Source organism: Qipengyuania sp. JC766, assembly GCF_040717445.1.
Classification (GTDB): Bacteria; Pseudomonadota; Alphaproteobacteria; order Sphingomonadales; family Sphingomonadaceae; genus JC766.
The window spans coordinates 2,068,475-2,126,145 of record NZ_JBFEFL010000001.1; the positions used below are offsets into that span (position 1 = coordinate 2,068,475).

Annotated in this window: 48 protein-coding genes (1 of these 48 cut by a window edge); 28 read left to right on the forward strand and 20 right to left on the reverse strand. The window is 66.4% G+C overall.

Translation table 11 applies throughout. The features are described 5' to 3' along the window. Window positions 1–39: the 5' portion of an endonuclease III gene (locus AB1K63_RS09995; RefSeq protein WP_366959970.1), read on the reverse strand. Its footprint begins 669 nt before the window's first position; the window shows 39 of its 708 coding nt (coding positions 1–39); the start codon lies at window positions 37–39; the stop codon falls past the left edge of the window. 24 nt (window positions 40–63) lie between these two features. Next, window positions 64–1,638 (reverse strand): glutamine-hydrolyzing GMP synthase, encoded by a 1,575-nt coding sequence (gene guaA / locus AB1K63_RS10000; protein WP_366959971.1) that lies wholly within the window; start codon window positions 1,636–1,638, stop codon window positions 64–66. A gap of 516 nt (window positions 1,639–2,154) precedes the next feature. Between guaA and gyrB the strand changes: the two genes are divergently transcribed. From gyrB to AB1K63_RS10015, 3 genes are read left to right on the forward strand one after another with little or no spacing between them, the layout of a single operon-like run. Next, on the forward strand, window positions 2,155–4,686 hold the full coding sequence (gyrB, locus tag AB1K63_RS10005) for a DNA topoisomerase (ATP-hydrolyzing) subunit B (protein WP_366959972.1): 2,532 nt from the start codon (window positions 2,155–2,157) through the stop codon (window positions 4,684–4,686). A 3-nt stretch (window positions 4,687–4,689) separates the two neighbouring features. After that, window positions 4,690–5,469 (forward strand): M50 family metallopeptidase, encoded by a 780-nt coding sequence (locus AB1K63_RS10010; protein ID WP_366959973.1) that lies wholly within the window; start codon window positions 4,690–4,692, stop codon window positions 5,467–5,469. After that, a complete protein-coding gene (locus AB1K63_RS10015) occupies window positions 5,447–6,628 on the forward strand; it encodes an NAD(P)/FAD-dependent oxidoreductase (protein ID WP_366959975.1) in 1,182 nt (393 codons plus the stop codon). The genes AB1K63_RS10010 and AB1K63_RS10015 overlap by 23 nt, the downstream gene beginning before the upstream one ends. Window positions 6,629–6,643: 15 nt before the next feature. Here AB1K63_RS10015 and AB1K63_RS10020 read toward each other — a convergent pair whose 3' ends face one another. Further along, window positions 6,644–7,102, reverse strand: a complete 459-nt coding sequence (locus AB1K63_RS10020) for a hypothetical protein (protein ID WP_366959976.1) — start codon at window positions 7,100–7,102, stop codon at window positions 6,644–6,646. A 123-nt stretch (window positions 7,103–7,225) separates the two neighbouring features. Here AB1K63_RS10020 and AB1K63_RS10025 point away from each other — a divergent pair, with 123 nt between their 5' ends. Then, complete coding sequence (locus tag AB1K63_RS10025) at window positions 7,226–8,944, forward strand: bifunctional metallophosphatase/5'-nucleotidase (RefSeq protein WP_366959977.1); 1,719 nt, start codon at window positions 7,226–7,228, stop codon at window positions 8,942–8,944. Window position 8,945: 1 nt separating this feature from the next. Here AB1K63_RS10025 and AB1K63_RS10030 read toward each other — a convergent pair whose 3' ends face one another. Then, window positions 8,946–10,553 (reverse strand): carboxyl transferase domain-containing protein, encoded by a 1,608-nt coding sequence (locus AB1K63_RS10030; RefSeq protein ID WP_366959978.1) that lies wholly within the window; start codon window positions 10,551–10,553, stop codon window positions 8,946–8,948. A gap of 64 nt (window positions 10,554–10,617) precedes the next feature. Between AB1K63_RS10030 and AB1K63_RS10035 the strand changes: the two genes are divergently transcribed. Further along, window positions 10,618–11,721, forward strand: a complete 1,104-nt coding sequence (locus AB1K63_RS10035; RefSeq protein ID WP_366959979.1) for a hypothetical protein — start codon at window positions 10,618–10,620, stop codon at window positions 11,719–11,721. On the opposite strand, the gene AB1K63_RS10040 is transcribed toward AB1K63_RS10035, so the two are convergent. Further along, the gene (locus tag AB1K63_RS10040; protein ID WP_366959980.1) at window positions 11,718–12,887 is read right to left on the reverse strand and encodes an isovaleryl-CoA dehydrogenase; all 1,170 of its coding nucleotides are present in this window, start codon (window positions 12,885–12,887) and stop codon (window positions 11,718–11,720) included. The genes AB1K63_RS10035 and AB1K63_RS10040 overlap by 4 nt on opposite strands. Window positions 12,888–13,055: 168 nt before the next feature. On the opposite strand from AB1K63_RS10040, the gene AB1K63_RS10045 reads away from it, so the two are divergent. The 3 genes from AB1K63_RS10045 to AB1K63_RS10055 all read left to right on the forward strand — a co-directional run bounded on the left by AB1K63_RS10045 (window position 13,056) and on the right by AB1K63_RS10055 (window position 16,896). Further along, window positions 13,056–14,567, forward strand: coding sequence for a PAS domain-containing protein (locus tag AB1K63_RS10045; protein ID WP_366959982.1), 1,512 nt, complete (start codon window positions 13,056–13,058; stop codon window positions 14,565–14,567). Between the two features lie 86 nt (window positions 14,568–14,653). Continuing rightward, a complete protein-coding gene (locus AB1K63_RS10050; RefSeq protein WP_366959984.1) occupies window positions 14,654–15,358 on the forward strand; it encodes an ATP-binding cassette domain-containing protein in 705 nt (234 codons plus the stop codon). Continuing rightward, window positions 15,355–16,896 (forward strand): ABC transporter permease/substrate-binding protein, encoded by a 1,542-nt coding sequence (locus AB1K63_RS10055; RefSeq protein WP_366959985.1) that lies wholly within the window; start codon window positions 15,355–15,357, stop codon window positions 16,894–16,896. The genes AB1K63_RS10050 and AB1K63_RS10055 overlap by 4 nt, the downstream gene beginning before the upstream one ends. 30 nt (window positions 16,897–16,926) lie before the next feature. Here the strand turns inward: AB1K63_RS10055 and AB1K63_RS10060 are convergent, their stop codons facing one another. Both AB1K63_RS10060 and lgt read right to left on the reverse strand, forming a co-directional pair. Beyond that, complete coding sequence (locus AB1K63_RS10060; RefSeq protein WP_366959986.1) at window positions 16,927–18,000, reverse strand: SAM-dependent methyltransferase; 1,074 nt, start codon at window positions 17,998–18,000, stop codon at window positions 16,927–16,929. 10 nt (window positions 18,001–18,010) lie between these two features. Further along, complete coding sequence (gene lgt / locus AB1K63_RS10065; RefSeq protein ID WP_366959987.1) at window positions 18,011–18,925, reverse strand: prolipoprotein diacylglyceryl transferase; 915 nt, start codon at window positions 18,923–18,925, stop codon at window positions 18,011–18,013. A gap of 171 nt (window positions 18,926–19,096) precedes the next feature. Here lgt and AB1K63_RS10070 point away from each other — a divergent pair, with 171 nt between their 5' ends. From AB1K63_RS10070 to AB1K63_RS10080, 3 genes are all read left to right on the forward strand, one after another. Further along, window positions 19,097–20,797, forward strand: coding sequence for a class I adenylate-forming enzyme family protein (locus tag AB1K63_RS10070; RefSeq protein ID WP_366959988.1), 1,701 nt, complete (start codon window positions 19,097–19,099; stop codon window positions 20,795–20,797). Beyond that, window positions 20,794–23,553, forward strand: coding sequence for a [protein-PII] uridylyltransferase (locus AB1K63_RS10075; protein ID WP_366959989.1), 2,760 nt, complete (start codon window positions 20,794–20,796; stop codon window positions 23,551–23,553). The genes AB1K63_RS10070 and AB1K63_RS10075 overlap by 4 nt, the downstream gene beginning before the upstream one ends. A gap of 108 nt (window positions 23,554–23,661) precedes the next feature. Continuing rightward, complete coding sequence (locus tag AB1K63_RS10080) at window positions 23,662–26,451, forward strand: TonB-dependent receptor (protein WP_366959990.1); 2,790 nt, start codon at window positions 23,662–23,664, stop codon at window positions 26,449–26,451. Between the two features lie 78 nt (window positions 26,452–26,529). On the opposite strand, the gene AB1K63_RS10085 is transcribed toward AB1K63_RS10080, so the two are convergent. After that, window positions 26,530–27,198, reverse strand: a complete 669-nt coding sequence (locus tag AB1K63_RS10085) for a YggS family pyridoxal phosphate-dependent enzyme (protein WP_366959991.1) — start codon at window positions 27,196–27,198, stop codon at window positions 26,530–26,532. Window positions 27,199–27,221: 23 nt separating this feature from the next. Between AB1K63_RS10085 and AB1K63_RS10090 the strand changes: the two genes are divergently transcribed. After that, window positions 27,222–27,803: a thiamine phosphate synthase gene (locus tag AB1K63_RS10090; protein WP_366959992.1), complete on the forward strand. Its 582-nt coding sequence runs from the start codon at window positions 27,222–27,224 to the stop codon at window positions 27,801–27,803. Between the two features lie 56 nt (window positions 27,804–27,859). Then, window positions 27,860–30,217, forward strand: a complete 2,358-nt coding sequence (locus AB1K63_RS10095; protein ID WP_366959993.1) for a DNA translocase FtsK 4TM domain-containing protein — start codon at window positions 27,860–27,862, stop codon at window positions 30,215–30,217. A 37-nt stretch (window positions 30,218–30,254) separates the two neighbouring features. Here the strand turns inward: AB1K63_RS10095 and AB1K63_RS10100 are convergent, their stop codons facing one another. Next, window positions 30,255–31,292: a substrate-binding domain-containing protein gene (locus AB1K63_RS10100; RefSeq protein WP_366959994.1), complete on the reverse strand. Its 1,038-nt coding sequence runs from the start codon at window positions 31,290–31,292 to the stop codon at window positions 30,255–30,257. Between the two features lie 133 nt (window positions 31,293–31,425). Here AB1K63_RS10100 and ald point away from each other — a divergent pair, with 133 nt between their 5' ends. Beyond that, complete coding sequence (gene ald / locus AB1K63_RS10105) at window positions 31,426–32,538, forward strand: alanine dehydrogenase (RefSeq protein WP_366959995.1); 1,113 nt, start codon at window positions 31,426–31,428, stop codon at window positions 32,536–32,538. 7 nt (window positions 32,539–32,545) lie between these two features. Here the strand turns inward: ald and AB1K63_RS10110 are convergent, their stop codons facing one another. From AB1K63_RS10110 to AB1K63_RS10120, 3 genes are read right to left on the reverse strand one after another with little or no spacing between them, the layout of a single operon-like run. Then, entirely contained in the window at window positions 32,546–32,941 is a 396-nt protein-coding gene (locus AB1K63_RS10110; protein WP_366959996.1) for an acyl-CoA thioesterase, read from the reverse strand. After that, window positions 32,938–33,405, reverse strand: coding sequence for a DUF2939 domain-containing protein (locus AB1K63_RS10115; protein WP_366959997.1), 468 nt, complete (start codon window positions 33,403–33,405; stop codon window positions 32,938–32,940). Before AB1K63_RS10115 ends, AB1K63_RS10110 begins: the two co-directional genes overlap by 4 nt. Window positions 33,406–33,423: 18 nt before the next feature. Then, a complete protein-coding gene (locus tag AB1K63_RS10120) occupies window positions 33,424–35,484 on the reverse strand; it encodes a S9 family peptidase (protein ID WP_366959998.1) in 2,061 nt (686 codons plus the stop codon). Window positions 35,485–35,657: 173 nt separating this feature from the next. On the opposite strand from AB1K63_RS10120, the gene AB1K63_RS10125 reads away from it, so the two are divergent. The 7 genes from AB1K63_RS10125 (at window position 35,658) to AB1K63_RS10155 (ending at window position 43,102) form a co-directional block, all read left to right on the forward strand. Further along, the gene (locus tag AB1K63_RS10125; protein WP_366959999.1) at window positions 35,658–37,463 is read left to right on the forward strand and encodes an aminopeptidase P family protein; all 1,806 of its coding nucleotides are present in this window, start codon (window positions 35,658–35,660) and stop codon (window positions 37,461–37,463) included. A gap of 59 nt (window positions 37,464–37,522) precedes the next feature. Then, on the forward strand, window positions 37,523–37,912 hold the full coding sequence (locus tag AB1K63_RS10130) for a VOC family protein (RefSeq protein WP_366960000.1): 390 nt from the start codon (window positions 37,523–37,525) through the stop codon (window positions 37,910–37,912). After that, window positions 37,912–38,310, forward strand: coding sequence for a cupin (locus tag AB1K63_RS10135; protein ID WP_366960001.1), 399 nt, complete (start codon window positions 37,912–37,914; stop codon window positions 38,308–38,310). The genes AB1K63_RS10130 and AB1K63_RS10135 overlap by 1 nt, the downstream gene beginning before the upstream one ends. A 204-nt stretch (window positions 38,311–38,514) precedes the next feature. Continuing rightward, complete coding sequence (locus AB1K63_RS10140; protein WP_366960002.1) at window positions 38,515–39,204, forward strand: hypothetical protein; 690 nt, start codon at window positions 38,515–38,517, stop codon at window positions 39,202–39,204. A gap of 51 nt (window positions 39,205–39,255) precedes the next feature. Beyond that, window positions 39,256–39,990, forward strand: coding sequence for a response regulator (locus AB1K63_RS10145; protein WP_366960003.1), 735 nt, complete (start codon window positions 39,256–39,258; stop codon window positions 39,988–39,990). Between the two features lie 3 nt (window positions 39,991–39,993). Beyond that, complete coding sequence (locus AB1K63_RS10150) at window positions 39,994–41,421, forward strand: ATP-binding protein (RefSeq protein WP_366960004.1); 1,428 nt, start codon at window positions 39,994–39,996, stop codon at window positions 41,419–41,421. A 61-nt stretch (window positions 41,422–41,482) separates the two neighbouring features. Further along, on the forward strand, window positions 41,483–43,102 hold the full coding sequence (locus AB1K63_RS10155) for a hypothetical protein (RefSeq protein WP_366960005.1): 1,620 nt from the start codon (window positions 41,483–41,485) through the stop codon (window positions 43,100–43,102). On the opposite strand, the gene AB1K63_RS10160 is transcribed toward AB1K63_RS10155, so the two are convergent. Beyond that, window positions 43,099–44,673 (reverse strand): helicase HerA-like domain-containing protein, encoded by a 1,575-nt coding sequence (locus tag AB1K63_RS10160; RefSeq protein WP_366960006.1) that lies wholly within the window; start codon window positions 44,671–44,673, stop codon window positions 43,099–43,101. The genes AB1K63_RS10155 and AB1K63_RS10160 overlap by 4 nt on opposite strands. Window positions 44,674–44,768: 95 nt before the next feature. Here AB1K63_RS10160 and pabB point away from each other — a divergent pair, with 95 nt between their 5' ends. From pabB to AB1K63_RS10185, 5 genes are all read left to right on the forward strand, one after another. Continuing rightward, window positions 44,769–46,580 (forward strand): aminodeoxychorismate synthase component I, encoded by a 1,812-nt coding sequence (gene pabB / locus AB1K63_RS10165; RefSeq protein ID WP_366960007.1) that lies wholly within the window; start codon window positions 44,769–44,771, stop codon window positions 46,578–46,580. After that, on the forward strand, window positions 46,577–47,233 hold the full coding sequence (locus tag AB1K63_RS10170; RefSeq protein WP_366960008.1) for an RNA pseudouridine synthase: 657 nt from the start codon (window positions 46,577–46,579) through the stop codon (window positions 47,231–47,233). Before pabB ends, AB1K63_RS10170 begins: the two co-directional genes overlap by 4 nt. Then, window positions 47,223–47,639, forward strand: a complete 417-nt coding sequence (gene arfB / locus AB1K63_RS10175) for an alternative ribosome rescue aminoacyl-tRNA hydrolase ArfB (RefSeq protein WP_366960009.1) — start codon at window positions 47,223–47,225, stop codon at window positions 47,637–47,639. The genes AB1K63_RS10170 and arfB overlap by 11 nt, the downstream gene beginning before the upstream one ends. Before the next feature lie 140 nt (window positions 47,640–47,779). Beyond that, the gene (gene rpmG, locus AB1K63_RS10180; protein ID WP_366960010.1) at window positions 47,780–47,947 is read left to right on the forward strand and encodes a 50S ribosomal protein L33; all 168 of its coding nucleotides are present in this window, start codon (window positions 47,780–47,782) and stop codon (window positions 47,945–47,947) included. Window positions 47,948–48,024: 77 nt separating this feature from the next. Then, window positions 48,025–48,681: an outer membrane lipoprotein carrier protein LolA gene (locus tag AB1K63_RS10185; RefSeq protein WP_366960011.1), complete on the forward strand. Its 657-nt coding sequence runs from the start codon at window positions 48,025–48,027 to the stop codon at window positions 48,679–48,681. Between the two features lie 243 nt (window positions 48,682–48,924). Here the strand turns inward: AB1K63_RS10185 and AB1K63_RS10190 are convergent, their stop codons facing one another. Beyond that, window positions 48,925–50,373, reverse strand: coding sequence for an alkaline phosphatase (locus AB1K63_RS10190; protein WP_366960012.1), 1,449 nt, complete (start codon window positions 50,371–50,373; stop codon window positions 48,925–48,927). 109 nt (window positions 50,374–50,482) lie between these two features. Between AB1K63_RS10190 and AB1K63_RS10195 the strand changes: the two genes are divergently transcribed. Both AB1K63_RS10195 and ribA read left to right on the forward strand, forming a co-directional pair. Continuing rightward, entirely contained in the window at window positions 50,483–51,277 is a 795-nt protein-coding gene (locus AB1K63_RS10195; protein ID WP_366960013.1) for an exodeoxyribonuclease III, read from the forward strand. A 23-nt stretch (window positions 51,278–51,300) separates the two neighbouring features. Then, the gene (ribA, locus tag AB1K63_RS10200) at window positions 51,301–52,338 is read left to right on the forward strand and encodes a GTP cyclohydrolase II (RefSeq protein WP_366960014.1); all 1,038 of its coding nucleotides are present in this window, start codon (window positions 51,301–51,303) and stop codon (window positions 52,336–52,338) included. Window positions 52,339–52,348: 10 nt separating this feature from the next. Here ribA and asd read toward each other — a convergent pair whose 3' ends face one another. The 6 genes from asd to recQ all read right to left on the reverse strand — a co-directional run bounded on the left by asd (window position 52,349) and on the right by recQ (window position 57,580). Beyond that, window positions 52,349–53,191: an archaetidylserine decarboxylase gene (gene asd, locus AB1K63_RS10205; protein WP_366960015.1), complete on the reverse strand. Its 843-nt coding sequence runs from the start codon at window positions 53,189–53,191 to the stop codon at window positions 52,349–52,351. Window positions 53,192–53,237: 46 nt separating this feature from the next. Continuing rightward, entirely contained in the window at window positions 53,238–54,221 is a 984-nt protein-coding gene (locus AB1K63_RS10210) for a right-handed parallel beta-helix repeat-containing protein (protein WP_366960016.1), read from the reverse strand. Between the two features lie 65 nt (window positions 54,222–54,286). Beyond that, window positions 54,287–54,556 (reverse strand): hypothetical protein, encoded by a 270-nt coding sequence (locus tag AB1K63_RS10215; RefSeq protein WP_366960017.1) that lies wholly within the window; start codon window positions 54,554–54,556, stop codon window positions 54,287–54,289. A gap of 1 nt (window position 54,557) precedes the next feature. Beyond that, a complete protein-coding gene (locus AB1K63_RS10220) occupies window positions 54,558–54,758 on the reverse strand; it encodes a toxin-antitoxin system HicB family antitoxin (RefSeq protein ID WP_366960018.1) in 201 nt (66 codons plus the stop codon). 21 nt (window positions 54,759–54,779) lie between these two features. Then, window positions 54,780–55,673, reverse strand: coding sequence for an SPFH domain-containing protein (locus tag AB1K63_RS10225; protein WP_366960698.1), 894 nt, complete (start codon window positions 55,671–55,673; stop codon window positions 54,780–54,782). Window positions 55,674–55,780: 107 nt separating this feature from the next. Then, window positions 55,781–57,580 (reverse strand): DNA helicase RecQ, encoded by a 1,800-nt coding sequence (gene recQ, locus AB1K63_RS10230; protein WP_366960019.1) that lies wholly within the window; start codon window positions 57,578–57,580, stop codon window positions 55,781–55,783. Window positions 57,581–57,671 lie beyond the last annotated feature (91 nt).

A 57,671-nucleotide genomic window follows, 5' to 3' on the forward strand; every position in this document is an offset into this window, starting at 1 on the left:
GCGCTCCGTTCGCGGGTCCGGACCGAGGGGTAGTTCCATCGTTCTAAAGAACGCTACCCTCGATCACTCCCATTCGATCGTGCCCGGCGGCTTCGATGTGTAGTCGTACACGACCCGGTTGATACCCTTGACCTCGTTGACGATGCGGGTGGCGCATTGTGTCAGGAATTCGGAGGGGAAGGGATAGACGTCTGCGGTCATGCCGTCGGTGCTGGTCACGGCGCGCAGTGCGCACACGCTGTCATAGGTGCGGCCATCGCCCATCACGCCCACGGTCTTGACCGGTAGCAGGACCGCGAAGGCCTGCCAGATCGCGTCGTAGAGGCCGGCCTTGCGGATTTCGTCGAGGTAGATCGCATCCGCCTTGCGCAGGATATCGCACCGCTCTTTCGTCACTTCGCCGGGAATACGGATCGCGAGGCCGGGGCCGGGGAACGGGTGGCGACCGACGAACATGTCGGGCAGGCCGAGTTCGCGGCCAAGGTCGCGCACCTCGTCCTTGAACAGTTCGCGCAAGGGCTCGACCAGCTTCATGTTCATCCGTTCCGGCAGCCCGCCCACATTGTGGTGGCTCTTGATCGTGACGCTCGGCCCGCCGGTGAAGGACACGCTTTCGATCACGTCGGGATAAAGCGTTCCCTGCGCGAGGAAGTCCGCCCCGCCGATCCTGTTCGCTTCTTCCTCGAACACGTCGATGAAGGTCTTGCCGATGAACTTGCGCTTCTTCTCCGGGTCGGTCTCGCCCGCGAGGCCGGCCATGAAGCGCTCCTCTGCGTCCACCACGACCAGCGGGATGTTGTAATGGTCGCGGAACGTCGTCTCGACCTGCTCCCGCTCGCCCAGCCGCAGAAGGCCGTGATCGACGAAAACGCAGGTCAACTGCTCGCCGATCGCCTCGTGGATCAGCACCGCGGCGACCGAGGAATCGACCCCGCCGCTAAGACCGCAGATGACCTTGGCATCACCCACCTGCTCGCGGATCTCGGCGATCTTCGTGGCGCGGTATTCCGCCATGGTCCAGTCGCCCGAAAGCCCGCAGACATGGCGCGCGAAGTTCGCCAGCAGCTTGGCGCCGTCCGGCGTGTGGAACACTTCCGGATGGAACTGCGTGCCGTAATAGCGACGCTCGTCATCGGCAATGAGAGCAAAGGGCGCGCCATCGCTGGTGGCGACGATCCGGAAACCTTCGGCGAACTGCGTCACCTTGTCGCCGTGGCTCATCCAGACTTGGTGCCGTTCGCCGACCTGCCACAGGCCTTCGAACAGGACGCAGGGCTCGGTCACGGTCAGGAAAGCGCGGCCGAATTCCCCGCCTTCCCCGGTTTCGTGCCCGGGTTTCACTTCCCCGCCCAGCTGCGCCGTCATCACCTGCTGGCCATAGCAGATGCCCAGGATCGGAAGCCCCGAATCGAACAGGATCTGCGGCGCCCGCGGGCTGCCCTCGTCCGGCACGCTGGCGGGAGAGCCCGACAGGATGATCCCCTTGGGCTGCATCCGCTCGAAAGCCTCTTCGACCGCACTGAACGGAGCAATTTCCGAATAGACGCCGGCCTCGCGAATGCGGCGGGCGATAAGCTGGGTAACCTGGCTGCCGAAGTCGACGATCAGGATGGAATCGGGGAGATGTTCGGACTGCATGGGGGAAGCGTGTGGCTTGCGTCGCGCCCCCTGTCCAGCATCGGGCCAGCATCGGGGGCGCCAGTCGCCAAGTCAGGCAGCCCATGTTGCATAATAATCATCAAAAATCGATGTTTTCGCATTTGTGTGCGATCCGACGCAAGACTAAATGGGGCTCAAGCCGGGCGGCGACCCTCTCTCCTCTCCCCGCCGCCCGGCATCAAGGCCCAGCGTGACCCCCAATGAGCGCGGCGCCTTTCCATCCCCGATCGGGCCCTTGCGAGTGGCCGCCGGGTCGACGGTAAATCGCGAGACGCGGCCGCCCTCTCCTCCCCCCTCCCCCCGAGTTGCCGGCTGCGTCTCGCACTTACCGCGCACTTCTCTCTCCCTTTGTTCGCCAGTTCACAGGTTGGCGAAACAGTGGCGATCCCTCGGCTTCCGCATCCTGGACGGCCCCGGCGCAGCCCCTCGGGGATAAGGCGCGCGGACCCCGTCCGCCGATTTGGGATTCTGCGCGCAAAACACTATATGATGGGCATGGACGAACTCACCCCGAACGACGGCGCAAAGCCGCGCAATACCAATGGTTACGGCGCAGACAGCATCAAGGTGCTCAAGGGCCTCGACGCGGTCCGCAAGCGGCCGGGCATGTATATCGGCGACACCGACGACGGATCGGGCCTGCACCACATGGTCTTCGAAGTGTCCGACAACGCCATCGACGAGGCGCTGGCCGGGCACTGCGACCTCGTCCTGATCGAGCTCAACCCCGACGGCAGCGTATCGGTCGAGGACAACGGCCGCGGCATCCCGGTGGACATGCACAAGGAAGAAGGCGTGTCCGCCGCCGAGGTCATCATGACCCAGCTTCACGCCGGCGGGAAGTTCGAGAATACCAGCGACGACAACGCCTACAAGGTGTCGGGCGGCCTTCACGGCGTGGGCGTTTCGGTCGTCAACGCGCTGTCCGAGTGGCTGGAACTGACCATCTGGCGCGACGGCAAGGAGCACTGGATGCGGTTCGAACACGGCGATGCCGTGGAGAGCCTGCGAGTGACCGGCGACGCCCCGCCCGTCGAAAGCAACGGGGACGAGAACGGCCTGAAGAAAGGCACGAGAGTCACCTTCAAGGCGAGCGAAGAGACCTTCAAGAACGTCATCGAGTTCGATTTCGACAAGCTCGAACATCGCTATCGCGAACTGGCCTTCCTCAATTCCGGCGTGCGGATCCTGCTGCGCGACAAGCGGCACGAGGAGGTGCGCCAGCACGACCTGTATTACGAAGGCGGCATCGCGGCCTTCGTCAAATGGCTGGACCGCAACAAGCAGGCGCTGGTCGCCGAACCGATTTCCGTGAATGCGGAAAAGGACGGCATCGGCATCGACGTGGCTCTTGAATGGAACGATTCCTACTACGAGAACGTGCTGTGCTTCACCAACAACATCCCGCAGCGCGACGGGGGCACGCACCTCGCGGCGTTCCGGTCGGCCCTGACTCGCACGCTGAACGGCTACGCCGACCGCGAAGGCCTTCTCAAGAAGGAAAAGGTCAGCCTGTCGGGCGAGGACATGCGCGAAGGACTGACCGCCATCGTCAGCGTCAAGCTGCCCGATCCCAAGTTCGGCAGCCAGACGAAGGACAAGTTGGTCAGTTCGGAAGTCCGTTCCCCGCTCGAAAGCCTGATGGGCGAGAAGATGACCGAGTGGCTGGAGGAAAACCCTGCTGACGCAAAGGCGATCATCCAGAAGGTGATCGATGCCGCCGCCGCGCGCGAGGCCGCGCGCAGGGCCCGCGAGATGAGCCGCAAGGGCGCGATGAGCGTCGCCAGCCTGCCGGGCAAGCTGCACGATTGCGCCGAGCGCGATCCGGCCAAGTCCGAACTGTTCCTGGTCGAGGGTGATTCCGCCGGCGGATCGGCGAAACAGGGGCGCGACAGCAAGTACCAGGCGATCCTGCCGCTGAAGGGCAAGATCCTGAACGTGGAGCGCGCGCGGTTCGACCGGATCATCAGTTCCAAGGAAGTCGGCACCCTCATCCAGGCGATCGGCGCCGGGCTGCGCGACGAATTCAACCTGGAAAAGCTGCGCTACCACAAGATTGTCATCATGACGGACGCCGACGTCGACGGTGCGCACATCCGTACGCTGCTGCTGACGTTCTTCCATCGCCAGATGCCGGAAATCATCCGCGCCGGGCACCTCTTCATCGCCCAGCCGCCGCTGTTCAAGGTGACGCGAGGGCGCAGCGAGGTCTATCTGAAGGACCAGGCGGCGTATGACCGTTACCTGATCGACCAGGGCCTGCAGGGCCATGTGCTCGAAACGCAGGGCGGCGCGCGCGGCGGCAACGAACTCGTCCAGCTCGTCGAACATGCCTTGCGGATCAGGAACCTTCTGGGCTTCGTGTCGCGCAAATACGTGACCGATCTGGTGGAAGCCATGGCGCTTTCCGGCGCGCTCGATCCCGAGCTTTTCGATCGCTCCGAAGCACTCGCCAGTGCCGCCGCCCATCTGCAGATGGGTGACATGGAAGCACAGTGGTCGGCCGAAACGGGTGCCGATGGCACGGTCCGCTTCCGTCGCCTGTGGCGCGGCGTCACGGACGTCCACGAGATCGATGCGGCCTTCCTCGACAGTGCGGAGGCACGCAAGCTGCACCGCATCGCCAGCGAGCATGCAGAAGTCTATTCCGGGCCTGTCCGCCTGGCCAAGACGGGCGATCTGGATGCCGGATCGTCGGAGGACGAGCCCGAGGGCGAGACGGATGCGGACGCGCCCGCCATTGCGGATGACGGCGCGCTCACCCTGCCTACCCAATTGCTCGACGCAGTCATGGCGGCCGGTCGCAAGGGCCAGAAGATGTCCCGCTACAAGGGGCTCGGCGAAATGAACGCCGAACAGCTCTGGGAAACCACGCTGGACCCGGAAAACCGCGACCTGCTGCAGGTGAAGGTCGAGGATGCCGACGTCACGGACGAGATTTTCACCCGGCTCATGGGCGATGTCGTCGAGCCGCGGCGCGAGTTCATCCAGGAAAACGCCCTGAACGTCGCCAATCTGGACGTCTAGGCCGTGAGCTGGGCCGCAACGCCTGGTTCGCAGGAGGAACAGGTCGGCCGGCTGATCCTGGCCGGGCTGATCTGCGTATTCCTGCCCCAGTTGCCGCTGCTCAACTACCTGTTCTACCCGTTCGTGATCCTGACCACGTGGTTCCATGAAATGGGCCACGGGGTCACGGCCATGGCCATCGGGTACAGCTTCGACCAGCTGGTTATCTTTCCCGACGGATCCGGGCTGGCGCAGTCGAGCGCGGAAGGGCGTCCGTCCGCGATCGGCCGCGCCCTCATCAGTGCAGGCGGGCCGCTGGGACCCGTCGCGATCGGTTCGGTCCTTATCCTCGCCAGCAGCCGGGAGAAATACTGGCGCCCGGCGTTGATGACCATTGCCGTCCTGATCGGCATTTCCGTGCTGATCTGGGTCCGCAGCCTGGTCGGTGTGATCGTGCTCCCCTTGGTGGGGGCGGGTCTCGTATGGCTGGCCCTGCGCGCAGACGATGGCTGGGTGCGCTTCAGCGTGCAGTTCCTGGGTGTGCTCGCCGCGCTCAGCATGTTCCGCGACTGGGACTACCTGTTCTCCGAAGGGGCCGTGATCGGCGGGGTCCCGCAGCTTTCCGATACCGGCAATATCGAGCAGGCCCTGTTCCTGCCCTACTGGGTCTGGGCCATCGTGATCACGGGCATTTCCGCAGTGATGGTCGGGGCCAGCTTGAAATATGCGCTCAACCCGAAGCGACCGGGTAGTCCGCCCCGGCCCCCGAAACGGCGCGACAATGTCATCCGTGGAGACTTTTGACGCGATCGTCCTGGGCGGCGGTGCGGCGGGGCTGTTCCATGCCGGCGTTGCCGGGCAGCGCGGCGCACGCGTGCTGGTGCTCGAAAAGGCCGACCGGGTCGGCAAGAAGATCCTGATTTCCGGCGGCGGTCGCTGCAACTTCACCAATCTGGGTGCCGGGCCGGCCAATTACCTTTCGGCCAATCCGCATTTCGCCAAGTCCGCGCTCGCCCGCTACAAGCCTCGCGATTTTCTGGATCTTGTCGAAAGGCACGGCATCGCCTGGCACGAAAAGACCCTCGGCCAGCTGTTCTGCGACGGATCCTCGCGCCAGATCGTGGACATGTTGCTCGCCGAATGTACGGGAGGCGACGTCAACATTCTCACCAGGCAGGACATCGCCTCGGTGGATCGGCAGGGCGATGGCTTCGAGGTGGTGGCGAACGGCACGACATTCGCGTCGCGGGCATTGGTCATCGCTAGCGGGGGGCCCTCCATCCCGAAGATGGGAGCGAGCGACTTCGCCTATCGCCTAGCGCGCCAGTTCGGCCTCAAGGTCGTCGAACCGCGCCCGGCCCTGGTGCCGCTGACGCTGGGCGGGGAAGACCTGCTGTTCCGGGACCTCTCGGGCGTATCGGCGCCGGTCGATGCCCGGGCGGGCAAGAGCTCGTTCCGCGAAGCGGCCCTGTTCACCCATCGCGGCCTGTCGGGTCCTGCGATCCTGCAGGCAAGTTCCTACTGGAAACACGGCGAGACGGTCGGGATCGACTTCGTGTCCGGGAAGAACGCAGACTGGCTGCTCGAGGCAAAGCGGGACCGACCCAAGGCGACGATGGTGTCGGTCCTTTCGGACATACTGCCGAACCGCCTGGCCGAAGCCCTGTGCGAAAAGCTCGGCCTATCCGGAGAACTGGGGCAACTGTCCGACAAGGCCCTGCGCGAGGCCGCGCAACGCCTTTCGAACTGGAGCTTCCGTCCGACAGGAACGGAAGGGTTCGCCAAGGCGGAAGTGACGGCAGGCGGCATCAGTACGGCGGAACTGTCCAGCCAGACCATGGAAGCCAGGAAAGTCCCCGGCCTCTACGTTATCGGCGAGGCAGTGGACGTTACCGGTTGGCTCGGCGGCTACAATTTCCAGTGGGCATGGGCAAGCGGGGACGCCGCGGCGCGGGCGCTCTAGGCGTCCCAGGCCCGATCACATCGCGGCGTCTTCCGATCTTTCGTAGGTCATGTCGGCGGAGCGTGGGCCGTTGGCCTCGGCTTCGGGGCCTTCAAGCTGGTAGAGATATCCGTCGGCAACGCCGAAGACCATGTTCTCCTCGCCGTCGCGGATCAGGATGCGGCTGTTGTCGCTGTACCAGCTGAATTCGCCGGTCTTCACGAGCCCGTCCTCGCCTTGCAGGCGGTAGGTATCGTCTTCGCCCAGTGCGATCGTGGTCGACGTGCCGTCCGCGCGGCGGAGCTGGTAAGTGCCTTGATAATCGACGGTATTTCGCGCATCCAGCGGCACTTCGGGATAGCTGACCTCGGTCTTCGGGACGGTCACGTCTACCGCTTCGCCTTCGACCGGATCGGCGGCATCCCCGCCTCCGCCGCATGCGGCGAGGGCCAGCGTGGCGGGCGCGATTGCGAGCGTTGTCAGAAACTTGCGCATCGGAAATTCCTCCTCTTTGTCTCTCGTTCAAGCAACACGGATGCGGGGCGATTGTTTCGCCGGGCCTGCGCCAGGAGTGCATTTGTCACGTCATTGAAGCGCTCGATGTGGTAGCGGCGAAGCATGATTCGATCCGTTTGCCGGGGCCTCGCCCTTCCGCTTTCCGTCCTCCTCCTTTCCGCCTGCGCCACGACCGCTCCCGAGAGCGTGTCCGGCAGCGCGGAGCCGGTGAAGGTCGGCATTATCGGCCTCAACGATTTCCACGGCAATCTCCAGCCGGTGTCGCGGCCGTTCGAGATCGACGACGCGACCGAAGTGCAGGCGGGCGGCGCGGCCTATCTTGCCAGCGCCATCGATGCGCTTCGCGCGCGGCAGGAAAACACGCTGGTCATTTCCGCAGGCGACCTCATCAGCGCGAGCCCGCTGGTGTCCTCCCTGTTCCTGGACGAGCCGACCGTCGGCGCCATGAACCGCATGGGGCTGGACTTCAACGCGGTCGGCAATCACGAATTCGACCGGGGCTGGCGCGAACTCAAGCGGCTGGCCGAAGGTGGCTGCGCAAAGCTGACCATGCGCGAACCTTGCGCGGTCGAGCCGGACTATGCCGGTGCGCAGTTCGGTTTCCTCGCCGCCAACGTGCTGGCCGCGCCGGAAGTCTCGCAGGACGGCACGCTGTTCCCGGGCACTGCGATTCGCCGCTTCGGCACCGGAAAGCGCGAAGTCGCGATCGGCATCATCGGGCTGACGCTGGAAGGCACGCCCGGCCTCGTCACCCCTCAGGGGATCGAGGGGCTGACCTTCGCCGACGAGGCGGAGACGATCAACGCCGCCGCCGCGGACCTCGACGCGAACGGAGTGGATGCCGTGGTGGTCGCGATCCACCAGGGCCTCGCCCCGGACGACCAGCCCGACGTGTTCGGCTGCGCCGCGATCTCGGGCCCCTTGCGCGAAATCCTCGACCGGCTGTCCCCCGGTATCGACGTGGTCATTTCCGGTCACACCCATCGCCCCTATGTCTGCGACTATGCCACGGTCGATCCCGCACGCCCCATGCTGGTGACGAGCGCGGCGTGGGGCGGGCAGATGCTGACCGACATCACGCTCACCATCGATCCGGTGGCGGGCCACGTGACCGGCCGGACCGCGCGCAATCTCGTGGTCGGGAACGATCGCGACCTGATGCGCGAAGGCGTGCTGGCACCCGAACCGCGCGCCGACATCGCCGCCTATGTCGCGCGCTATGCCGAAGCTGCCAGGGAATCGGAATCGCGGCCGGTCGGCACGCTGTCCGGCCCGGCGCGCAAGGACGGGCTGGAGAACCCGCTCGGCAACATCATCGCCGACGCGCAGCTGGAAGCGACGCGGCCGGCGGGAGCGCGCATCGCGCTGATGAACCCCGGCGGCATCCGCGGCGACCTGGTGCCCGATGCGAACGGCACGCTCACCTTCGGACAGATCTACACCGTCCAGCCCTTCGGCAACACGCTGGTCACCAAGACCTTCACCGGCACCCAGCTGCTGGCGCTGCTACGGACGCAGACCGAGGGGGACCGGCAGACGATCTTCGCCGGATCGCGCGGTTTCCGGCAGGTTTTCGAGCGCGACGGCGAGCAGCTGCGTTTCGTCTCGGCCTCGCTCAACGGCCGGCCGATCCGGGCCGGGGAAACCTACCGCGTCACCATGAACAGCTTCCTCTCGACCGGCGGCGACGGCTTCACCGTCTTCGCCGAAGGCACCGACGCGGTGACCGGTCCGGTCGATCTCGACGCGATGGAAGCCTATCTCGACGGCGAAGCGGTCCGCGAACTGCCCGTTTCGGACCGCATCACGATCCGGGACTGACCTACATCCGGAAGACGCCGAACTGCGGGCGGTCCGCGATCGGCGCTTCGAGGCAGGCGGAAAAGGCGAGGCCCAGCACGTCGCGCGTCTGCGCCGGGTCGATCACGCCGTCGTCCCACAGGCGCGCGGTGGCGTAATAGGGGTTGCCTTCGTCCTCGTATTTCTGGCGAATGGGCGCCTTGAATTCCTCGGCCTGTTCCTCGCTCCAGCTGTCGGCATCGCGGTGGACCGTGGCGAGCACGCTGGCCGCCTGTTCCCCGCCCATCACGGAAATGCGCGCATTGGGCCAGGTGAACAGGAAACGCGGGGAATAGGCGCGCCCGGCCATGCCGTAATTGCCCGCGCCGAAGCTGCCGCCGATGACAACGGTGATCTTCGGCACGCTGGCGGTGGCGACCGCCGTTACCAGCTTCGCGCCATGCTTGGCGATGCCTTCCGCCTCGTACTTCCCGCCGACCATGAAGCCGGAAATGTTCTGCAGGAACAGCAGCGGGATGCGCCGCTGGCAGGCGAGTTCGATGAAGTGCGCGCCTTTCTGCGCGCTTTCGGAAAACAGCACGCCGTTATTGGCGAGGATCGCCACCGGCATGCCCCAGATATGGGCGAAGCCGCAGACCAGCGTGCTGCCGTATTGCTGCTTGAATTCGTGGAATTCGCTGCCGTCCACCAGCCGGGCGATGACCTCGTGCACGTCGTAGGGCGCACGCACGTCGTCGGGGATCAGGGCGTAGAGATCGTCCGCGTCGAATTTCGGCGGACGCGGGTCCTTGAGGGCGATGTCGCGCGCCGCGCCGGTGTTGGCGCCCAGATGGCTGACGATGTCGCGCACGATGGTGAGCGCGTGCTCGTCGTTTTCCGCCAGGTGGTCGACCACGCCCGATTTCTTCGCGTGCAGGTCGCCGCCGCCCAGGTCCTCGGCGCTGATTTCCTCGCCGGTGGCCGCCTTCACCAGCGGCGGCCCGGCGAGGAAGATCGTGCCCTGTTCGCGCACGATCACCGTCTCGTCGCTCATCGCGGGCACATAGGCGCCGCCCGCGGTGCAGCTTCCCATGACGCACGCGATCTGCGGGATGCCGGCCGCGCTCATGTTCGCCTGGTTGAAGAAGATGCGCCCGAAATGGTCGCGGTCGGGGAAGACTTCCGCCTGGTAGGGCAGGTTCGCCCCGCCGCTGTCGACCAGGTAGATGCAGGGCAGGCGGTTCTCCGCCGCGATTTCCTGCGCCCGCAAGTGCTTCTTGACCGTCATCGGGTAATAGGAGCCGCCCTTCACCGTCGCATCGTTGGCGGCGATCATGACCTGCCGCCCGGACACGCGGCCGATACCGGCGATGATGGAAGCGCCGTTGACGTCCCCTTCATACATGCCGTTCGCGGCCAGCTGGCCGATCTCGAGGAACGGTGAGCCCGGATCGAGCAACCGCTCCACCCGCTCGCGCGGGAGCAGCTTGCCCCGGCTGACATGCTTTTCCCGGTGCCGCTCGGGCCCGCCCAGCGCGGCTTCGGCGACCTTCGCGCGCAATTCGTCGGCCAGCCCCTTGTTATGCGCAAAACGCGCCTTGGCATCCGGGCTTTCGCGGTCGAGCGTCGAAGTGAGTATCGGTGCGGTCATCGTCTCTCCTTGATCACGCCCTAACCGTCTTGCATGGCATCGCCAAGGCGGGAGGAGAACGGCGATGAAATCGGTATCGGAGGGCTTTGCGGCCATGCTCGCAGTGGTGCTCGCGGCGGGCTTCGCATTTGCGCATCCGGCCGATGCCCGGCCGCAGGTGGCGGCGCAGGCCCTCCCGCAGGTTCGGCCGGCGCCGGAGCAGGTTCCCTATTCCCCGCCGGTTGCGCCGCCCTGCCGCCGCGTGGGCGACGTGCCGTCGCTGACCATCGATCCCGCGATCGCGGCCGAGCTGGCCGGGATCGGGCTGGACCGCGAGGCGATCTTCGCGCGGATGCAGGAAACCTCGATCCCGGAGACGATGGGGTGCTGGGCCATGCCGGTCGGCAATTTCGACAGCCAGCTGGTCTCCGTCGGCATGGCGCAATGGAATTACGGCACCGGCAGCCTGCAACCGGTGCTGAAGGAATGGCGCGCCTCCTTCCGGTCGCGCCGCGCGGCTAAGCGCGAACTGGACCGGCTCGCCCCGGTCTACGGCACGCTGCTGTTTTCGAAATCCTGCCTCGCGGTGCCCGTGAAGGACGCCTGCCGCGAGGGCATCCTTGCGGCGCACGCTCCGGACGGCAAGCTCAACCCGGTGATCATGGCCGAGCTGACCGCCCTGTTCGAAAGCGACGCGATGCTGCAGGTGCAGCTCGATCATTACCTTGCCCTGCTGCAGGATGTCCGCGCGGAATTGCAGCGCGTCTTTCCCGATGGCCCGATCACGATGCGCAAGGTGCGCTGGGCGATCGACATGCGGGTCCAGCAGAAGGGGCTGCCGCCGAGCGAGGATATCGCCCGGCTGCGGGCGCGGATCGCCGCGATGCCGCCCGAACAGCGGGCACCGCGGCTGGAAGCGATCTTCGGCTGGTACGAGAACATTTCGCAGACCATCGACCAGGACGGGATCGGGCGGGACTACGCCTGGAACCTGATGCAATGGCGCTGCATGCTGGCGCGCGGCGAGGTGGACGACGAGCAGTACGAACTGCTCCATATCACTTTCCTGCGCAGCCGGTCCGCAACCGGCAATTCGGGCCGCTGGCAGGCGCTCACCTTCTCGCGCCGGGGCAAGATCGTGATGGGCGTGGGCAGCGTGAGCGGGGTGCGCGACGGCAGCTGCGGCTAGCCCGCCGCCCCGATCAGTTCGCGCCCGATGAGCATCCGGCGGATCTCGTTCGTGCCGGCCCCGATGTCGAGCAGCTTGGCGTCGCGCATGTAGCGTTCCACCGGCCAGTCCAGCGTGTAGCCCGCGCCGCCCAGCGCCTGGACGCTTTCGGCCGCGACCCGGAAGGCGTTTTCCGACGACAGCAGGATGACGCCCGCCGCATCGAAGCGCGTCGTCTGTCCCGCATCGCAGGCCTTGGCCACCGCATAGGTGTAGGCACGCGCCGATTGCAGCGCGACATACATGTCCGCGACCTTGGCCTGCATCAGCTGGAAACTGCCGATGGGCTTCCCGAACTGCGTCCGTTCGCGAAGGTAGGGGATGACCGTGTCGAGGCAGGCCTGCATGATGCCGAGCTGCAATCCGGCAAGCACCACGCGCTCGTAATCGAGCCCGCTCATCAGCACGCCGACGCCGCCGTTAACGGGGCCCATCACGCGGTCCTCCGGGATGCGGCAATCGTCGAACACGAGTTCCGCCGTGGGCGAACCCTTCATGCCGACCTTCTCGATCTTCTGGCCGATGGAGAAACCTGCGTCCCCCTTTTCGATCAGGAAAGCGGTGATGCCGCGCGATCCGGCCTCGCTGTCGGTCTTGGCGTAGACCACCAGCGTATCGGCATAGGGCGCGTTGGTGATCCAGAACTTGGTCCCGTTGAGGACGTAGCCGCCGTCCACCTTCTCCGCCTTCAGCTTCATGGAGACGACGTCCGATCCCGCGGCGGCCTCGCTCATCGCGAGCGAGCCGACCTGTTCGCCGCTGATGAGGCCGGGCAGGTACTTCGCCTTCTGCTCCGCATTGCCCCAGCGGCGGATCTGGTTGAGGCAGAGGTTGGAATGCGCACCGTAGGACAGGCCGATGCTGGCGCTCGCGCGGCTGACTTCTTCGACCGCGATGACGTGTTCGAGATAGCCCAGGCCGAGGCCGCCATCCGCTTCCTCGACCGTGATGCCGTGCAGGCCCAGTTCGCCCATCTGCTGCCAGAGCTCGTCGCGCGGGAACCAGTCCTCGCGATCGACCTTTTCCGCCAGCGGCGCGATCTGTTCGTCAGCGAAGCGGGCGGTGGTCTCGCGAATCATGTCGGCGGTCTCGCCGAGCTGGAAATCGAAGTCGGGGGTGGCGCGCATGGGAACTCCTGTGGTGCCCGGACCGCATAGCGAAGCCGCCCGGTCGCATCAAATCGAATGGGGGCGCGGCAAAATTCAATGGAATCAAGGGGCGAGCGAATATCAAGTTTCGCACCGGTTCATGTTGATTTCGCGCGGCTTTGGATTAAGATATGCGCTGGCCACACGATGACTGAAGACACTCTCACACCGTGGCCCCCTGGCCGTGCCCCAGCCGAGGATATGTGCGGGGAGGAGGATCGCCTCAGGATCCTGTCGACCTATGGTCTCGACACGCTCCAGGACGATCCCGAACTTACCGAGATAACCCGCTTCGCCGCGCGCCTGTGCGGTACGCCCATCTCCATGGTCACGCTGGTCGAGGAGGAGCGGCAGCGTTTCCTCGCCCGCAGCGGCACCGACGAGACCGAAACGCCGCGCCCGACCTCGTTCTGCGCCCACGCCATGCTGGGCGCACAGCCGCTGGTGGTGCCGGACACGCGCGAGGACCCGACCTTCCGCGACAACCCCCTCGTCACCGGCGATCCCCACATCCGGTTCTACGCCGGGGCGCCGCTGATCAGCCACGAGGGCGCGCCGCTCGGCTCGCTGTGCGTGGTCGATACCGAGCCGCATCCCGATGGCCTGACCGAAATGCAGCTGGACGGGCTGCAGGTTCTGGCCGCGTCCGTCATGCGCCGCCTCAGGACGCAGCGCGAATTCCGCCAGCGGCTGGAACATGCGGAACGCAGCCGCGGACAGCTGGAAGCGCTCGCCAACTCCATTCCCGACATTGCCTGGAGCACCGACAGCGAGGGCCGCGTCGAATATTTCAACGACCGCTGGTACGATTTCACCGGCGGCACGACCGAGATTCTGGATACGCAGGAATACGGCGAGTACTTCCACCCGGAGGACCGGTCTCAATGGGACCAGCTCTGGCAGGAGCATCTCAAGAGCGGCGATCCCTACGAGGCCGAGTTCCGCATCAAGCGCGCCGATGGCGAATATCGCTGGATGCTGGGTCGCGGGGTGCCCGTGAAGCGCGCCAATGGCCATGTGGAGAAATGGTTCGGCACCATCACGGATATCGACGACGCGCATCGCCGTCTGGACGCGCGCGAGATGGTCACGCGCGAACTGTCGCACCGGATCAAGAACATCTTCGCCGTCGTGTCCGGACTGATGGCGATCAAGGGCCGCGACTGGCCCGAATCGCGCCAGGCGTTCGACGACGTGTCGAAAACCCTGGACGCGCTGGGCCGGGCGCACGGCTACGTAACGCAGGACACCGCCCGCAAGGGCGAGACGCTGCACGGCATCCTGCGCGCGCTCCTCGCACCCTATGGCGACGTGTCTGGCCACCGGCTCAAGATTACCGGGCAGGACGTGCCGGTCGATGCGAAGTCGGCAACGCCGCTCGCGCTCGTCTATCACGAACTCGCCACCAATTCGGCCAAGTACGGCGCGTTCTCCGTCGCGGAAGGCCGGGTGACGATCGAGACCGGCCTCGACGAAGGCAAGCTGACCGTCGAATGGACCGAGAGCGGCGGCCCGCCGGTCAGCGCGCCCGAAGGCGTCGGCTTCGGATCGAGGCTCGTCGAAATGACCGTGCGTAACCAGCTACGCGGCAGCCTCGACCGCAGGTTCGAGGAAGAAGGCCTCGTCGCCCGTCTCGAACTGGAACGCGACCGGCTTTGACCCGCGCCCGGCGGGCGGATAGGGCAGGTCCCGTGGGCGGGGCGGCACTCTCTTTCCGGAATTGCACCAAGCGCTTCGGCGCAATCGTGGCCGTCGACGACATCTCGCTCGACATCGCCGACGGTGCCTTTGTCGCGCTGGTCGGCCAGTCCGGCTCCGGCAAGTCCACCCTGCTCAAGACCGTCAATCGCCTGATCGAACCCGATTCCGGCGAAGTGCTGCTCGAAGGCGAGGACGTGCGCAGCGGCCCCGCGCCGGCCGTGCGACGCCGCATCGGCTACGTTTTCCAGGGGATCGGGCTCTTCCCGCACATGACCGTCGGGCAGAACATCGCCATCGGACCGCGCCTGGCCGGTGCGCCCATCGGTCAGGACCGGCTGGCCGAGCTGCTCGAAATGGTCGAGCTCGACGCCAGCTTCGCCGCCCGTATGCCGGACGAGCTGTCCGGCGGGCAGCGCCAGCGCATCGGCGTCGCGCGCGCGCTCGCGGGCGACCCGCATCTGCTGCTGATGGACGAGCCGTTCGGCGCGCTCGATCCCGTGACGCGCGACGCGCTCGGCAAGAGAGTGCGCGACCTGCACCGCGAACTGGGCCTGACGACCGTCATGGTCACGCACGACATGGCCGAGGCGCTGTTGCTGGCCGATCGCGTGCTGGTGATGGAAGCGGGCCGGATCGTGGCGGACTGCACGCCCGCGCAACTGATGGCCGGCGAAGGCGGCGCGATCGCGCAGGGACTGGTGGACGTACCGCGCGAACAGGCGCGCATGATGGCCGGGCTCGCTTCGTGAACGGAGTCTGGACCGCCTTGCTCGGCCTCGGGGACAAACTCGCCGCCCATGTGATCCTAGCCGCGTCCGCGATAGCGCTCGGCATCGCCGTCACCCTGCCGCTGGCGGTCTGGGCCAGCCGCAACCGGCAGGTCGGGCGCGCGGTGCTGGGTTTCGCCAGCCTCGTCCAGACGATCCCGGCCCTGGCCCTCCTCGCCCTGTTCTTCCCGATCCTGCTGTCCCTGCGCGCCGTCTTCGGCGAAGGCCTGCCGACGCTGGGCTTCCTGCCCGCGCTGCTGGCCTTGGCGCTCTACGCCCTGCTCCCGATCCTGCGCAACGCGGTCACCGCGCGCGAACATATGGAGGCCGGCGTACTGGAAGCGGCAGACGGGGTCGGCATGACCGGCTGGCAGAAGCTGCGCCTGGTCGAGGCGCCACTCGCTGCGCCCTACATCATGGCGGGCATCCGCACGGCCAGCGTCTGGACCATCGGCGCGGCAACGCTTTCGACCACCATCGGCCAGCCGAGCCTGGGTGATCCGATTTTCGCCGGACTGCAGACCCAGAACTGGGCACTGGTCCTTGCCGGCTGCATCGGGTCCGCCGGTCTGGCCCTGATTGCGGACGGGCTCCTCGGCCTCGTCGAAAAGGGCTTCGCAACGCGGCGGAGCTGGATGGTCTGGACCGGCCTCGGCATCGCGCTGCTCGGCGTGGCCGCTGCCGGCTGGACCCTGCGCCCGGCGAGCGACGACCGGGAGACGATATCGATCGCCGCCAAGCAGTTCAGCGAGCAGTACATCCTGGCCCGGCTCATCGGGAACCGGCTGGAGGAGGCGGGATATCGCGTCGAATATCGCGACGGGCTGGGGTCCGCGGTCGTCCACCAGGCGCTGACCAGCGGCAATGTGGACATCGCGATTGACTACACCGGGACGCTGTGGACCAACCAGCTCGGCCGGCAGGACAATCCCGGGCGCGACGCGATGTACCGGCGGATTGCCGAGTGGGAGCGGGATACCACCGGTACGCTGGTGCTGGGCAAGCTCGGCTTCGAGAATGCCTACGGCTTCGCCATGCGGTCCGATCGCGCGCGCGACCTCGGCGTCACATCGCTCGCCGACCTGTCCCGCGTATCCCCCCGCCTGACCATGGGCGGGGACCCGGAATGGTTCGAGCGGCCCGAATGGGAAGCGGTGCGCGATGCCTACGGCCTGCGCTTCGCGGAGCAGCGAAACTTCTCGCCCACCTTCATGTATAACGCGCTCCAGTCGGGCGAGGCCGACGTCATCAGCGCCTATACCTCCGACGGACGCATCGCCGCCGACGGCCTCGTCATCCTCGACGATCCGCGCGAAGCGCTGCCGTCCTACGATGCGTTGCTGATGATCACGCCGTCGCGCGCGGACGACGAGCCTTTTCTGGAAGCGCTACGGCCGCTCATCGGATCGATCGATGTCGAGATGATGCGCGAGGCGAACCTGGCCGTCGATGGCGACGAGGGCCTGAGCCCGGCACAGGTGGCGCGGCAGTTGCAGCAGAGGATTACCGAAGGCTCCTGACAGGCTTCCTCCATGAAGGAAGCCCAATGGTCAGGACGGTTGCGCGAACCCGGCACCGCCTGGCCATGCGGCGTGCGCCACGCCCATCGCCTTGAACAACCTGCCCATCTGATCCGCGTCGATCAGGCGATGCATCGCCGCGTCGATATCTTCGGCGTAATGGGGGGCAGCCTTTGCCAGCGCCTGCGCCCGCGCCTCGACCCCCAGTGCGCGCAGCCAGTCCCCCTGGCCCACGGTCCCCAGATTTCTCAGGCCGCGCGATTCGGCGATATTGGCCAGCGTACCGAAATCGACATGGGCCGTAAGGTCGGCGCTCCCCGGCGTTTCGAACGGATCGACCTTGCGATGCGCCCTGACCGCCTGCAGCGTGGATCCCGCGTCCGGCCGCTGCGCGCCGTAATCGAAGACCAACGCGCAACCGCCCTGTTCGGCCAGCCGGTGGAACAGTTCGTAAGCGACCGCGGCGGCGGCCGGACATGTCTCGACAATGCTGCCGGGCGGCAAGTCGCCCGCACCGGCGGGCATGGCGGCATCCATCGGCTGTTTGCCCGCGACAAACACGAAATCGTCCCCGTCCAGCGCGATCATGCGTTCGCGCCATCCTTCCTCGGTCCGGACCAGCTGGCGCACCGGCAGCGCGTCGAAGAATTCGTTCGCCACGACCAGCAGCGGATCGTCCCACGGCAGGGTGGACACATCGTCGTGCCATTGCGCCTGAGGTACCGCGGCCAGCTGCACTTCGCGCAAGGTCCGCGACGTTTCGACGAAATGGACTGCCGGCTCCAGCCCGTACCGCTTCATGGCGCGCAGGGCGTCCTTCGCCAGCGTACCGCGACCCGGGCCCAATTCGACGTAGGAGACGGGCTCTTCCCGGCCCGAATTGATCCACATGTCGGCCAGCCACAGGCCGATCAGTTCGCCGAACATCTGGCTGATTTCGGGTGCGGTGACGAAGTCCCCTGCCCCGCCCAGCGGATCGCGCGTCGCGTAATAACGCGCGTTGCTTTCCCCCATGAACTGCACCAGCGAGATCGGACCGGTGTTCCGGATCAGCCGGCGGAAGATCTCCGCCAGCTCGCCGTCCGGTTCCGGTAGGGTCGTCACGCGCCGTGCGTCACGCGGTGGCGGAATCGAACCGCCCGGTCCCGCCGGCGAGCGGCTTGCGGCGCAGGGCCCAGACCATGACCGCGATGCCCAGAAGGATCAGCGGGATCGTGAGCCACTGGCCCATCGAAAGCCCGGTTTCCTCGGCGAACTGTCGCAGCTGCGCATCCGGTTCGCGGAAGAATTCGTTGGTGAAGCGGGCGATGCCCATGCCGAGCGTGAAGGTCCCGACCAGCAGTCCGGGCCGGTACCGCGCATTGGTCTTCCAGAACATCAGCAGCAGGATCACGATCAGTGCCAGCCCCTCCAGCCCGGCCTGGTAGAGCTGGCTGGGATGGCGCGGGATGCCTTCCGGATCGGTGGGGAAGATCATGGCCCAGGGCACGTCGGTCGGGCCGCGGCCGTACAACTCGCCGTTCACGAAGTTCGCGAGACGGCCGAACAGCATGCCGAAGGGCACGCAAACCGCGATGTAGTCGCACACCCGGATGAAGTTCAGCTTCCCGCGCCAGGTGACCCAGGTGATCGCCACCAGCACGCCGATCAGGCCGCCGTGGAAGGCCATGCCGCCATCCCACAACCGCAGCAGGTTCCAGCTGACGAAGCCTTCGCCGTTGAAGCTGGTGAAGAGCGAGGGATCGTAGAAGGTGGCATATCCCAGCCGTCCGCCCAGGATGATGCCCAGCGTGCAGTAGAAGAACAGGTCTTCGGCATGGCGCTGCGCCATCGGTGCGCCCGGCGCCCGGATCATGCGCGTCAGGTGCCAGTATCCCAGCACGATGCCGGCAAGGTAGGCGAGCGAATACCACCGCAGGATTATGGGTACGCCGAAGACCTCGAATCCGAGATCGATCCCGCTCGACAGGCCCAGATCCTGCCAGAGGATCGGATCGCCGGTCGATGCAGCCAATAGTGACAGGTCCACGCTTAACCCCTAGATAATCCGCAAACGTGCGGGATCGTCCCAATGCGCGCGGCTTTTGGCATAGGCTTTCGGCGGGGGGAACCCTCGACGCGGTCCGGACCGGCAAAATCCCCGTGGCCCCTGGGCGCGAGACACCGCATTGCGCACACACGAGAGAGGAGACCGCCGCAGATGCCGACCGAACTGGACAATGCCCTCGAGAAGATTGTCGCTGGACTGACCCAGCCGGGCATGCCCTTCGAAACGACCCCGTTCGAGAAATTCGGCGTGGAAATGCCGGCATTCAAGGGCGCGCCGCCAAGCCTGGCGCATTACCTCGCCCATTTCTGCAACGAGCACAAAGACGTGCCCTTCGTGGTCGATGGCGATGTCCGCCTGACCTTCGGCGAAATCTACGCCCACGCCGCGGCGGTGGCGGCCGGCCTTGCGAACGAGCATGGCGTGAAGAAGGGCGACCGGGTCGGCATCGCGGCGCGCAATTCGGCGAACTGGATGATCGCGCACATGGGCGTCGTCATGGCGGGCGGCTGCGCCACGCTGCTGAACGGCTTCTGGAGCGGAGAGGAGCTCGCCTACGGCATCCGGCTGTGCGAATGCGACCTGGTGCTGGCCGATCCGCAGCGCGCCAAGCGCATCCAGGGAACCGATCACCCGGCGAAGGTGGTGGTGATCGAGCACGGCGATCCCGCGACCGGCCTCGCCGCCATTCGCGGGGAGGGCGACACGGCGATGGCCATGCTGGGCGAGCTGGGGCCGGATGACCTTTGCACCATTCTTTACACTTCGGGCTCCACCGGGCAGAGCAAGGGCGCCTATTCCGACCATCGCGGCGTCGTCCACGGGGTCATGAGCTACATTTCGCAAACCGCGATGAGCAAGCTGTACCTCGAATCCACGGGCGAGGATCTGAGCAGGCAGCCCTGCGCCCTGGTCGCGGTGCCGCTGTTCCACGTGACGGGCGAGATACCGCTCTGGCTGCAGAGCTTCGGGATCGGTCGCAAGCTGGTACTGATGCCCAAATGGGATGCGCGCGAGGCGCTGCGCCTGATGGAAGCGGAAAAGGTCACCTATTTCGTCGGCGTGCCGCTGATGAGCTACGAGATCGCCTCCCATCCCGAGCGCGAGCAGTTCGACCTGTCCGCCTGCAAGAGCTTCGCCGCCGGCGGCGCCCCGCGCCCGGTCGAACACGTGAACAAGATCAAGGAAGCGTTTCCCGGCGGCTTCCCCCTGCTCGGTTATGGCCTGACGGAAACCAATGCCGTCGGCTGCGGCAATTTCAACGAGAACTACCTCGCCAAGCCCGGCAGCACCGGGCGGGCGAGCGAACCGCTGGTCGATCTCGCCATCCTCGACGATGCCGGCCGGCCGCTGCCGCAGGGCGAAACCGGCGAGGTCTGCATCCGCACGGTCGCCAACTTCCTCGGCTACTGGAAGAACGAGGAAGCGACCCGCGAGGCCTTTACCGATGACGGATACTTCCGGACCGGCGACCTCGGCTATCTCGACGAGGACGGCTACCTGTTCATCGTCGACCGCAAGAAGGACATCATCATCCGCGGCGGGGAAAACATTTCCTGCATCGAGGTGGAGGAAGCGATCTACGCCAACGAAGGCATCGCCGAATGTTCGGTCTTCGGCCTGCCGGACGAACGCTTCGGCGAGATCCCGGCCGCCGTCTACCTGCCGAAGTCGGGCGTCGACATGGCACCGGACGACCTGCGCGACTTCCTGCTGGCCAGCATCGCGCCGTTCAAGGTGCCGCGCGCCGAACACATCTGGCGCGCCGGCGAGACCCTGCCGCGCCTCGGCACCCAGAAGGTCGACAAGCGCGCCGTCCGCCAGCAATTCGCAAAGGACCTCCTCGGCAATTGACCCGGCTGCGCATACCCGACCAGAGAGCCGTCATCGACCGGCGCCGGCTGGACGCAGCGATCGGCGAACTTGTCGCGCGCGAAGGCAGGGACGCGCGGCAGCCGATCGTCGAACTCCTGCGCGGCGCCCTGGATGACGGGCGCGAGGAACTGGGGCGAAGGCTGGAAGAAAACCCGTCCGCGGGGCACGAAATCTGCGCCGGTCATTCCTTCCTGATCGACCAGCTGGTCCGCCTGATCCATGATCACGTCAGCACCAATGTCTACCCGTCCGCGAACCGTTCTACCAACGAACGGATCGCGATCATGGCCGTCGGCGGATACGGCCGGTCCGAGATGGCACCGCACAGCGATGTCGATATCGGGTTCCTGACCCCGTCCCGCCGGACTCCCTGGTGCGAGCAGGTGATCGAGGCGATCCTGTATTTCCTGTGGGACCTGGGGCTGAAGGTCGGTCATTCAAGCCGCACACCGGACGAGGTCGTGCGCATGGCGCGCGAAGACCTCACGATCCGCACCGCACTGGTCGAAGGGCGCTACCTGTGGGGCGACAACGACCTGTACGAAGAGGCGCAGCGGCGCTTCACCGCCGAGGTCGTCACAGGGAGCGAACGCGATTTCCTGAGCGCCAAGCTCGCCGAACGCAACGAGCGCCACCGGCGGATGGGGGACAGCCGCTACGTCGTCGAACCCAATGTGAAGGACGGCAAGGGCGGCCTGCGCGACCTGCATGCGCTCTACTGGATCGGGAAGTATATCCACCAGGCGACCACCGCGTCCGAACTGGTCGATGCCGGCCTGTTTACGAAGGGCGAATACCGCAATTTCCGGCGCGCCGAAGGTTTCATGCTGGCGGTCCGGTGCCACCTGCACACGATTACCGGCCGCGCGGAGGATCGCCTGACATTCGACCTGCAGCGACAGGTCGCGGAGCGGATGGGCTTTGCCGACCGTCCCGGGAAAAGCGCAGTCGAGCGCTTCATGCAGTACTATTTCCTGCAGGCGAAGCGTGTCGGCAGCCTGACCGGCGTGTTCCTGGCCCATCTGGACGAGCAATTCGCCGCCAGGCGCGCGCGGCGCGGCCTGCTCGCGGGGTTCCGTGCGAAGCCGCGGGACCTGAAGGGTTATCGCGTCTTCGGAGGCAAGATCGCCGCGCCATCGGAAGACTGGTTCGCCCGGGACCCGGTGCGCCTGATCGAGATTTTCCAGCTCGCCGAGAAGGAAGAACTGGAAGTCCATCCCGAAACGATGCGCATCGCCGCGCGCAACGCCAAGCTGATCGATGCCGAGGTCCGCAAGGACCCGCGCGCCAATGCGCTTTTCCTTGGAGTGCTGACGGGTCGCAACGATCCGGAGACGGTGCTGCGCTGGATGAACGAGACCAACGTCCTCGGGCGATTCGTGCCCGATTTCGGCAAGGTCAACGCGCAGATGCAGTTCGACATGTACCACCACTACACGGTCGACGAGCACACGATCCGCGCCATCGGCTTGCTCAACAAGGTGGAGAAGGGCGAACTGGCCGAGGATCATCCGCGCGCCACCAAGATGATCCACCGGGTCGCTTCGCGCAGGGCCCTGTTCGTGGCGGTCCTGCTGCACGACATCGCGAAGGGCCGCGGCGGCGACCACTCTGTCCTGGGCGCCAAGGTGGCGCTCCGGCTGTGTCCGCGCTTCGGCCTGAACGATCGCGAGACCGAGCTCGTCGCATGGCTGGTGCGCTATCACCTGCTGATGAGTTCCACCGCGCAGAAGCGCGACCTGACCGATCCGAAGACGATCGAGGATTTCGTTGCGCAAGTGCAGGGTCACGAGAAGCTGCGCAACCTCGCCATCCTGACCGCCGTCGACATTCGGGCGGTCGGGCCGGGGACATGGAACAGCTGGAAGGGCCAGTTGCTGGGCGAACTGTACGACGCCGCGCACGAGCGCTTGCGGCTGGGCCATATCAGGCAGGGTCGCGAGCAACGGATCGAGGGCCGGAAGGAAACCGTCCGGGAACTGCTGGGCGAGAAAGGACAGCTCGTCGACGACTACGATCGCCTGTTCCCCGCGTCCTACTGGATCGCGGAGCCCGAGGAAATCATCGCGCGCAACCTAGTCCAGTATTCGGTCGCGCGGGGAAAGAAGGAAGGCCTGTCGATCCATTGCGAGTTCGACGAGGAGCGCGGCGCGACGCTGGTTTCGGTCATCGCCTCGGACCACCCCGGCCTGTTCTACCGGATCGCGGGTGGCATCCATCTGGCGGGTGGCAACATTATCGACGCGCGCATCCATACCAATCGTGACGGCTGGGCGGTCGACAATTTCCTGGTGCAGGATCCGCTCGGCAAGTCCTTCTGCGAGGACGAGCAGATCGCGCGGATCAAGCAATCGATCGCCGATGCGCTGGCGAACCGCATCGATCTGGAACCGCGGCTGGCGAAGCGTCCGCTGCCGCGCACGCGCTCGGGCGCGTTCGACGTCAATCCATATGTCGTATTCGACAACAGCGCCTCAAACCGGCTGACGGTCATAGAGGTCAACGCCCGCGACCGGCCCGCGCTGCTCAACCGGCTGGCCCGATCGCTCTTCGAGAACCAGCTCATCATCCACTCGGCGCACATCACGGCTTACGGGGAACGGGCGGCCGACACGTTCTATGTCACCGACACCCTGGGGGACAAGGTGCTGTCGCGCGACCGGCTCGCGGCGATCGAGGCGGACCTGCTCGACGCGGCGAGCGATGCCCGTCAGGCGGAGATGGAAGACGCGTGAACGCAACACTCGTCTAGAAAATCAGGGCGTTCGTGAAATTTTTGTTGCGATACGGACCGCCAGAGTCTCAAATCAAAAGAAAACTGATAATTCATAATGGGAGAGACTATGAAGACCTTTGGTTCACTACGCGCGCTCGCCTTCTTCGGGGCCGGCATGGCCCTCGCACCTTCGGCCTACGCGCAGGAGGCGCCGGAACCGACCCCCGACACCGATGCCGCCTCGGTCGAGGACGACAGCGTCCTCATCGTCGTCACCGCACAGGGTCGCGAGCAGGAGCTGTCCGATGTCCCGGTCGCCGTGTCCGCGGTTTCCGCCGACCAGCTAGCCAAGTCCGGCACGAACGACATCCGCGAACTGAACCAGGTCGCCCCTTCGCTGCTCGTGTCTTCCACGGGTAACGAAGCCAACGGATCCGCGCGTATTCGCGGTATCGGCACCGTCGGGGACAACCCCGGCCTCGAAAGCTCTGTCGCGGTGTTCGTCGACGGGGTGTATCGCTCGCGCTCGGGCAACGCACTGTCCGAACTCGGGCCTCTCGACCGGGTGGAAATCCTGCGCGGCCCGCAGGGCACGCTCGGCGGGCGCAACGCCTCGGCCGGTCTCATCAGCATCTATACCGCGCCGCCCGAATTCGAAGCCGGCGGCTATGGCTATTTCACCTACGGCAATTTCGACGCGATCCGCGCGGAAGCAGGCGTCAACATCCCGCTCGGCACGACTGTCGCCGCGCGTGTCGACGGCGTCTATTTCGAACGCGACGGCTTCTACAACGACGTGAACAATGGCGGCACGGTCAATGATCGCGACCGCTACTTGGTCCGCGGCCAGCTGCTCTTCGAACCCAGCGACGACCTGAGTTTCCGCGTCGTCGCCGACTATTCGAAGAAGGACGAGGCGTGCTGCGCAGCGACCTTCGTGCAGCCCGACTTCGCGCCGCTGGCCCGCGTAAGCCCGGGTCTCGACACCTTCGCGCGTCCGCTGCCAGGCGCCCCGGCGCTGACCAGCACCGATAACCCGATCATCAACGTGCTCCTCGGCCTGGGTCAGGATCCGCGCGCGCTTACCCAAAGCACGTTCAATCGCGACATCTATGTCACGCCGGGTCGCTCCTACGACGGTGAAACGGAAGATTACGGCGTTTCGGGCGAGCTGAACTGGAGCTTCGGCGATGTGAACTTCACGTCCATCACCGGATACCGCGAATATTCGAACACGCAGGGATCGGATACCGACTACACGCAGGTCGACATCCTCTACCGTGCGCCGGGCGACAATGCTGGTGCTCGCGCGTTCGAGACGTTCACCCAGGAATTCCGGCTCAACGGTTCGCTGTTCAATGACCGGTTCGACTGGCTGATCGGCGCCTATTACGCCGACGAACAGCTGCAGACCCGCGACAATCTGCGGTTCGGTTCGCAGTACGGCACCTTCGCTTCGTGCCGCATTGCGATCGCGCTTGCCCCGACGCTCGGCCCGACCACGGTCAACCCGGGCAACGCCAACTGCCTCGGTGCTGGCGCCCAGGGTGCACTGATCGGAGATCCCGCCAACCCCCTCGACGGGGCTTTCGGACCGGCCGGCGACGCGCTGGTGAACGGGCTCAACATCCTGTCGCAGATCCGCGACCGCGGCAGCACGATGGATGTCTACAACCAGAACAGCCGCAACTTCGCCCTGTTCACGCACAACATCTTCGCGATCACCGATACCGTCGATCTGACGCTGGGTGCCCGTTACACGAACGAGCGCAAGGAATTCGACGCGACGTTCGGCAACGACAACATCTTCTGCCCGCAACAGCGCGCGTTGCAGAATGCCACCCTGCTGAACCCGACCTTCCTCGCGAACTTCCCGGCCGCCCTGCGTCCGACGTTCCAGGGTCTCGGCGGGGGCCTTGTCTCGCTGTCCTGCCAAGGCAACTCGACATCCGAACTCGACGGCGTGTCGATCGACGACGAGCGGGAAGAAGACCAGTTCACCGGGACCGCGATCCTGAGCTGGAAGCCGACCGACGACCTGCTGCTCTACGGCAGCTATTCGCGCGGCTACAAGGCGGGTGGCTTCAACCTCGACCGTTCCGCGCTCCAGGCGAGCCCGGTGGTCGGCAATCCGGCGGTGACCGGATCGGCCGACAACCTGCAGTTCGAGGAAGAGACCGTTACGGCATACGAAATCGGGGCCAAGTACGCCAAGCGCGACTTCAGCCTGAGCCTCGCCGCGTTCCGCCAGGAGTTCTCGAACTTCCAGCTGAATACGTTCAACGGCTCGGTCTTCCTCGTGCAGAACGTCAATGCCTGCGGCACCGATCTCGGTGGCGCGGACACCGACGCAAGCGCCGCGACGGGATCGTGCAATGCGGACGACGTCGAACCCGGCGTAATCTCGGAAGGCGTTGAACTGGAACTGGCGCTCAACCCGATCCGTGACTTCGGCATGACGCTGGGTCTCACCTACGCCGATACGAAGTACCAGGAAAACCTGATCGGCAACGACACGGGTGCCCCGCTGGATCCGGCGCTGCGCCTGCTGCCGGGCGACAACCTGTCCAATGCGCCGGAAATCACCGCGACCACGTCGTTCAGCTGGACGCCGCGTCTGGGTGACGGTCCGGCGCGGGGCTTGGTGTTCGTCAACGCCCGCATGGTGGACGATTACAACACCGGTTCCGACCTCCTCTACGGGAAGGAACAGGACTCGTTCTTCGTCATGAACGCCCGTGTCGGCGTCACGGACATCGCGGACGCGTTCTCGGTCGAGGCGTGGGTGCAGAACCTGACCGATACGGATTACACCCAGGTCGCGTTCAACACGCCGTTCGTCGCGCCACAGCAGACCTACTCGGCCTACCTCGCCGAACCGCGCACCTACGGCGTCACTGTGCGCGCGGAGTTCTGATCGCAGGCAACAGCCGCAGACGGGAAAGGGGGCGCTCACCGGCGCCCCCTTTTTTCTATCCCAATTTTCCTGACCCGATCAGGTCCCGGGTCGTTCTCCAAAGAGTGCGGTCCCCACGCGGACATGCGTGGCCCCGAGCATGATCGCGGTCGGATAATCGCCGCTCATTCCCATGCTGCGTCCGTCTAGGCCATTGTCGCGCGCCAGCTTGTCCAGCAGGGCGAAGAACGGCGCCGGCTCGATATCCGCCGGCGGCAGGCACATCAGGCCGGCAACCGGAATATCCGCCTCGCGCGTCCGGGCGAGGAAGTCCGGCAGGTCCGCGACCGCGCATCCGCCCTTCTGCGGTTCTTCGCCGACGTCCACCTGGATGAAGCAGGGCACGCGCCTGCCGGCCTTGTCCATCGCCTTGGCCAGCGCCTTCAGGAGGCTCGGCCGGTCGAGCGAATGGATGCAATCGAAGGTCGCGACGGCATCGTCCGCCTTGTTCGACTGCAGCTGCCCAACGAGGTGCAGGCGGACGTCCGGGAAGCGCTCCCGCAGTTCGGGCCATTTCTCCTGCGCTTCCTGCACCCGGTTCTCGCCGAAGACCCGGTGCCCCTGCTCCAGCAAAGGCTCGATTGCCGCGGCCGAATGCTTCTTGCTGACCGCCACGAGAGTGACGTCCTCGGGCTTGCGCCGCGCAATCCGGCACGCCTTTGCGATCTCGGCCCGGACCATGGCCAGCAGGGTGTCTGTCGTATCCATTATCCGGCCGCTATAGCGCCTGCGTGCTGCGCGACCACCCCTCCACCCGCCCTGCCGGACGAGTATCCCGGCCACTCCCCGCGCTCTGGCTGCTCTCGGACGCGCGCAACGATGCGCAGCTGGAAGCCGCCGTCGGACGCCTGCCGCGCGGATCGGCGTTCGTGTACCGCCACTACGACCTTGCGCCAGACGAACGCCGGCGGCGGTTCGAACGGCTGAAGGCACTGTGCCGGGCGGCAGATCATGCAGTCATCCTGGCCGACAGCGCGCTCACCGCGCGCGAGTGGGGTGCGGACGGTATCTATGGCGCTCCGCTGATGCTGACGCCACGGCGGCAGGGACTACTCTCGATCGCGACCGCGCACGATCTGGCGGAGATCGGGCAGGCCCACCTGATCGGGGCCGATGCGATCATGCTGTCGCCCGTATTCCCGACGCGCTCCCATCCGGGTGCAGACGTGCTGGGACCCGTGCGCTTCCGCCTGCTCGCATCCCGCGCCGCGATGCCCGTCATCGCGCTCGGCGGCATGACGCCACGATCCGCGATGCGGCTTGGCTGCACCCGCTGGGCGGCGATTGACGGACTTTCTGCAAGGCGTTCTTGACCGGGAGTCCGGGCTCTGCGATTCCCCTTTCGTTCGCACATTGAGGGGAATTGCGCATGGCCAGCCGCGCCATCGGAAAATCGAACGCCGCCGATTGGCGTCTTGCCTTCCGGCGCTCGCTGCGCCGCGCCCTGCAGGTCGGCGGTGCCGTCGCGCTCTTCGCCCTTCTGTTGTTCCTCGCGATCGCCCTGCTGACCTACAGCCAGACAGACCCGAGCATCTCTACCGCGGCCGACGGAAGCGACATCGACAACTGGATGGGCGCGTCCGGCGCATGGATGGCGGAACGCATCTATTTCCTGTTCGGGCGGACGGGATGGCTGATCCTGCCGATGCTTTACGTTTTCGCCCGCAAGCTGTGGCGCGATGTCGAGCAGGAAGACCGGGACACCGACACGCCGTGGTGGCGCCCGATCGCGCTGCTCATCCTGGCGATGGCGCTTCTCTCGACCGTCCTCTCGCTCACTTTCTCCGCGCCGGGCGGGACCATGCCGGCTTCGGCGGGTGGCTTTACCGGACTGCTGGGCGCTCTCGCGGTCGAGGGGATCGCGGGCCTGTTCGGGGAAAGCCTCGATGGCTGGGTGATCGGGCTGCTCGCGCTCGCGGCGCTTGCCGCCGGCGTATCGCTCGTGACACGCGTGTTCGCGATCGACTGGGTTCAGCTGCTGACCCTGCCGGACTTCCTGCGCAACCGGATGCCCGAGGCGGCGGCGAAGATTCCCGCACTGCCGCGCAAGGCCGCATCGACCGGCCCGGCGCCGAAGAGCGACAGGCCGGTCGCGGCAAAGCCGACCACCGACGAGGAACCGGCCCCGCGGCGCGCGACGGAAATCACCGATCCGCGCCAGCCGCCCAAGAAGGCGGTCCTGACGCAGGCCACGCAGAAGGACATGTTCGCTGACTACGAATTGCCGAGCCTCGACCTGCTGGCCGAACCGCCGCCGCAGAAGGGTCCGCCGCTCGACAAGCTGGCACTGGAACGCAATGCGCGCCTGCTTGAAACGGTGCTCGACGATTTCAACGTGAAGGGCGAGATCACCGCCGTGCGAACCGGCCCGGTGGTCACGATGTACGAGCTGGAGCCTGCTCCGGGCATCAAGGCTAGCCGCGTCGTCGGACTGGCTGAAGACATCGCGCGGAACATGAGTGCCGTTTCCGCCCGCGTCTCGCCGATCCCCGGCAAGACCGTGATGGGCATCGAACTGCCCAACGCGGATCGCCAGACCGTGGCGCTGAAGGAACTGATGGCGTGCGAGGCCTTTGCCGAAGCCAAGGGCGCGCTTCCCATCATCCTGGGCAAGGATATCGCCGGCGAACCGATCATCGCGGACCTTGCCGCCATGCCCCACCTGCTGGTTGCGGGCACGACCGGGTCGGGCAAGTCCGTGGGCCTGAACTGCATCCTGATGAGCCTGCTCTATCGCTTCACGCCGGAAGAGTGCCGCCTGATCCTGATCGATCCGAAGGTGCTGGAGCTCAAGACCTACGACGACATCCCGCACCTGCTTAGCCGGGTCGTCACCGAGCCGCACAAATCCGTCCGCGCGCTGAAATGGGCGGTCGAGGAGATGGAACGGCGATACCGGATGATGAGCAGCGTCAATTCGCGCAACATCGCCGGTTTCAACGAGAAGGTCCGCGCGGCCGCTGCGAAGGGCACGCCGCTGGGCCGACGCGTCCAGACCGGCTTCGATCCCGAAACCGGCGAGGAATTGTTCGAGGAGGAACAGCTCGACTACCAGCCACTTCCCAAGATCGTGCTGATCGTGGACGAACTCGCCGACCTCATGGTGACGGTCGGCAAGGAAATCGAAGTCCTGATCCAGCGCCTCAGCCAGAAATCGCGCGCGGCGGGCATCCACCTGATCATGGCGACGCAGCGCCCCTCGGTCGACGTGATCACCGGCGTCATCAAGGCGAACCTGCCGACCCGGATCAGCTTCAAGGTCACCAGCCGCATCGACAGCCGCACCATCCTGGGCGAGCAGGGCAGCGAGCAGCTGCTGGGCAAGGGGGACATGCTCTACAAGCCGAGCAGCGGCGCGACCGTGCGCGTGCACGGTCCGTTCGTCAGCGACGAGGAAGTGGAAGTCGTGGCCGACCACTGGCGCGGCCAGGGCAGCCCGGAATATGTCGATGCCGTCACCGAGGAACCGGAAGACGGCGGCGGCCTGGCCTTCGAGGACGAGATGACCGCTTCCGACAATCCGGAAGAGCGCAAGTATCGACAGGCCTGCCAGATCGTGATCGAAAACCAGAAGGCGTCCGGATCCTGGCTCCAGCGCCAGATGGGCGTCGGCTACAACACGGCGGCCAAGTGGATCGAGCGCATGGAAGGCGAAGGGCTGGTGGGCCCCGCCAACCATGTCGGGCGCCGCGAGATCTTCCGCGACCAGGACGGCAACCCGCTTTAGGGCAGGTTGCCGTCCGATCGGCGGGAGCCCGCTTGTCCTAGCTCAGTTCGTCCGCCGTCAGCGGCGTGAAGGATGTCGCCTTTTCGAGGTTCGCCGCCCGCTTTTCGGCATCCGACGCCACGAGGCCGCGCGCCGCGAGCGCGCCGTCCGGACCCCAGTTCTTGCTCCATTCCTCGACATAGGAACGCAGGCCCGGAATGGCCTGGAGGTGCGCGTTTTTCACGTAGATGTAGAGCGGCCGCGCGCCGGGATAGGAGAAGTTGGAGATATTCTCGTAGGTCGGTTCGAACCCGTTCACCGGCAGGCCCTGCACCCGGCCCGCGTTCTTCTCCAGGAAGGAATAGCCGAGGACGCCGACAGCGTTGCGGTTGTTCGAAATTTTCTGGATGATCAGATTGTCCTGCTCGCCGCCTTCGACGAACTTGCCGTCATTGCGCACTTCGGTGCAGACCTGCCCGTGCCGGTCCTCGTCGCTTTCCGCGAGTGCTTCCATCCGGGGATCCGTGTCGCAACCGGCTTCCAGCACCAGTTCCTTCAGCGCGTCGCGCGTGCCCGAGGTCGGCGGCGGACCGTAGACCAGGATCGGCACGTCGGGCAGCGAAGGGTCGACGTCGGACCAAGTTTCGTTGGTCTGTTCCTCGCCATAGGGCGATGCGGCCAGCGCCTCGTAGACGATCTTGGGCGTCAGGTTCATCGTGATGCCGCCGGCGGTGGAAACGAACACGATCCCGTCCAGGCCGACCTGGATTTCGGTAATTTCCTGGACGCCGTTGCGCTGGCAGGTCTCGAATTCGGACAGCTTCATGCGGCGCGAGGCATTCGCGATATCGGGCGTCGACGCGCCGGTTCCCTGGCAGAACAGCTGGATACCGGCCCCGCTGCCGATGCCTTCGATGATCGGCGTCCCGGCACCCGGATTGGCGCGGGCCGTCATCTCGGCGACCAGTTCGGCGAAGGGCAGCACCGTGGACGAGCCGACGGCGCGCACGTTCTCGCGCGTTCCGTCCTGGCAACCGGCCAAGGCGATGGTCAGGGTGGCGATAGCTGGGAGGGCGAGTGTTCTAAGCTTCATCATGGGGTGAATCCTCGATAGACGAAGCGCGCCTATGACTCCGGCATGACACATATGTGACAACGCGCCACCGGACTGTGCTTGAGCGAAACTGGTTTCCCAAGTAACGAGCGCCAGCCTCCCAGGAGTTTGAGACATGCGCATTGGCTGCCCCACCGAGATCAAGAACCACGAATACCGCGTCGGACTGACGCCGGAAAGTGCGCGCGAGCTGGCGTCGCGCGGCCACGAGGTCTGGATCCAGAGCGGGGCCGGCATGGGTATCGGCGCCTTCGATCACGAATACCAGGAAGCCGGAGCCCAGATCGTGGATGGGCCGGACCCGATCTTCGCCGAGTGCGAAATGGTCGTGAAGGTCAAGGAACCGCAGGCGCAGGAACGCGCCAAGCTGCGCCGCGACCAGATCCTCTACACCTATCTCCACCTCGCTCCCGATCCCGAGCAGACCGCGGACCTCGTCAAGTCGGGCGTCACGGCGATCGCTTACGAGACGGTGACGGGAGAGCGCGGCCAGCTTCCGCTCCTCAAGCCCATGAGCCAGGTCGCGGGCCGGATGAGCGTGCAGGCCGGTGCCACCGCGCTGGAAAAGGCGCATGGTGGGCGCGGTGTGCTGCTGGGCGGCGTTCCGGGCGTCATGCCGGCGAAGGTGGTCGTGATCGGCGGCGGCGTGGTCGGGTTCAACGCCGCGCAGATGGCGGTCGGCCTCGGCGCGGATGTCACTATCCTCGATCGCGATCCCGAAGTGCTGGAAAAGGTCGGCACCCATTTCGAAGCGCGTGCCTCGACCCGGTTCTCCAACGCCGCGAATTTGCACGATTCGGTCTGCAATGCGGATCTCGTCATCGGCGCGGTGCTGATCCCGGGCGCAGCCGCGCCCAAGCTGGTGGCGCGCGACATGCTGAGGCACATGCTGCCGGGCGCGGTGCTGGTCGACGTGGCGATCGACCAGGGCGGCTGTTTCGAAACCAGCAAGCCGACCACGCATGCAGACCCCACCTATGTGGTCGACGACGTCGTCCATTACTGCGTGGCCAACATGCCCGGCGCCGTGGCGCGGACCAGCACTTACGCCCTCAACAACGTGACCTTGCCGCATGCTCTGCGAATTGCGGATATGGGGTGGAAGGATGCCATGCGCGCCGACGCGCACTTGGCGGAAGGGCTCAACGTCCATGCCGGCGAAGTGACCTATCAGGCTGTCGCGGAAGAACTGGGCCACGACTACCGCCCTGTGGCGGACCTGCTCTGACCGATTTCTAGCCGAGGAAAGCCGCCGTCACGTCGCCGCGAATGCGGGCGGGACGGCCCGTTTCCCGGTCCAGCATGACCCACGTCGTGTTGGCACTGACGATGACCTTGCCATCCGCATTGCGGAAATCGACCCTGCGATCGAACCTGGCGCCCCTGGGTTCGCCGGGGATGAAGGTTTCTCCGGTCACGCTTTCCCCTTCGGCGATGTTGCCGCGGTAATCGATCTCGTGCCGGGTCACCAGCCAGACATAGGTTTCCTGATGCTCCGCCGGTGCGACCGCTTCCCAATGCGAAACGGCGATATTCTGTATCCACTGGACCCAGACGGCATTGTTGACGTGGCCCATCACGTCGATGTGATGCGGCTCGGCCACGAAGGTCTTGCGGAAGGGTTCGCTCATGCCGTGTCTCGCCGTTCCACGCCGACAAGAATCCAGCCGATCCCGCGGCGTTCGAAGACGAGGTCCGCAAGTGGGACGCCGTCGCCGCTGGTCCGGCGCATGCGAAAGCTGTTGAACCCCCGGTGGAGTGTCCAGCCGGTCTGGCCAGCCCGTTCCCACTCGATGGCAGGCAGGGATCGGACCACGCCGCGCAGCGCAGGGTCACGCGGGTCGAGCCGGGCTATGGCGGCCAGTCCCTGCGGCGTCCCTCTCAGGAGATCGGGCAGGGCGGATGCAGCAGCGGTGCCGTATTCCCGCTCGATCGATTGCCGGAAACGGGTGGTGTCCACCAAAGTCGCGAGTTCCGCCACATCGCGATCCTCGGCGGCATCCTGGAGGTTCTTCGCAGCGAGGATGGGGCTTTCCCAGTACCACAGCCCGACGACGGCAAAGGTGATGAACGCCAGCAGCAAGAGTTTCTTCATCGAACCGGCACCTCCGGGTCAGTCTTCTATACCCAGTTGCCACAGAATGAAGGCGTATGCTTCGGCTGTCTCCCTCAGGGACGCGAACCGGCCGGACTTGCCCCCATGGCCCGCCCCCATGTTCGTCTTCAGCAGCAGAACATTGTCGTCCGTCTTCATCTCGCGCAGTTTCGCCACCCACTTGGCAGGTTCCCAGTAAGTGACGCGCGGATCGTTCAACCCGGCGGTCACCAGCATAGGCGGATAGGCCTGCGATCGCACCTGGTCGTAGGGGCTGTAGCTCCTGATCAGGCGGAAGGCCGCTTCGTCCGTGATCGGGTTGCCCCATTCGGGCCATTCGCCGGGCGTGAGGGGCAGTGTCGCATCGAGCATGGTGTTGAGGACGTCCACGAAGGGTACGTCGGCCACCACGGCACCCCACAGGTCCGGATCGGAATTGACGATCGCGCCCATCAATTCGCCGCCGGCCGAGCCGCCACTGGCGCTGATCTGGCCTTTGCTGGTGTATCCCCGCTCGATCAGGCCGTTCGCGACATCGACGAAATCGGTGAAGGTGTTGGTGCGCTGGGTCAGTTTGCCCGACTTGTACCAGGCCCGGCCGAGATCGTCCCCGCCCCGGATATGCGCGATCGCATATGCCATGCCACGATCGACAAGGCTTAGGCGGCTGGTCGAGAAACCCGGATCGATGGCGATACCGTAAGCACCATAACCATAAAGGTGAAGCGGGCCCGGTTGGTTGCGGTCTTTCCGGTACAGGATGCTGATGGGGATGGACGTCCCGTCCTGCGCAGGGATTTCCATCCGTTCTGTCGTGTAGAGGCTGGCATCGTACCCCGAGGGTATTTCCTGTTGCTTCAGGAGCTTGCGGTCTTTGCTCGCGACATCGAAGTCGAGGACGCTGCCCGGCGTCACCATGCTCTCGTATCCGATCCGCAGGACGGTCTGCGTGTACTCCGGATTGTTGCCGAGGCCGGCGCTGAAGCTTTCTTCGGGAAATTCGACCGGCTCGATCCGGGCAGGATCGTCGTAGTAGCGGATCTCGATCCGGTCGAGACCGGCCACGCGCCCTTCGATCACGTAGAAATCGCGGAAAAGCTCGAAGCCGGTGAGGTAGAATTCGTCCGATCCCTCGATCAGGCTCGTCCATTCGCCGGGATTGTCGATTGGCGCCGTCGCCAGCCGGAAATTGTCGTGACAGTCGTCGGTCAGGACGAAAATCGTCCCTTCGCGCATGTCGATATCGTATTCGCGCCCGCTGCGTCGCGGCGAGACGAGGGTTTGCGATGCCAGCGGATCGGCAAGCGGAACGAAGCGGACTTCGCTCGTTTCGTGGTCGCTTGCGGCGATCAGCAGATAGTCTTCCTGCGCGCTCATAGATACGCCGACGCGGAACCCCTCGTCATCCTCGTGGTAGAGCTCGACATCTTCGGAGACCGGCCGGCCCAGCCAGTGAAGGTGGGCATTGTCCGTGCGCCACTGGTCGTTGGCGAGACAGTAGGCGAGCGCCGCGTCCTTCGCGCACCACACCAGCGATCCGAGCGTACCCGGTATGCTGTCGGGCAGGTCTTCGCCGGTCGAAAGATCGCGGATGCGGACGGTGTACCGTTCCGAACCGTCGACATCGACCGAATAGGCGAGCAGCTTCGCGTCCTGGCTTACCGAGAAGGCCCCGAGGCGGAAATACTCGTTGCCTTCGGCGAGCGCGTTCTCGTCCAGGATCAGCGTTGGTTCGCCGCCCGCGACAGGCTTACGGTACCATTTGCGGTATTCGATGCCGTCCTCGAACTCGGTCCAGTAGAGATAGTCGCCGTCCTTCTGGGGAACGGAGGAATCGTCCTTCTTCACCCGCCCCTTCATTTCCTCGAACAGCGTTTCGACCAGCCCCTCGTGCGGTGCCATCGCCGCTTCGAACCATGCGTTCTCCGCTTCGAGATGCGCGAGGATCTCCCGGTCCTTCACCTCGGGGTAGCCCGGATCGCGGAGCCAGGCGTAATCGTCGGTCCATGATACCCCGTGGCGGGTTTGTTCGTGCGGGCGCTTGGCCGCGAGCGGCGGGGAAAGGGGCTTGTCGGTCATCTGCGCGCAGGTAGGCAATCGCCGGGCGAATTGCACCCTGTCTTCGTCGGCCTCGGCAGGACGTGCGGCACGGACGGGGTATGGGGGCGCCGCTGAGGCGAAACCCTAGCCCCGGGCCGGATCGATCCCTATCCTTGGGAGGAATCGAAATTAACGCCAGCTTGGGAAAACCGATGTTGATGCAAACCCACGAAGCCCGCCTTTCCGCCTTGCGCGAGGAATTGAAGCGGCGCGATCTCGACGGGTTCGTCGTCCCGATCAGCGACGAGCACATGTCCGAATATATCGGCAGCTACGCCCAGCGTCTCGCTTGGCTCACGGGCTTCGGCGGGTCCGCGGGCAGCGCCATCGTCCTGCGCGACCGGGCCGCCATGTTCACCGACGGACGCTACACCGTGCAGGTCCGCGAACAGGTGGACGGAGCGCATTACGACTATTGCCAGATCCCGGGCGAAAGCATGTCGGCCTGGCTCAAGGACCATGCGCCCGAAGGTGCGCGGATCGCCTACGATCCCTGGCTGCACACCCAAGGGTGGGTGGACGACCTTTCCGCCGCGCTCAAGCGCAAGCGGATCGAACTGGTACCGGTGGCCGACAACCCGGTGGACGCGGTATGGGACGATCGTCCGCAGCCCTCGAGTGCGCAGGCGGTCGTTCATGAAGATCGCTATGCCGGGCGCAACAGCTCGGAAAAGCGGGCCGAGGTGGCCGACTGGCTGAAGAAGGAGGGCCATGACGCGACTGTCATTTCAGCGCTCGATTCGATCGCCTGGCTGCTCAATATCCGCGGAAGCGACGTGGACCGGACCCCGGTGGCGCTGTCCTATGTCGTCGCGAAGGCCGACGGAACGGCCGAGCTGTTCATCGCGCGCGAGAAGATCACGCCCGAACTGGAACGCCACCTGGGCAATGCGGTGACGATCCGCGAGCGGTCCGAATTCGAAAGCGCGCTGGGCGAACTTTCCGGCAAGAGCGTGGCGGTCGATCCCGATTTCGGCGTCGCAGCGATTCACCAGTTGCTGCGCGATGCCGGCGCGACTCCGGTGGTGGCGCGCGATCCCGCGATCCTGCCCAAGGCGATCAAGACCCCGGCCGAACAGCAGGGCCATCGCGATGCGCAGGCCCGCGACGGGGCGGCCGTGGCGCAATTCCTGCACTGGCTGAGCGAAGAAGCCCCCAAGGGCAGCGAGACGGAACTGTCCGCCTGCGCGAAGCTGCGCGAATTCCGCGAGGCGACCGGGGCACTGAGGGACCAGAGCTTCGACACGATCTCGGCAGCCGGCCCGCATGCCGCGATCCCGCATTATCGCGTGGACGAGGAAAGCAACCTGCCGATCGAGCCGGGCAGCATCTTCCTGTGCGATTCGGGCGGCCAGTATCTCGACGGGACCACGGACATCACCCGCACCGTCTGGATCGGGCCGGGCGAACCGGGTGCCGAGCAGCGGGACCGGTTCACGCGGGTCCTGAAAGGCCATATCGCCCTTGCGCAGGCACGCTTTCCCGACGGGACGCCTGGCGGCGCGCTCGACAGTTTCGCCCGCCAGTTCCTGTGGCAGGCCGGGATCGATTACGGGCACGGCACCGGGCACGGCGTCGGCAGCTATCTCGGCGTGCACGAAGGGCCGCAGCGCATCGCCAAGGCCAGCGGCCCGCAGCCGGGCACCGGAGAGCCGCTGCGCGCAGGGATGATCCTGTCGAACGAGCCCGGCTATTACAAGGCGGGTCACTACGGCATCCGGATCGAGAACCTCGTGCTGGTGGTCGAACAGGAGATCGAGAACGGCGAAGGCACGTCGCTCGGCTTTGAGACGCTGACATTCGTCCCCATCGACCGGACGCTGGTGGACCGCAGCCTGCTGACCGAGAGCGAGATCGAGTGGTGGAACAGCTACCACGCGCAGGTCCGCGACATCCTGGCACCGCAACTGGAAGGCGATGCGCTCGCATGGGTGGAAGAGGCCTGCAAACCCTTGTAGGGCGGATTTTGTTCCTGTATTGTTCCTGCGGGTCGTGAGTCGTTTGCCGGAGATGCGCGATGATCGGATATGTGACGCTTGGGACCAATGACATCGAAGCGGCCGCGCCGCTCTACGATGCGATTGCTGCGGAAATGGGCTTCGGCCGGATGATGGACTTCGGCAGTTTCATCGCCTGGGGGAACTGGGAAGTGCCAGGGGTCGCCCTGACCAAGCCCTTCGACGGGAACGCGGCCTCGGTGGGCAACGGCACTATGGTCGCCCTGCAGGCGAAGGACCGGGACCAGGTCGACAGGATCCACGCGATCGCCCTTTCCCATGGCGGTAGCGACGAGGGCGCGCCAGGTCCGCGCGGCGAACCGGACGACAAGGGCGAAACCTTCTACGCCGCTTATTTCCGCGACTGCGACGGCAACAAGCTCAACGCCTTCTGCATGGTGCGCGACTGATGGCGGACGCGTTCCGCTTGGCGGACAGCTTCGTCCATCTCGGATCGGGTGCGACCGCCGTCCCGCAACCGCCGTTCTCCGGAATGAAATGGTATGCGGAGTACGGTGAGCGCCACGGGGACGGCGGGCGCGAAGGGCGGCTCGTCTCGCTCCATCGCTTCGAGGAAAGCTGGGACAGCTGGGAAATGCACCCCGTCGGCAGCGAAGTCGTCATCTGCACCGAGGGCGCGATGGTCCTGACGCAGGAACATGCCGACGGGCGACGCGACACCGTCGCGCTCGGCCCGGGCCAGTACGCGATCAATCCGCCCGGCGTCTGGCACATTGCCGATGTGGAAACCGCCTGCACCGCGATCTTCATTACCGCAGGCGAAGGCACCGAGCACCGGCCGCGGTAACGCGCCGCCTCGTTGTCGCGCAGATGAACGCCGGTCCACCGGCGTTACACTTTGCGACAAATCTCCGCCGATCGGGCATAAACCTGCGACATGGCGGCTCCAGAAGGGTCATACGAGCTGCGGTGCCGGAGCGATTTCTCTCCCCCATCCCCTCCCCGGTCGCCGCAGCTCACCCTTTTTCCCCGACCATACGGAGAAACCGCGATGAAGAAGATGACCCTTTCCCTTTCCGCCGCCGCGCTCGCACTGACCGGGCTGGCCGGAGTGGCCTATGCCCAGCAGGACGAGCGGGTCCGTCCCGACGCCAATGGCGACGGGACCCTGACCGCTGCGGAACACCGCGCGCATGCAACGGCCATGTTCGCACGGCTCGACGTCAATTCCGACGGCCGGATCGATGCCGCCGACCGTGAAGCGCGCAAGGAGCGCCGGTTCGCCAGGCTCGACGCCGACAATGACGGCGAAGTGACGCAGGCCGAAATGACGCAGGCCCGCGAAGCACGCCGGGCTCGCATGGAAGAGCGCCGCGCCGCGCGTGCCGAACGCTGGGGCGATCGCCGCGAACAGCGTTTCGCCCGGCTCGACACGGACAATTCGGGCGGCCTTTCCGAAGCCGAGCTGACGGCCGGCCGCGAACGTGCCGGCGAGATGCGCGGGCAGCGCGGTGGCAAGATGCGTCGCGGCGGGCGCCGTGGCGGCGGGATGCAGATGATGCGCCAGGCCGATACCAATAACGACCAGGCGATCACGCAGGCCGAGTTCGTGGCAGCCGCGGACGCGCGCTTCGCACGCCTCGATGCGAATTCGGACGGCAGCGTCACGCGGGCCGAACGGCAGGCCGCCCGCGAAGCGATGCGCGAACTCCGGGCCCAGCGGCGCGCGCAGCAGAGCTGATAGGAGTTGCGCAGCCGAGCCGTCCGGTCCTACGTCCGCAGTCGCTGAACCATGACCGACGCCGTGCCCGTTTCCATCCTGCTGGTCGATGACGAGCAGACCTTACGCGAACCCCTGGCGGAATATCTCGTCCGCCAAGGGTTCGACGTGCGCGAGGCAGACAGCGCGGCTGCGGCGCGCAGCGCCCTGCTGGAACAGGACGCCGACATCGTCCTGCTCGACGTGATGATGCCGGGCGAGGACGGCCTGTCCCTGTGCCGGCACCTGGTGGAGGCGAAGGACCTTCCGGTCATCCTGCTGACCGCGAAGGGCGAAGCGACCGACCGGATCGTGGGGCTGGAAATCGGCGCGGACGATTACGTCACCAAGCCGTTTGAGCCGCGCGAACTGGTCGCCCGCATCAGGTCGGTCCTGCGCCGCGCCGCGCGCGGGCCCGCCACCACGGCGGACGAGGATGCGGGTTACCAGTTCGAAGGCTGGCACCTCGATACGCTGAAGCGCAAGCTGACCGATCCGGACGGCGCGACCATAAGCATCTCGACGGCCGAATTCCGCCTCCTGCGTGCCTTCCTCGATCACCCGCGCCAAGTCATGGACCGCGACACGCTACTCGACATGGTGCAGGGCCGCGAGGCGCACATGTTCGATCGCGCGGTGGACAACCAGGTCGCGCGCCTGCGCCGCAAGATCGAGCAGGACAGCCGCGATCCGCAGCTTATCCAGACCGTGCGCGGCGGCGGCTACCGGTTCGCCACCGACGTGCGCCGGACCGCGAAGGCTGGCTGAGCGATGCGGTTCTGGCCCCGGAGCCTGCTGGGCCAAGTCCTGCTGGCCGCCGCTGCCGCCCTGTTCGTGGCGCAGGCGATTTCGGCCGTGCTGCTGTACCGCGCGGCCGAGAACCGGCGCGAGGAATCGGCGCTGACCTCGGCGGCCTTCCGCCTTTCCGAAAATCCCGACCTGCGGGACTTGGCGCGCGAACGCCGCGCCGCGCGCAGGGCGGCAATCGCCGAAGCGCGCGGATCGGACCGGGCGGAACCCGACAGCCGCCGCCGCGGGGGCCGACTGTTCCGCGCGCGGCGCGAAGCCCAATCCCCCGCCATGGCCGGCGAGACCTCCTCGCCCGAACTCGAGCGGCGCCTCGCTGCCTTGCTGGAAAACCAAGGCATCGAAGCGGCCGAAGTCCGCGCGATCGTGCGGCGGTCCGGCCGGGACCCGGTCGTCCGGGAAGCGGCACAGGACGGGTCCCCTTTCGCCAGCGACCCGGACTGGGCCGACCGCAGGATACTGGTCAGCGCGATCAGGCTGGCCGGAGAAGACGGCTGGCGCGTCGTCCGCTCGCCGCTGTCCGGGCGGGACGATCGGGCCGTCGGACCCATCCTGTTCCAGACCGCGATCATATTCTGCATCCTGATGGGCGTGCTGTTCGTCCTGCTGCGCCGCATCACGCGTCCATTGGGCCAGCTGACGCGCCGGACCCGCCAGTTCGCCCGGACGCAGGACGCATCCAATCCGCTCGAGCCGAGCGGTCCGGAGGATATCGAGACTTTGATCACGGCCCACAACGCGCTCGAAGCGCGGATCGTCGCCATGCTGGACGAAAAGGACGTGATGCTGGGCGCGATCGGCCACGACCTGAAGACGCCGCTGGCGGCCCTTCGCGTGCGCATCGAATCGGTCGAGGATGATGGCCAGCGCGCCAAGATGGCCGAAGGCATCGAGGATATCGCCGCGACTCTCGACGACATCCTGTCCCTCGCCCGGATCGGCAGGTCGGACGGGCCGCCCGAGCCGGTGGAACTGTCCGCCCTGGTCGCATCCGTGGTCGAGGAATACGAGGATCTGGGCGAGCCGGTCGACCTGTTGCACACCGCCCGGCTGGTGCGTCCGGTCCACCTCACATGGCTCAAGCGCGCACTGCGCAATCTCATCGGCAATGCGCTGCGCTACGGACACCGGGCCCGGGTTGCCCTGCTGACCGAGGGCAAGTTCGTAGTCCTGCGAGTGGAGGATGACGGGCCGGGTATCGCCGAAGGCCAGATCGACCGGATGTTCGAGCCGTTCCAGCGCGGCGAGACGAGCCGCAATCGGACGACCGGTGGAGCGGGCCTCGGACTGACGCTGGCCCGCGCGATCGCGGAGCAGCATGGCGGGAAGCTGGTGCTGGCCAATCGGGCCGAAGGCGGCCTGCGCGCCGAACTGCGCTTGCCGAAGGACTGACCAGAACCGATTTGCCGCCGCGTGCGTTCATGACGCAGCAGCAGGACGATAGAGCGGATTTATGAAGGCGGTTCTGGGCTGGGTGGGGCGCAAGGGGATCCTCTTCGCGATCCTCGTGCTGGCCATCGGATTCTACACATTGTTCTGGCCTTCGATTTCCGAAGGCCTGTCCGCCGACCGCATGAGCATCGGCGACGTGCGCCAGGAGATAGCGCTCCAGGCGGAGGAAGCGCAATCGGCGCTGGAGGAAACCGGCACCACCGCGCGCACGCTGCCGGCCGAAACGCTCGAGGACAGGCTGGCCGAACGGCAGAAAGCCCTTGCGCAGGCACGCCGCGCGCTGGACGACGCGAGCGACGGATTGCTGGCCGCGTATCGACCTTCGCGCATCCTCGCACGCAAGCGCGCCGAAATCGACATTGCCCTTGCCGAGCGCGAAATCGCGGTCCTCGAAACGGCGCTGGGCCGCAGATCCGCACTCGATGCCGTGGAAGCGCGCGCGGCGGAATACGCCCGGATACCAACCGAAGCCGCGATCGCCGCGAGCAACCGGATTTGCCGCGACCGCCGGGCGGACGTTGCGCGCTTCGACGAGCGATCGCGCGTGGTGCGCGGTGTGCGCAATGCCCTGCTGGACGAACGCCAGGTGCTGCTCGCGCGCAGCGAGGAAGCGTGCCGGACCGCCCGGGAGCGCGCCGAACGACGTACCGAGGGATTGGCGTGGGCGCGGCAATTGCGCGAGGCGCGCGAGGCGTTCCGCGAGGCCGGTGCCATCGCAGCCAATCCGCTGCCGGAGAGCTTTACCGACGACATCGCCGGCAACACGATCCGCGACATCCTCGTGAAGGCCTTCATCGCCCTGCTGCTGATTTCGCTGACGCCGCTGCTGGTCCGGCTGCTGATGTTCTACGTCGTGGCACCGATCGCCCAGCGCCGGCCGTCGATCACGCTGGGCATGGGAGCGCCCGCGAACCGCATCCAGCCGAGCGGGCCCAGCACCACATCCGCCGCCATTCGTCTTGGCGAGGGCGAGGAACTGCTGGTCCGGCAGGACTATTTGCAGTCGACATCCATGGAAGGGGTGAAGCGCACCCAGTGGCTGCTCGACTGGCGCCATCCGCTCGCCAGCATCGCCAGCGGGATGACGTTCCTGACCCGTATTCGGGGGTCGGGCGAAACCACCACCGTATCCCCCGTGAAGGACCCGTTCGCCGAGGTGACCGTGTTGACGCTGCCCGAAGGGGGGTGCTGCGTGCTGCGCCCGAGCGCGCTTGCGGCCGCGGTCCAGCGCGAAGGCGAGCCGATGCGCATCACCAGCCACTGGCGCCTGTTCTCCATCGCGGCCTGGCTGACCTTCCAGCTGCGCTACCTCGTATTCCACGGGCCGGCGCGGCTGGTCATCAAGGGCGGCCGCGGCATCCGCGTGGAGCGGGCCGAGCGCGGTCGCATCTTCTCGCAGGCGCAACTGGCCGGATTTTCGACCGACCTCGCCTACGCGGTCACGCGGACGGAGACCTTCTGGCCCTATTTCTTCGGCCGCGAATCGCTGCTCAAGGACCGCGTCTCGGCGGGCCAGGGCGTCCTTATCGTCGAGGAAGCACCGATGGCGGGCAAGCGCGGCGGCCTGACCAAGGGGATACAGGGCGTGATCGATGCAATGCTGAAAGGTGTCGGCATCTAGCGCATCAGGCCGCCGATCAGGTTGCGCACGAAGCTGCCCGCGATCGGGCCGGCCAAGTCGGTCGCGATCGATCCTACGGCCGAAGTGATGCCCGAAGCGGTCGGATTGGCGCGCGATTTCTTGCCCGTGATCCGCCGTGCAGCCATCCCGGCGGCGGAACTGGCCGCCGTCTTCGTCCCGCGCGACAAGGCCTTGCCCCAGATGCTGGTGCTCTTGCGCGGGCGCTTGCGGACTTCCTCCTCGCCCTGCTCCGCCACTTCCTCGGCTGTCACCGCCGCATCCTCCGCCTTGGCGAGCAGGATTTCCTCGGCGCTCTCGCGGTCCACCAGCGTGTCGTACTTGCCTTCGACCGGACTGACCGACTGGATGATCGCGCGCTCCTTGGGCGTCAGCGGACCCAGCCGGCTGCGCGGGGGCTTGATCAGCGTGCGCTGCACGACTGTCGGCGCGCCGTCCTCGTCCAGCGTGGAAACCAGCGCCTCGCCCACCTTGAGTTCGGTGATCACCTGTTCGGTGTCGAGATGCTCGTTGATGCGGAACGTCTCGGCCGCAGCGCGGATCGCGCGCTGGTCCCGCTTGGTGAAGGCGCGCAGCGCATGCTGCACCCGGTTACCGAGCTGGCCGGCGACTTCTTCCGGGATGTCGATCGGGTTCTGAGTCACGAAATAGACGCCCACCCCCTTGGACCGGATCAGGCGCACGACCTGCTCGATCTTGTCCTGCAGCGCGGCGGGTGCATCGTCGAACAGGAGGTGCGCCTCGTCGAAGAAGAACACCAGCTTCGGCTTTTCTGGGTCCCCCACTTCGGGCAGGCTCTCGAACAGTTCCGCCAGCAGCCACAGCAGGAACGTGGCGTAGAGTTTGGGGCTGCGCATCAGCCGGTCCGCGGCGAGAATGTTGACGTATCCGCGCCCGTTCTCGTCCGTCTTCAGGAAGTCGTCTATTTCCAGTGCCGGCTCGCCGAAGAACCGATCTGCACCCTGGCTCTCGAAGCTCAGAAGCTGGCGCTGGATCGCACCGACGCTCTGCTTGCTGACATTCCCGTACTGGCCCGAAAGTTCGGCCGCGTTCTCATGCGCCCAGGCCAGCATGGACTGCAGGTCCCCGAAATCGAGCAGCAACAGGCCGTTCTCGTCGGCGTAGCGGAAGACGATTTGCAGGACGCCTTCCTGCGTTTCGTTCAGTTCGAGCAGGCGCGACAGCAGGAGCGGCCCCATCTCGCTGACCGTGGTGCGGATCGGGTGACCCTGTTCGCCGTAGAGGTCCCAGAAAATCGCCGGATTGTCCGAGTAGGCGTAATCCTCCATGCCCAGTTCGCGCGCCCGCGATTCCAGCTTGTCGGCATGCCTGAAGGTGGGCGAGCCGGGCATGGCGATGCCCGACAGGTCGCCCTTCACGTCGGCGACGAAGACCGGCACGCCGCTTTCGGAGAAACTTTCCGCCAGCCCCTGCAGCGTCACGGTCTTGCCCGTCCCCGTGGCGCCCGCGACCAGACCGTGCCGGTTGGCTCGCGACAGGTCGAGCGATTGCCGTTCGCCATTGTCCGCCAGCCCGAGAAAAATCTGCCCCATGAACCGCACCTCCTTTGACCCGGCCACCTGTGACCCGAGCGCGATGCGCCGGTCAAGCACTCGACTTGGCCGCATCAGCGGTTAAGGCAGTCGCCATGGGAGGACCCGCGCCCTTCGTGCTGCTCGACGATGCCCGTGCCGATGGCGCGGCCGACGCGCATCTGTTCGAGAACCCGCAGGCGCTGTTCGTCGCGCGCCGGGCGGACGAAGTCGCGCGTGTGCTGGAGGACGCGGACAAAGCCCGCCGGGACACGAGGGGCACGCTGGCCGGGTACATCGCCTACGAAGCGGGCATGGCGCTCGAACCGCGGCTGGCGGAACTGGCGGACACGCGCACGGGCGCGGCCGGCCCGCTCGTCTGGCTGGGGCTGTTCGACGATGCGCAGACGATCCCGGCCGGCGAAGTGCCCGGATGGCTGGCCACACGCGCTCCGGGCGAGGCGTCGATCGGGCCGTTGCAGCCGCAAGTCTCGCGCGGCGCATATGGCAGGGCGTTTGCCGCCCTGCAGGACGCGATCAGGGCGGGCGACATCTACCAGGCCAATCTCACGCTCCCGCTGGCGGGCAGCTTCCGCGGCGATCCCGTGGCGCTTTACGGCGCGCTGCGGCCGGCGGCGCAGGCGGGGTATGGCGGCATCGTCTTCGACGGGTCGGACTGGTTGCTCAGCCTTTCGCCCGAGATGTTCGTTTCGCTGAAGGACGGATCCGCCCGCGCCAAACCGATGAAAGGCACCCGTCCACGTGCCGGCGATGCGGGGGCGGACCGCGCGATGGCGGAAGAACTCGCCGGATCGGAGAAGGACCGGGCCGAAAACCTGATGATCGTGGACCTGATGCGCAACGACCTGTCGCGCGTGGCGGCGGCCGGATCGGTGCAGGTCGACAATCCCTTCGCGATCGAGACGTACCCGACCGTGCACCAGATGGTCTCCACCATCCGGGCCGAGCTGGCCGAGGGCAAGACCGCGATCGACCTCGTCCGCGCGCTGTTCCCCTGCGGTTCCATCACCGGTGCACCCAAGATTCGCGCGATGGAACTCATCGCACAGGTCGAGCGGGACGCGCGCGGACCCTATTGCGGCGCGATCGGCCGGATCGGACCGGGCAATGATGCGGCCTTCAATGTGGCGATCCGTACGTTGCGACTGACCCCGATCGAGAACGGGCAGGGCCGCGCGGTGCTGGGCGTCGGGTCCGCCATCGTCGCGGACAGCGATCCGCAGACCGAATGGAACGAAACGCTTCTGAAAGCCGGTTTCGCCCGCCGGAGTTCCGCGGAGCAGCGCGCCCCGGGCTTCGACCTGATCGAGACGATGCGGTTCGACCCCAAAGAAGGCATCGCACTGCTCGAACTGCACCTGGAACGGATGAAGGCGAGCGCGGCGGAACTGGGCTTCGCTTTCGACCGGCACGCCGCGCGCAACCAGATCCAGGCGCTATGTTTCGATCTCGATGCCGCCAGCAAGGTTCGGTTGGTGGCGGCGCGGAGCGGGGCGATCGCGCTCGAATCGACGCCGCTGGGTGAAGCTCCGGACGAGCCCGTGCGATGCATCGCCCTGCCGCTGCCTATCGAGCCGGGCGACATCCGCCTGCGCCACAAGACCACCGATCGCGACTTTCACGAAGCCGCACGCGCGGTCGCCCGCAAGGGCGGCGCGGCAGAAGCCGTGCTGGTGCGGCAGGACGGGTTCGTGACCGAAGGCGCGTGGACCAGCGTGTTCGTGGAACGCGACGGCGTGCTCCTGACCCCGCCCGCCCATCGCGGCCTGCTTCCCGGTGTCCTTCGCCGGTTCCTGCTCGAAAGCGGGCGTGCCGTGGAGGCGGACCTTACGCTGGACGACCTTGCAGGAGGCTTCCTGCTCGGCAATGCGGTGCGCGGACTGATGGCTGCGCGGATCGAACCATGATCGAGATACTGTACGAAGACGGCGAAGCGCTGGTGATCGACAAGCCAGCCGGCCTGTCGGTCGATCCGCCGCGCCGCGGGGGCCCGTCGCTCGAGGATCACCTCGACGAGCTCAAGCTCGGCTTCCAGCGCGCGCCGATCCCGGTGCACCGCCTGGATACCGACACCAGCGGCTGCCTGCTCCTTGCCCGCAACCCCAAGGCGGTGAAGCGGTTTTCGGCCGCGTTCGAGGCGCGCAGCGTAGCCAAGACCTATCTCGGTATCCTCGCGGGCGTGCCCGACGACGAGGAAGGGCTGGTCGAACTGTCGCTCTCCAAGGTCAGCACGAAGGCGAAGGGATGGCGCATGATCCCGGCGCGGAAGGGCAAGCCCTCGATCACGCATTGGCGCACCATCGCACGCGGGTCGGGTCGCACGCTGGTGGAGTTCACGCCCGAGACCGGACGCACGCACCAGCTGCGCGTCCATGCGGCGAGTGGCATCGGCATCCCGCTGCTGGGCGATCCGGTCTATGGCGCCGGCAAGGCCGAGGCCGGGCGCACGATGCTGCATGCATCGGCCCTGCGGGTGCCGCGCGAGGGCAAGACGGATATCGAGGCGGTCGCGCCGGTCCCGGCGGATTTCGTCGCCCTGGGCTTCGACGGTGCTGGCTGACACCCTGGCACGCGCGCATGCGCTGGCGGAGGAGAAATTCGTCGCCGGCAGTGGCCCGGGCGGCCAGAACGCCAACAAGGTCGCCACCACGGTGCAGTTGCGGGTGAACATCTACGCGCTCGCCCTGCCCACCCCGGTCTTCCACCGATTGAAGGACCTTGCCGGCGGCAAGCTGACCAAGGAAGGCGACATCCTGATCGACGCGCGCGAATACCGTACGCAGGAACAGAACCGGGAAGCGGCGCGCGAACGGCTGGAGGACCTGCTGACCCGCGCGTTCCGGCCGCCGCCGCGGCGCAAGAAGGTGCGCGTGAACCGCGTGGGAAAGGTCAAGCGCCTCAAGGCGAAGAAGGAGCGCGGCGCAATCAAGGCCAACCGCGGCAAGGTTTCGCGCAAGGACTGGTGATTTTCTTGACTCTGGCGGTGGAATCCATCAAAGCGCGCGGCTGAAACGGCGGTGCCGCCTTTTTTGAGGGCGCGCCGCCGCGTTTGTTTCACACCTTGCACAATAGGGGCGCTGCCCCACCAGACCGACAGGATAGCGCCATGGCGAAGCCCGCAACCGTCAAGATCAAGCTCGTCTCGACCGCAGACACGGGCTTCTACTACGTGACCAAGAAGAACCCGCGCAACATCACCGAGAAGATGTCCTTCCGCAAATACGACCCGGTCGCGCGCAAGCACGTCGAGTTCAAGGAAGCCAAGATCAAGTAATCGCGCGAGCGAGCCTGAACGGCGGGAACCGCCCGGGTTCAGAACCGGTTCAATGCTCGATCTTTAATCGGAGGAGCATGAGCATGATCCATCGTTTCCGCAACGCGCCGCTTCGCAGCGCTCTCGCAGCCGCCCTGCTTCTCGGGGCGCCCGCTTCCGTCGCCACCACGTCCGCGACTGCCACGGCGCAGTCCGGCGATCTCGACAAGGCGGTCGCCGCCCTGCGCGGGATCTCGACCATGAAGGCGGACTTCACGCAGACCGACCGGCAGGGCCGAACGGTCGGCGGCAAGCTGACTCTCAAGCGTCCGGGCAAGATCCGCTTCCAGTACGAGAAGGGCGTCCCGATGCTGCTCGTCTCGAACGGCAGCTCGCTGACGCTGATCGATTACGAAGTGAACCAGGTCGAACGCTGGCCGGTCAAGAACTCGCCGCTCGGCGCGCTGCTCGACCCCAGCCGGGACGTGAAGCGGTACGGCAAGCTGCAGCCGACCAGCAACAGCAACGTGATCAGTGTCGAAGTGCACGATCCGAGCAAGCCGGAATACGGCCGGATCACGCTGATCTTCACCAAGAACGCCAGTGCGCCGGGCGGCTGGCAGCTGACCAACTGGGTGGCGCTCGATTCGCAGAACCATCGCACCACCGTGCGGCTGCGCAACCAGAAGTACGGCATGTCCGTTGCCGACAGCGAATTCACCTACCGCGATCCGCGCCGTTCGGGCCGTCGCTGAGGAGTAACGGCTGGTCCCCGGACAGTGCCGGATTAGCGACCAAAACGGGGCTTTCGTTCATTCAGCGGACATGACGAAAGCCCTAGTTTGTAATCACCAGACGGTTGGAGACGGGTTTCCCCCCTGTTGCCTCGTTCTCCTGGTTTGGCCGATCTGGAAAGCGTGACGAACGCTGACATGGAACCCTCGTGCCAATGCCCCCGGCACGGGGGTTTTTTGTGTCCGTCTACCGATATCCGGCGTTCAGTCTCCCCAGCCGAACGCCCTGCGGATGATGTGATAGACGCGGTCCTGTTCGATTATGCCACGCACGTTTTCCGCGCCCGGTCCGGTTCCGAACAGGGCGACGTCCTCGCCGCCATGCGTTTCGCTGCCCAGCGGGACCAGCGATTGCTGGATCGCGCCGACGCCGGTCTGCGGTACCGGCCTTTCCCCGGTGACGGCGCCCGGTCCGTTTGCATAGCCGAGCGTGGTGTAGGGTTTCCCGTCGCGCGCGAGCGAAGGGCCGTCCTGCGTGTCCTCGTCATCCTCGCCCCCGCCGGCGGGCGGGTGGACGAGGCCGAGGATATCGTTGCCGCGGCGGGGATAACCGGCGATGGTGAACACGTGGCTGTGGTCCGCCGTGACCAGGATCATCGTTTCTTCCGGATCGGTGTTGTCGACCGCGTACTGGATCGCGCGGGCGAATTCCGCGCCTTCCTCCAAGGCATATCCCGCCTGTCCGGCGTGATGCGCGTGATCGATCCGCCCGCCTTCCACCATCAGGTAAAAGCCCTGCGGATCGCCGGACAGCCTGCGAATCGCTTCGCCGGTCATGTCGGTCAGGGTCGGTTCGGCGCTGTCGGCGGTGCGGTCCGCCGTGTATTCCAAGTGGCTCTGCGAAAAGAGGCCCAGCAGCGGCCGGTCGGCAGGGGCGGCGCGCATCGCCGCGGCAGTCTCCGCAAAGGTGCCGCCGGTGTCCTCCTGCCATGCGGCCACGAGGTCGGCATCGGCGTCGGTCCTGCGACCGCCCTTGTCGCTGCCGAAGAACTGCGCCCGGCCTCCGCCCAGCGCCACGTCCCACTCCGCCTCGACCAGCTGGCGCGCGATATCGCGGCAGCCGAAGCCGTTCTGGTCCGCCGCGATGCCGCTGTCGGCTTCCCAGTTGCGATCGACGCTGCGGGCGTAGACAGAGGCCGGCGTCGCATGGGTGATCCGCGCGGTACTGACGATGCCGAGCGCAAGGCCGCGCTCCTTCACTTCCTCGCCCAGCAGGGGCAGGTGGTGCTGCTCGCCCACCCGGCAGTCGCCGCGCGGCGCTTCGGGTCCGATGCCGAGCATTCCGATGCGGGTCTTGCTGCCCGAATGGAGCGCGGTCGCGGTGCCGGCGCTGTCCGGCACCTGCGCATCGGTGTTGTAGGTCTTGACCAGCGCCACGTGGTCCCAGCGATCGAAGGGCAGTTCGTACTCTTCGCCCGTCCCGCCCTGCTTCTGCCCGGCATAGATGCGCATGGCGGTGATCGTGGAAATGCCCATCCCGTCGCCGATGAACATGATCACGTTCTTCGCCCGTTTCGGCTGCGGCGCGGGCTTTTCCATCACGGCGGTGACCACGGTAGCGGATTGCGCCTGCGGAGCGGGATCGCGCCCGGTCGTGGTGCAGGCGGCAAGGGCCAGCGCGGCGGTGGCGAGGACGGGAAGGGTGCGGAACATGGGGTCGCTCTCCTGAAGGCGGCGCAGTGGCTCCCCTCTAACATCCATTCGCAATGCGACGGAACGGTGAAACTTGTGCCTTTTCGACAGGCTGCCTAAGGCGCGGGGCATGGTTTCCGTCGCCACCTGGAACATCAATTCCGTCCGCCTGCGCATGCCGATCGTCGAGCGTTTCCTGAAGGAAGAGGCGCCCGACGTCCTCGCCCTGCAGGAGATCAAGTGCCAAGAACACCAGTTCCCCTACGAGGCGTTCCGCGGGCTGGGTTACGAGCATTTCGCAATCACCGGCCAGAAGGGCTATCACGGCGTCGCCACGGTCAGCCGCATTCCGCTGAAGGATTTCTCCCGCCACGACTGGCAGGACAATGGCGAGGCGCGCCATGTGGGCGTCGAACTGCTGGGCCCGGGCAAGGGCATGATCCTGGAGAACGTCTACGTCCCCGCCGGCGGGGACGAGCCGGACCGGACGGTCAATCCGAAGTTCGGCCAGAAGCTCGACTTCCTCGGCCGCATGACCCGCTGGGCCGAAACGATCGACCGGCCCACGCTGATCGTCGGCGATTTCAACGTCGCCCCGCTGGAAAGCGACGTCTGGAGCCACAAGCAGCTGCTCAAGGTCGTCAGCCACACGCCGGTCGAGGTGGAGACGCTGCAGCGTTTCATGGACGCGCATGGCTGGACCGATATCGGGCGCGAGCACATCCGCGCGCCGGAACGCTATTACAGCTGGTGGAGCTACCGCGCGAAGGACTGGCGCAAGGGCGACCGGGGCCGGCGGCTCGACCACATGTGGGCCAGCCCCGACCTCGCGAAGCAGGCCACGGCGCACCGCGTGCTCGAACATCCGCGCGACTGGGAAAAGCCGAGCGACCATGTGCCGCTGATCACGGAGTTCGACCTCTGAACGAGGCTTCGCCCACTCGCCGCGTGGCGCGGGCGATCGATGCGTTGCGGCATGGCTGGCCGATCGCGATGGAAGGGGGGCCGGTGCTGCTGCCGGTGGAAACCGCCATCGCATCGGAAGCGCGGGCCGGCCGGATGCTCCTTTCGGCGACGCGGGCGGCGACTCTCAAGCTCGCCAACCAGCGCGAGGCGGGCGATCCGCGCAATCCTGTGCTGATCCGGGGCGCCGAGCCGTTCGACCTGGCAGGCGCGCTGCCGGTCGCGGATCCGGCGCTGGACCTCTCCTCTCCGCTGAAGGGACCGTTCGAGGCCGTGCCGCTCGACTGGACCGACGCGGCGCGCACCGCGCTGGATCTCGCCCGGCTAGCCGGCATCCTGCCCGCCTTCCTGGTCGATCCGGAGCACGCCGGGGAGAGCGAGCCTGTCTCCACGCAGGATCTCGCCGCATGGTCGGACCCTGCAAACCTGCGCATCGTGACGCGCGCGCGCCTGCCGATTGCGGCGGGCGAGGACGGCACCATCGTCGCTTTTCGCGCGCCCGACGACATGCGCGAACACGTCGCGCTGATCCTCGGCCGACAGACCGGCGACCGGGTCCCGCTGGTCCGGCTGCATTCCGAATGCCTGACGGGCGACGTGTTCGGCAGCCTCAAATGCGATTGCGGCCCGCAACTCGATGGCGCGCTCTCGGCGATCGCGGCCGAAGCATCGCAGGGCGGCTGGGGCTCGGTGCTCTACATGCGGCAGGAGGGGCGCGGCATCGGCCTCGTCAACAAGCTGCGCGCCTATCGCCTGCAGGACCAGGGTTTCGACACGGTCGATGCCAACACGCGCCTGGGCCTGCCGGACGAGGCACGCGATTTCCCGACCGCCGCCCGGATGCTCGATCTGCTGGGCGCGCGCACGGTCCGCCTGCTGACCAACAATCCGGCCAAGGTCGCCGCGCTGGAAAGCGCCGGGGTGAGGGTGGAGGAACGCGTCGCGCACAGCCTGCCGGACAACCGGCACAACACGCGCTACCTCGCCACCAAGCGCGACCGGCACGGGCACCTGCTGCCGTAAGACGCGCGGATCAGGCCCGGCGGCCCAGTGCCTCTCCCATGCGGACGGCGGTGCCGGGTGTCAGGTCATCGCGCCAGGTCACGCGGCCCGGTTCGAACAGCAGCACCACGGTCGATCCCAAGATAAAGCGGCCCATTTCCGCGCCCGCGTCGAGCCGGTGCGCGCCGGGCGCATAGTCGCGCCGTTCGACGACCGGGGAATGTGTCGGCTGCGCGCCGCTCCAGACGGTCTCGATCCCCGCCACGATCATCGCGCCGACCATCACGCTGGCGAACTCGCCGATGTCGCCCGTGAATCGGCACGCCAGCCGCTCGTTGCGAGCGAACAGGCCATCGACATTCTCGGCCGTCACCGTGTTCACGCTGAACAGGTCGCCCGGCACGTAGGTGGTGGCGGCAAGTGTGCCCGACGCCGGCATGTGGACCCGGTGGTAATCGCGCGGCGAAAGATAGATGGTCGCAAACGCCCCGCCCTCGAACCGCCGCGCGGCCTCCGCATCGTCGCCCAGCAATTGCCGCGCGGTGAAATGGCGGCCCTTGGCCTGGAATATCCGCCCTTCGGTTACCGTGCCGACCTGGCTGACCGCACCGTCCGCCGGGCTCAGCACATGCGTTGCGGCATCGGCCAGCGGCCGCGCGCCGGGTTTCAGCTCGCGGGTGAAGAAGTCGTTGAAACTGCGATATTCGGCGATGCCGCGCGCGGCCTCGTCCATATCGACATCGTACGCTTTCACGAACCGCCGGATCAGCCGGTCCTTCAGCCAGGGCGTCTCGCTCGAGGCGAAGCGGCCCGCGAGGCGGGAGACCGCGTGATGCGGCAGCGCATGCTGCAACCAGATGAAAGGCGACGCCATCCCCTCCCCATGCCCGTCCGGGCAGAGGGAGGCAATGTCGCCCGGCTCAGCGGCTTTCGAAGGAAGTCAGGCCCTGACCCAGCGTGTTGTCGCCGATGGCGAGGGTGTCCCCGCTCCAGTCCGCGACGAAGGCCGTCTCGCGGCGCACCGCCGGCGCGAGGCGCGCGTCGTTGCCGGCGATTTGCAGCCCTTGCGAGCTGTGCAGCCGTTCTTCCGCGCCCACCGCGATGAAGGCGGAGTAGTTTTCCTTGTCCTTGCCCTGCACGAACCAGTTGTTCGTGATCTGGCCGGTCGCACCGGCGGGCAGGTCGATCATGTAATTGGTGCCGCGCCCGTTCGAATCGTCGAAACTGGAACTGGCGATGTCCACGCGCGCCGCGCGGGCCTTCACGTAATGGCCGCCCGTGCCCCGTTCGAACCGGCTGCGCGTCACGCGCAGGTGGCCGTAATCGCCGATATAGACCGAATGCGCGCAGCCCCCGCCGCCTTCGCAGGTGCCGAGGCCGGAGAAGGTGGACTTGTCGATCACGATCTGGCCGGACGTGTCGTTGGCAGACAGGATGCCCTGCTGGCTGTCGGCGAACCAGCTCTGGCTGACGGTCAGGTCGCCCTGCTCCAGCCGGATGCCGGCGCCGTTGAAATCGGGGACCGCCATGTTGCGGAACACCAGCCCGGAAACCTTGGCGCCGCGTCCGCGCAGGACGAGCGCCGCCTTGCCTTCGCAGGTGCGCGAATCGAAGATCGATTCGCCCGGCGTCACCGCCATGTATTCGATCGATCCGCCTTCCTGCACCGCGCACTGGCGATAGGTGCCGGGCTGGATCGCGATGGTGCCGGTGCCGTCCCCGATGGCGTTAACCGCGTCCTGCAGGCTGTCATAGCCCTGCCCGTTCTCCACCACGGTGAAGGGCGCGGGAGAGCCCTGCGCCAGCAGCGCCGCGGCCGGAATGGAGGATACCGCGACGGCGGCAACGAAGGCCAGAAGGCGCAGGGGCGGGCGATAGCCGGGACGCGGCAGGGTACTTTCCATGCGCCCCGCGCTAACGCAAAAGGGTTAACGGGCTGCTAAGGGTTCCGCGCGTTTCGCCGCTGGATTCAGTCGTCTCCGCCGGCGCGCCAGCGCCAGCCGCCACGTGTGCGCCGGTGGACGACGATCAGGAACAGGATCGTGACCGGGAGCCCGAGAACCACCAGCAGGATGGCCTCGATCGGCCCTTCGATGGCGGCCAGCAGGGACAGGCCGAAGATGAACGCGACATAGGACGCCAGGAGGACCCAGCCCTGCCAGGCGATCGGCAGCCCGGCACCGTAGCCGAACGTCTTGGGTCTGAACCAGTCCCCTTCTTCGAAAAACGGTCCGAGCATCTCAATCTTCCTTCGGCGGCCGGCCGCGGCGGGGCTGGGCGGTGTGCTTCACTTCGATGCCGCGGTCCTTCAGCGCATCGCGCAGAAGCATTTCGATCTGCGCATTGGCGCTGCGAAGCTCGGCTGCCGCGAGCCGCTCGATCGCGGCGTGGACCGCCGGATCGAGGCGCAGGGCAAAGGCTTTCTTGGTGCTATCGGGCATGGGAAATCCGCGAGGGCTCGCCTACTGGTAGAGCGAGCCTGCGTTCACCACCGGATGCGCGTCCTTCTCGCCGCACAGGACGACCATCAGGTTGGACACCATCGCGGCGCGCCGCTCGTCGTCCATCTCGACGATATTGTCCTCGCTCAACTTGGTCAGCGCATCTTCCACCATCCCGACCGCGCCCAGCACGATCTTGGCCCGGGTCGCGATGATTGCGTCGGCCTGCTGGCGCTTCAGCATCGCGCTGGCGATCTCGCTGGCATAGGCCAAGTGCGTCAGGCCCGCTTCGTCCACCACGATCCCGGCCACGCGCAGCCGCTCGTTCAGCTCTTCCAGCAATTCGCGGTTGATGACGTCCGCGCCGCCGCGCAGCGTCACTTCCTCCCCTTCGAAATCGTCATAGGGATGGCGCGCGCCGACCGTGCGCAGGCCGGCCTCGATCTGGATGTTCACGAACATCGAGTAATCGTCCACATCGAACACCGCCTGCGCGGTGTCCGCCACGCGCCAGACCACGTTGCAGGCGATCTCGATCGGGTTGCCGCGCAAATCGTTGATCTTCACCCGCTCGGAATGGATGTTGCGCGCGCGCACCGACACCTTGTTGCGCATGATCCAGGGCCAGACCCAGCGCAGCCCCTCGCGCCGCTCGGTCCCGCGATATTCGCCGAACAGGGTCAGCACGGCCGCCTGGTTGGGCTGGATCATGAAGAATCCGCACAGGATGAAGATCGGGACGATGGCGGCAGTCGCGAGCGATCCGATGAAGATGATCTTGTCCGCCTTCGATGCGCCGTCGGACGGAGCGAACTGGACGATGCCCCAGGCGGCCAGCGCCGTGACCAGCACGAACAGGCCGAGCATCAGGTAGCCGCTGGAACTGGTGCCGTCCCGCTCCTCGCTTTTTGTCATGGCGCGCCGGGCCTGTCCGGGCTGCTCCGCCAGAGTGGCATTGGTCATCGCATTCCTCCTCATCGATATAATTATGATATCATCTTTATATCGAATCGGCGGTTCGGTCAATTCTCCCGGATCACTTTCAGGAACGCTTCGCCATAGGCGTCCAGCTTCTTCGCGCCGACGCCCGAAATGCGGCCCATCTGGTCCTGCGAGCGGGGACGCTGCGCGGCCATGTCGCGCAGGACCGAATCGTGGAAGATAACGTAGGGCGGCACCTGCTGCTCCTCGGCCAGCGTCTTGCGCAGGTCGCGCAGCGCGTCGAACAGCGGATCGCCGACCGGATTGGCTGCGCCGTTCCTTGCCTGCCGGCCGCTGCGGGAAGACTTTTTCGGGGGCAGCACGATCTCGACCGCCTTCTCCCCCTTGAGTATCGCTGGCGCATCGCCCGCCAGGGCCAGCCCGCCATGGTCGGTCGGGATTAGCGCTCCGCGGGCCTGCAACGCGCGGCTGAGCGGTTGCAGCAGGCGGGCATCCTCGGCCCCGACGATGCCGAACACGCTCAACCGGTCGTGCTGGCGCTGCCGGATGCGCTCGTCCTGGCTGCCGGTCAGGACCTTCTTCAAATGCCCGAAGCCGAAGCTCTGCCCGGTGCGATAGACCGCGGAAAGCAGTTTGCGCGCGAGTTCGGTGACATCGGTGACGCCGGGCCGTTCCAGGCAATTGTCGCAATTGCCGCAGCGTTCGGGCGGGTCCTCCCCGAAATGGCGCAGCAGGACGGCGCGGCGGCATTCTGCCGTCTCGACCAGCATGGCGAGCGCGTTCAGCCGCTCGCGTTCTTCCATCTGCCGGTCCTGCGGTAGTTCGGCGAGCCGCTGGCGCGCAGTCGCGAAATCGCCCGCGCCCCACAGCATGACCGCAATCGCCGGGTCCCCGTCGCGCCCGGCACGTCCGGTTTCCTGGTAATAGGCTTCGATCGACTTGGGGATGCCGGCATGGGCCACGAAGCGCACGTCCGGCTTGTCGATCCCCATGCCGAACGCGATGGTGGCGACGACGACCATGTCCTCGCTCGCGACGAAGGCGGACTGGTTGGCCTTGCGCTCCTCCGGGTCGAGCCCGGCATGGTAGGGCCGCACGTCGCGCCCGGTGGCATCGGCCAGCTTCGCCGCCAGGTCCTCCACCTTGCGCCGGGTCGGCGCGTAGACGATCCCCGGGCCGGGGTTGTCCGCCATGATCCCGGCGATCTGCCGCACCGGATTGTCGCGATGGCGGATGGCATAGCGGATGTTGGGCCGGTCGAAGCCCGCCAGCACCAGCCCGTCCGCCGGGATGCCCAGCTGGCCGAGGATGTCGGCGCGCGTCCGCGCATCGGCGGTCGCGGTGAGCGCGAGGCGCGGCACGTCGGGGAAGCTGTCGAGCAGGGGGCGCAGCTGGCGATAATCGGGCCGGAAGTCGTGCCCCCACTCCGATACGCAATGCGCCTCGTCGATCGCGAACAGGGACAGCCGGGTCGAAGCGAGCAATTCGCGGAACTGCGGCTGGCTCGCCCGCTCCGGCGCGACGTAGAGCAGGTCCAGTTCGCCCGCGCGGAAACTGTCGATCGTCTCGCGCCAGTCGGCATCGGCGCTGGTCAGGGTCGCGGCCCTGATGCCGTTCGCCCGGGCGGAGCGGAGCTGGTCGTGCATCAGCGCGATCAGCGGGGAGATCGTGACGCAGGTCCCCTCCAGCATCGCCGCGGGCAGCTGGTAGGTGAGCGACTTGCCCGCGCCCGTCGGCATCACCGCCAGCGCGGACCGGCCGGTCAGGACGCGGCCCAGCACCTCGTCCTGCGCGCCGCGGAAATCGGAATATCCGAAAATGTCCCGCAGAGCGTTTCGCGCCCTATCGAGCGCCTTATCCGCATCGTCCTGTACCGTCATCGCGCCGCTCCTGCACCAGGCGGCGCACGAAACAAAGCGGTCCGATGGGGGGAATTTGGATTTGCCCCCACCTGCCGCTTCCAGTATTTTG

Bases quoted from the DNA above. Each gene is read 5' to 3' on its own strand.
- guaA (WP_366959971.1), bottom strand. From the start codon at position 1,638: ATGCAGTCCGAACATCTCCCCGATTCCATCCTGATCGTCGACTTCGGC.
- gyrB (WP_366959972.1), top strand. From the start codon at position 2,155: ATGGACGAACTCACCCCGAACGACGGCGCAAAGCCGCGCAATACCAAT.
- AB1K63_RS10015 (WP_366959975.1), top strand. From the start codon at position 5,447: ATGTCATCCGTGGAGACTTTTGACGCGATCGTCCTGGGCGGCGGTGCG.
- AB1K63_RS10020 (WP_366959976.1), bottom strand. From the start codon at position 7,102: ATGCGCAAGTTTCTGACAACGCTCGCAATCGCGCCCGCCACGCTGGCC.
- AB1K63_RS10025 (WP_366959977.1), top strand. From the start codon at position 7,226: ATGATTCGATCCGTTTGCCGGGGCCTCGCCCTTCCGCTTTCCGTCCTC.
- AB1K63_RS10030 (WP_366959978.1), bottom strand. From the start codon at position 10,553: ATGACCGCACCGATACTCACTTCGACGCTCGACCGCGAAAGCCCGGAT.
- AB1K63_RS10035 (WP_366959979.1), top strand. From the start codon at position 10,618: ATGAAATCGGTATCGGAGGGCTTTGCGGCCATGCTCGCAGTGGTGCTC.
- AB1K63_RS10040 (WP_366959980.1), bottom strand. From the start codon at position 12,887: ATGCGCGCCACCCCCGACTTCGATTTCCAGCTCGGCGAGACCGCCGAC.
- AB1K63_RS10045 (WP_366959982.1), top strand. From the start codon at position 13,056: ATGACTGAAGACACTCTCACACCGTGGCCCCCTGGCCGTGCCCCAGCC.
- AB1K63_RS10070 (WP_366959988.1), top strand. From the start codon at position 19,097: ATGCCGACCGAACTGGACAATGCCCTCGAGAAGATTGTCGCTGGACTG.
- AB1K63_RS10080 (WP_366959990.1), top strand. From the start codon at position 23,662: ATGAAGACCTTTGGTTCACTACGCGCGCTCGCCTTCTTCGGGGCCGGC.
- AB1K63_RS10085 (WP_366959991.1), bottom strand. From the start codon at position 27,198: ATGGATACGACAGACACCCTGCTGGCCATGGTCCGGGCCGAGATCGCA.
- AB1K63_RS10095 (WP_366959993.1), top strand. From the start codon at position 27,860: ATGGCCAGCCGCGCCATCGGAAAATCGAACGCCGCCGATTGGCGTCTT.
- AB1K63_RS10100 (WP_366959994.1), bottom strand. From the start codon at position 31,292: ATGATGAAGCTTAGAACACTCGCCCTCCCAGCTATCGCCACCCTGACC.
- ald (WP_366959995.1), top strand. From the start codon at position 31,426: ATGCGCATTGGCTGCCCCACCGAGATCAAGAACCACGAATACCGCGTC.
- AB1K63_RS10110 (WP_366959996.1), bottom strand. From the start codon at position 32,941: ATGAGCGAACCCTTCCGCAAGACCTTCGTGGCCGAGCCGCATCACATC.
- AB1K63_RS10115 (WP_366959997.1), bottom strand. From the start codon at position 33,405: ATGAAGAAACTCTTGCTGCTGGCGTTCATCACCTTTGCCGTCGTCGGG.
- AB1K63_RS10120 (WP_366959998.1), bottom strand. From the start codon at position 35,484: ATGACCGACAAGCCCCTTTCCCCGCCGCTCGCGGCCAAGCGCCCGCAC.
- AB1K63_RS10125 (WP_366959999.1), top strand. From the start codon at position 35,658: ATGTTGATGCAAACCCACGAAGCCCGCCTTTCCGCCTTGCGCGAGGAA.
- AB1K63_RS10130 (WP_366960000.1), top strand. From the start codon at position 37,523: ATGATCGGATATGTGACGCTTGGGACCAATGACATCGAAGCGGCCGCG.
- AB1K63_RS10135 (WP_366960001.1), top strand. From the start codon at position 37,912: ATGGCGGACGCGTTCCGCTTGGCGGACAGCTTCGTCCATCTCGGATCG.
- AB1K63_RS10140 (WP_366960002.1), top strand. From the start codon at position 38,515: ATGAAGAAGATGACCCTTTCCCTTTCCGCCGCCGCGCTCGCACTGACC.
- AB1K63_RS10145 (WP_366960003.1), top strand. From the start codon at position 39,256: ATGACCGACGCCGTGCCCGTTTCCATCCTGCTGGTCGATGACGAGCAG.
- AB1K63_RS10150 (WP_366960004.1), top strand. From the start codon at position 39,994: ATGCGGTTCTGGCCCCGGAGCCTGCTGGGCCAAGTCCTGCTGGCCGCC.
- AB1K63_RS10155 (WP_366960005.1), top strand. From the start codon at position 41,483: ATGAAGGCGGTTCTGGGCTGGGTGGGGCGCAAGGGGATCCTCTTCGCG.
- AB1K63_RS10160 (WP_366960006.1), bottom strand. From the start codon at position 44,673: ATGGGGCAGATTTTTCTCGGGCTGGCGGACAATGGCGAACGGCAATCG.
- pabB (WP_366960007.1), top strand. From the start codon at position 44,769: ATGGGAGGACCCGCGCCCTTCGTGCTGCTCGACGATGCCCGTGCCGAT.
- AB1K63_RS10170 (WP_366960008.1), top strand. From the start codon at position 46,577: ATGATCGAGATACTGTACGAAGACGGCGAAGCGCTGGTGATCGACAAG.
- rpmG (WP_366960010.1), top strand. From the start codon at position 47,780: ATGGCGAAGCCCGCAACCGTCAAGATCAAGCTCGTCTCGACCGCAGAC.
- AB1K63_RS10185 (WP_366960011.1), top strand. From the start codon at position 48,025: ATGAGCATGATCCATCGTTTCCGCAACGCGCCGCTTCGCAGCGCTCTC.
- AB1K63_RS10190 (WP_366960012.1), bottom strand. From the start codon at position 50,373: ATGTTCCGCACCCTTCCCGTCCTCGCCACCGCCGCGCTGGCCCTTGCC.
- AB1K63_RS10195 (WP_366960013.1), top strand. From the start codon at position 50,483: ATGGTTTCCGTCGCCACCTGGAACATCAATTCCGTCCGCCTGCGCATG.
- asd (WP_366960015.1), bottom strand. From the start codon at position 53,191: ATGGCGTCGCCTTTCATCTGGTTGCAGCATGCGCTGCCGCATCACGCG.
- AB1K63_RS10210 (WP_366960016.1), bottom strand. From the start codon at position 54,221: ATGGAAAGTACCCTGCCGCGTCCCGGCTATCGCCCGCCCCTGCGCCTT.
- AB1K63_RS10215 (WP_366960017.1), bottom strand. From the start codon at position 54,556: ATGCTCGGACCGTTTTTCGAAGAAGGGGACTGGTTCAGACCCAAGACG.
- AB1K63_RS10220 (WP_366960018.1), bottom strand. From the start codon at position 54,758: ATGCCCGATAGCACCAAGAAAGCCTTTGCCCTGCGCCTCGATCCGGCG.
- AB1K63_RS10225 (WP_366960698.1), bottom strand. From the start codon at position 55,673: ATGACAAAAAGCGAGGAGCGGGACGGCACCAGTTCCAGCGGCTACCTG.
- recQ (WP_366960019.1), bottom strand. From the start codon at position 57,580: ATGACGGTACAGGACGATGCGGATAAGGCGCTCGATAGGGCGCGAAAC.